The 54,684-nt window shown below is 64.9% G+C and carries 59 protein-coding genes (1 of these 59 only partly in view); 34 read left to right on the top strand and 25 right to left on the bottom strand.

From position 1 onward, the window contains the following. Positions 1 to 13: 13 nt before the first annotated feature. The 3 genes from AC1DQQ_RS02925 to AC1DQQ_RS02915 form a co-directional block, all read right to left on the bottom strand. On the bottom strand, positions 14 to 2,761 hold the full coding sequence (locus AC1DQQ_RS02925) for a TonB-dependent receptor (RefSeq protein WP_478044209.1): 2,748 nt from the start codon (positions 2,759 to 2,761) through the stop codon (positions 14 to 16). A gap of 171 nt (positions 2,762 to 2,932) precedes the next feature. Next, positions 2,933 to 4,792, bottom strand: a complete 1,860-nt coding sequence (gene pepF / locus AC1DQQ_RS02920) for an oligoendopeptidase F (protein WP_478044208.1) — start codon at positions 4,790 to 4,792, stop codon at positions 2,933 to 2,935. An 86-nt stretch (positions 4,793 to 4,878) separates the two neighbouring features. Next, positions 4,879 to 6,492, bottom strand: a complete 1,614-nt coding sequence (locus tag AC1DQQ_RS02915) for a DUF6311 domain-containing protein (RefSeq protein WP_478044207.1) — start codon at positions 6,490 to 6,492, stop codon at positions 4,879 to 4,881. A gap of 144 nt (positions 6,493 to 6,636) precedes the next feature. On the opposite strand from AC1DQQ_RS02915, the gene AC1DQQ_RS02910 reads away from it, so the two are divergent. Continuing rightward, positions 6,637 to 7,611: a bifunctional helix-turn-helix transcriptional regulator/GNAT family N-acetyltransferase gene (locus AC1DQQ_RS02910; protein WP_478028215.1), complete on the top strand. Its 975-nt coding sequence runs from the start codon at positions 6,637 to 6,639 to the stop codon at positions 7,609 to 7,611. On the opposite strand, the gene AC1DQQ_RS02905 is transcribed toward AC1DQQ_RS02910, so the two are convergent. From AC1DQQ_RS02905 to AC1DQQ_RS02890, 4 genes are all read right to left on the bottom strand, one after another. Beyond that, positions 7,608 to 8,273 carry a hypothetical protein gene (locus AC1DQQ_RS02905; RefSeq protein WP_478040371.1) on the bottom strand — a complete coding sequence of 222 codons (666 nt, stop codon included), beginning with the start codon at positions 8,271 to 8,273 and terminating at the stop codon, positions 7,608 to 7,610. The two genes, AC1DQQ_RS02910 and AC1DQQ_RS02905, sit on opposite strands and share 4 nt — an antisense overlap. Positions 8,274 to 8,495: 222 nt before the next feature. Further along, on the bottom strand, positions 8,496 to 10,139 hold the full coding sequence (gene groL, locus AC1DQQ_RS02900) for a chaperonin GroEL (protein WP_478028212.1): 1,644 nt from the start codon (positions 10,137 to 10,139) through the stop codon (positions 8,496 to 8,498). A 93-nt stretch (positions 10,140 to 10,232) separates the two neighbouring features. Then, positions 10,233 to 10,520 carry a co-chaperone GroES gene (gene groES, locus AC1DQQ_RS02895; protein ID WP_066812912.1) on the bottom strand — a complete coding sequence of 96 codons (288 nt, stop codon included), beginning with the start codon at positions 10,518 to 10,520 and terminating at the stop codon, positions 10,233 to 10,235. A 159-nt stretch (positions 10,521 to 10,679) separates the two neighbouring features. Next, positions 10,680 to 12,068 carry an MATE family efflux transporter gene (locus tag AC1DQQ_RS02890; RefSeq protein ID WP_478040370.1) on the bottom strand — a complete coding sequence of 463 codons (1,389 nt, stop codon included), beginning with the start codon at positions 12,066 to 12,068 and terminating at the stop codon, positions 10,680 to 10,682. A gap of 211 nt (positions 12,069 to 12,279) precedes the next feature. Here AC1DQQ_RS02890 and sppA point away from each other — a divergent pair, with 211 nt between their 5' ends. The 3 genes from sppA (at position 12,280) to AC1DQQ_RS02875 (ending at position 16,010) form a co-directional block, all read left to right on the top strand. Next, positions 12,280 to 14,169 (top strand): signal peptide peptidase SppA, encoded by a 1,890-nt coding sequence (gene sppA, locus AC1DQQ_RS02885; RefSeq protein ID WP_478044513.1) that lies wholly within the window; start codon positions 12,280 to 12,282, stop codon positions 14,167 to 14,169. Beyond that, entirely contained in the window at positions 14,166 to 14,729 is a 564-nt protein-coding gene (locus AC1DQQ_RS02880; protein WP_478028209.1) for an N-acetyltransferase family protein, read from the top strand. The genes sppA and AC1DQQ_RS02880 overlap by 4 nt, the downstream gene beginning before the upstream one ends. 66 nt (positions 14,730 to 14,795) lie before the next feature. Then, positions 14,796 to 16,010: an MFS transporter gene (locus tag AC1DQQ_RS02875; protein ID WP_478044206.1), complete on the top strand. Its 1,215-nt coding sequence runs from the start codon at positions 14,796 to 14,798 to the stop codon at positions 16,008 to 16,010. On the opposite strand, the gene AC1DQQ_RS02870 is transcribed toward AC1DQQ_RS02875, so the two are convergent. After that, a complete protein-coding gene (locus AC1DQQ_RS02870; protein WP_478044205.1) occupies positions 16,007 to 16,645 on the bottom strand; it encodes a trimeric intracellular cation channel family protein in 639 nt (212 codons plus the stop codon). The two genes, AC1DQQ_RS02875 and AC1DQQ_RS02870, sit on opposite strands and share 4 nt — an antisense overlap. Positions 16,646 to 18,106: 1,461 nt before the next feature. Between AC1DQQ_RS02870 and AC1DQQ_RS02865 the strand changes: the two genes are divergently transcribed. The 3 genes from AC1DQQ_RS02865 to AC1DQQ_RS02855 all read left to right on the top strand — a co-directional run bounded on the left by AC1DQQ_RS02865 (position 18,107) and on the right by AC1DQQ_RS02855 (position 19,641). Next, entirely contained in the window at positions 18,107 to 18,412 is a 306-nt protein-coding gene (locus tag AC1DQQ_RS02865; RefSeq protein WP_478028205.1) for a glycine zipper 2TM domain-containing protein, read from the top strand. A gap of 65 nt (positions 18,413 to 18,477) precedes the next feature. Further along, positions 18,478 to 18,906, top strand: a complete 429-nt coding sequence (locus tag AC1DQQ_RS02860; RefSeq protein ID WP_478028203.1) for an OsmC family protein — start codon at positions 18,478 to 18,480, stop codon at positions 18,904 to 18,906. 168 nt (positions 18,907 to 19,074) lie between these two features. Next, positions 19,075 to 19,641 carry a glycine zipper 2TM domain-containing protein gene (locus AC1DQQ_RS02855; protein ID WP_478028201.1) on the top strand — a complete coding sequence of 189 codons (567 nt, stop codon included), beginning with the start codon at positions 19,075 to 19,077 and terminating at the stop codon, positions 19,639 to 19,641. 64 nt (positions 19,642 to 19,705) lie between these two features. Here AC1DQQ_RS02855 and AC1DQQ_RS02850 read toward each other — a convergent pair whose 3' ends face one another. Further along, positions 19,706 to 20,068: a hypothetical protein gene (locus AC1DQQ_RS02850; RefSeq protein WP_478028200.1), complete on the bottom strand. Its 363-nt coding sequence runs from the start codon at positions 20,066 to 20,068 to the stop codon at positions 19,706 to 19,708. 52 nt (positions 20,069 to 20,120) lie between these two features. Next, positions 20,121 to 20,396 carry a hypothetical protein gene (locus tag AC1DQQ_RS02845; protein ID WP_478044204.1) on the bottom strand — a complete coding sequence of 92 codons (276 nt, stop codon included), beginning with the start codon at positions 20,394 to 20,396 and terminating at the stop codon, positions 20,121 to 20,123. Between the two features lie 60 nt (positions 20,397 to 20,456). Here AC1DQQ_RS02845 and AC1DQQ_RS02840 point away from each other — a divergent pair, with 60 nt between their 5' ends. From AC1DQQ_RS02840 to AC1DQQ_RS02810, 7 genes are all read left to right on the top strand, one after another. Further along, a complete protein-coding gene (locus AC1DQQ_RS02840; protein WP_478044203.1) occupies positions 20,457 to 21,239 on the top strand; it encodes a hypothetical protein in 783 nt (260 codons plus the stop codon). Between the two features lie 326 nt (positions 21,240 to 21,565). After that, entirely contained in the window at positions 21,566 to 21,937 is a 372-nt protein-coding gene (gene crcB, locus AC1DQQ_RS02835; RefSeq protein WP_478044202.1) for a fluoride efflux transporter CrcB, read from the top strand. Next, positions 21,934 to 23,205 carry an RluA family pseudouridine synthase gene (locus AC1DQQ_RS02830; RefSeq protein WP_478044201.1) on the top strand — a complete coding sequence of 424 codons (1,272 nt, stop codon included), beginning with the start codon at positions 21,934 to 21,936 and terminating at the stop codon, positions 23,203 to 23,205. The genes crcB and AC1DQQ_RS02830 overlap by 4 nt, the downstream gene beginning before the upstream one ends. Then, complete coding sequence (locus AC1DQQ_RS02825; protein WP_478044200.1) at positions 23,205 to 23,801, top strand: FMN-binding negative transcriptional regulator; 597 nt, start codon at positions 23,205 to 23,207, stop codon at positions 23,799 to 23,801. The genes AC1DQQ_RS02830 and AC1DQQ_RS02825 overlap by 1 nt, the downstream gene beginning before the upstream one ends. Then, positions 23,798 to 24,469 carry an HAD-IA family hydrolase gene (locus AC1DQQ_RS02820; RefSeq protein ID WP_478028192.1) on the top strand — a complete coding sequence of 224 codons (672 nt, stop codon included), beginning with the start codon at positions 23,798 to 23,800 and terminating at the stop codon, positions 24,467 to 24,469. Before AC1DQQ_RS02825 ends, AC1DQQ_RS02820 begins: the two co-directional genes overlap by 4 nt. Next, the gene (locus tag AC1DQQ_RS02815; RefSeq protein ID WP_478028190.1) at positions 24,466 to 24,717 is read left to right on the top strand and encodes a hypothetical protein; all 252 of its coding nucleotides are present in this window, start codon (positions 24,466 to 24,468) and stop codon (positions 24,715 to 24,717) included. The genes AC1DQQ_RS02820 and AC1DQQ_RS02815 overlap by 4 nt, the downstream gene beginning before the upstream one ends. Beyond that, the gene (locus AC1DQQ_RS02810; protein ID WP_478028188.1) at positions 24,714 to 25,397 is read left to right on the top strand and encodes an ATP12 family chaperone protein; all 684 of its coding nucleotides are present in this window, start codon (positions 24,714 to 24,716) and stop codon (positions 25,395 to 25,397) included. The genes AC1DQQ_RS02815 and AC1DQQ_RS02810 overlap by 4 nt, the downstream gene beginning before the upstream one ends. Before the next feature lie 152 nt (positions 25,398 to 25,549). Here the strand turns inward: AC1DQQ_RS02810 and gmk are convergent, their stop codons facing one another. Then, the gene (gene gmk / locus AC1DQQ_RS02805; RefSeq protein ID WP_478028187.1) at positions 25,550 to 26,155 is read right to left on the bottom strand and encodes a guanylate kinase; all 606 of its coding nucleotides are present in this window, start codon (positions 26,153 to 26,155) and stop codon (positions 25,550 to 25,552) included. A gap of 82 nt (positions 26,156 to 26,237) precedes the next feature. Beyond that, positions 26,238 to 26,441, bottom strand: a complete 204-nt coding sequence (locus tag AC1DQQ_RS02800) for a hypothetical protein (protein WP_478044199.1) — start codon at positions 26,439 to 26,441, stop codon at positions 26,238 to 26,240. Positions 26,442 to 26,705: 264 nt separating this feature from the next. Here AC1DQQ_RS02800 and AC1DQQ_RS02795 point away from each other — a divergent pair, with 264 nt between their 5' ends. Beyond that, positions 26,706 to 26,978 (top strand): ArsR/SmtB family transcription factor, encoded by a 273-nt coding sequence (locus tag AC1DQQ_RS02795; RefSeq protein WP_478028184.1) that lies wholly within the window; start codon positions 26,706 to 26,708, stop codon positions 26,976 to 26,978. After that, on the top strand, positions 26,975 to 27,454 hold the full coding sequence (locus AC1DQQ_RS02790; RefSeq protein WP_478044198.1) for an SRPBCC family protein: 480 nt from the start codon (positions 26,975 to 26,977) through the stop codon (positions 27,452 to 27,454). Before AC1DQQ_RS02795 ends, AC1DQQ_RS02790 begins: the two co-directional genes overlap by 4 nt. A 124-nt stretch (positions 27,455 to 27,578) precedes the next feature. Here AC1DQQ_RS02790 and fumC read toward each other — a convergent pair whose 3' ends face one another. Further along, positions 27,579 to 28,970, bottom strand: coding sequence for a class II fumarate hydratase (gene fumC / locus AC1DQQ_RS02785; RefSeq protein ID WP_478044197.1), 1,392 nt, complete (start codon positions 28,968 to 28,970; stop codon positions 27,579 to 27,581). A gap of 38 nt (positions 28,971 to 29,008) precedes the next feature. Further along, positions 29,009 to 29,683, bottom strand: coding sequence for a methyltransferase family protein (locus tag AC1DQQ_RS02780; RefSeq protein WP_478044196.1), 675 nt, complete (start codon positions 29,681 to 29,683; stop codon positions 29,009 to 29,011). 180 nt (positions 29,684 to 29,863) lie between these two features. On the opposite strand from AC1DQQ_RS02780, the gene AC1DQQ_RS02775 reads away from it, so the two are divergent. Beyond that, positions 29,864 to 31,174, top strand: coding sequence for an HD-GYP domain-containing protein (locus AC1DQQ_RS02775; RefSeq protein WP_478028176.1), 1,311 nt, complete (start codon positions 29,864 to 29,866; stop codon positions 31,172 to 31,174). A gap of 265 nt (positions 31,175 to 31,439) precedes the next feature. Here AC1DQQ_RS02775 and AC1DQQ_RS02770 read toward each other — a convergent pair whose 3' ends face one another. Beyond that, on the bottom strand, positions 31,440 to 31,916 hold the full coding sequence (locus tag AC1DQQ_RS02770) for an SspB family protein (RefSeq protein ID WP_478028174.1): 477 nt from the start codon (positions 31,914 to 31,916) through the stop codon (positions 31,440 to 31,442). 71 nt (positions 31,917 to 31,987) lie between these two features. Here AC1DQQ_RS02770 and hisB point away from each other — a divergent pair, with 71 nt between their 5' ends. From hisB to AC1DQQ_RS02725, 9 genes are all read left to right on the top strand, one after another. Next, complete coding sequence (gene hisB, locus AC1DQQ_RS02765; RefSeq protein WP_478028173.1) at positions 31,988 to 32,575, top strand: imidazoleglycerol-phosphate dehydratase HisB; 588 nt, start codon at positions 31,988 to 31,990, stop codon at positions 32,573 to 32,575. Then, on the top strand, positions 32,575 to 32,886 hold the full coding sequence (locus AC1DQQ_RS02760; protein ID WP_478028172.1) for a YciI family protein: 312 nt from the start codon (positions 32,575 to 32,577) through the stop codon (positions 32,884 to 32,886). Before hisB ends, AC1DQQ_RS02760 begins: the two co-directional genes overlap by 1 nt. Then, complete coding sequence (gene hisH / locus AC1DQQ_RS02755) at positions 32,883 to 33,488, top strand: imidazole glycerol phosphate synthase subunit HisH (protein WP_478028171.1); 606 nt, start codon at positions 32,883 to 32,885, stop codon at positions 33,486 to 33,488. The genes AC1DQQ_RS02760 and hisH overlap by 4 nt, the downstream gene beginning before the upstream one ends. Position 33,489: 1 nt before the next feature. Continuing rightward, complete coding sequence (gene hisA, locus AC1DQQ_RS02750; protein WP_478028169.1) at positions 33,490 to 34,224, top strand: 1-(5-phosphoribosyl)-5-[(5-phosphoribosylamino)methylideneamino]imidazole-4-carboxamide isomerase; 735 nt, start codon at positions 33,490 to 33,492, stop codon at positions 34,222 to 34,224. Between the two features lie 142 nt (positions 34,225 to 34,366). After that, positions 34,367 to 35,134, top strand: coding sequence for an imidazole glycerol phosphate synthase subunit HisF (gene hisF / locus AC1DQQ_RS02745; RefSeq protein WP_478028168.1), 768 nt, complete (start codon positions 34,367 to 34,369; stop codon positions 35,132 to 35,134). Between the two features lie 166 nt (positions 35,135 to 35,300). Then, positions 35,301 to 35,519, top strand: a complete 219-nt coding sequence (locus AC1DQQ_RS02740) for a hypothetical protein (protein WP_478028166.1) — start codon at positions 35,301 to 35,303, stop codon at positions 35,517 to 35,519. Between the two features lie 32 nt (positions 35,520 to 35,551). After that, positions 35,552 to 35,872 (top strand): phosphoribosyl-ATP diphosphatase, encoded by a 321-nt coding sequence (locus AC1DQQ_RS02735; protein ID WP_478028165.1) that lies wholly within the window; start codon positions 35,552 to 35,554, stop codon positions 35,870 to 35,872. Continuing rightward, on the top strand, positions 35,872 to 36,249 hold the full coding sequence (locus tag AC1DQQ_RS02730) for an HIT domain-containing protein (RefSeq protein WP_478028163.1): 378 nt from the start codon (positions 35,872 to 35,874) through the stop codon (positions 36,247 to 36,249). Before AC1DQQ_RS02735 ends, AC1DQQ_RS02730 begins: the two co-directional genes overlap by 1 nt. Before the next feature lie 98 nt (positions 36,250 to 36,347). Next, positions 36,348 to 37,967, top strand: a complete 1,620-nt coding sequence (locus AC1DQQ_RS02725) for an amino acid permease (RefSeq protein ID WP_478028161.1) — start codon at positions 36,348 to 36,350, stop codon at positions 37,965 to 37,967. A gap of 276 nt (positions 37,968 to 38,243) precedes the next feature. Here the strand turns inward: AC1DQQ_RS02725 and AC1DQQ_RS02720 are convergent, their stop codons facing one another. Continuing rightward, on the bottom strand, positions 38,244 to 39,242 hold the full coding sequence (locus AC1DQQ_RS02720) for an adenosine kinase (protein WP_478028159.1): 999 nt from the start codon (positions 39,240 to 39,242) through the stop codon (positions 38,244 to 38,246). A 61-nt stretch (positions 39,243 to 39,303) separates the two neighbouring features. Here AC1DQQ_RS02720 and AC1DQQ_RS02715 point away from each other — a divergent pair, with 61 nt between their 5' ends. Further along, positions 39,304 to 39,984, top strand: a complete 681-nt coding sequence (locus tag AC1DQQ_RS02715; RefSeq protein WP_478028158.1) for an EI24 domain-containing protein — start codon at positions 39,304 to 39,306, stop codon at positions 39,982 to 39,984. Continuing rightward, positions 39,981 to 40,361, top strand: coding sequence for a hypothetical protein (locus AC1DQQ_RS02710; RefSeq protein WP_478028157.1), 381 nt, complete (start codon positions 39,981 to 39,983; stop codon positions 40,359 to 40,361). Before AC1DQQ_RS02715 ends, AC1DQQ_RS02710 begins: the two co-directional genes overlap by 4 nt. Before the next feature lie 19 nt (positions 40,362 to 40,380). On the opposite strand, the gene queG is transcribed toward AC1DQQ_RS02710, so the two are convergent. After that, the gene (gene queG / locus AC1DQQ_RS02705) at positions 40,381 to 41,511 is read right to left on the bottom strand and encodes a tRNA epoxyqueuosine(34) reductase QueG (RefSeq protein WP_478028156.1); all 1,131 of its coding nucleotides are present in this window, start codon (positions 41,509 to 41,511) and stop codon (positions 40,381 to 40,383) included. Between the two features lie 41 nt (positions 41,512 to 41,552). Between queG and AC1DQQ_RS02700 the strand changes: the two genes are divergently transcribed. The 4 genes from AC1DQQ_RS02700 to msrB all read left to right on the top strand — a co-directional run bounded on the left by AC1DQQ_RS02700 (position 41,553) and on the right by msrB (position 45,630). Continuing rightward, positions 41,553 to 42,482 carry an ABC transporter ATP-binding protein gene (locus tag AC1DQQ_RS02700; protein WP_478028154.1) on the top strand — a complete coding sequence of 310 codons (930 nt, stop codon included), beginning with the start codon at positions 41,553 to 41,555 and terminating at the stop codon, positions 42,480 to 42,482. After that, the gene (locus AC1DQQ_RS02695; protein ID WP_478028152.1) at positions 42,482 to 43,723 is read left to right on the top strand and encodes an ABC transporter permease; all 1,242 of its coding nucleotides are present in this window, start codon (positions 42,482 to 42,484) and stop codon (positions 43,721 to 43,723) included. Before AC1DQQ_RS02700 ends, AC1DQQ_RS02695 begins: the two co-directional genes overlap by 1 nt. Before the next feature lie 91 nt (positions 43,724 to 43,814). Continuing rightward, entirely contained in the window at positions 43,815 to 45,056 is a 1,242-nt protein-coding gene (locus tag AC1DQQ_RS02690) for a cytochrome P450 (RefSeq protein ID WP_478044512.1), read from the top strand. A 79-nt stretch (positions 45,057 to 45,135) separates the two neighbouring features. Beyond that, a complete protein-coding gene (gene msrB / locus AC1DQQ_RS02685) occupies positions 45,136 to 45,630 on the top strand; it encodes a peptide-methionine (R)-S-oxide reductase MsrB (RefSeq protein WP_478044511.1) in 495 nt (164 codons plus the stop codon). Between the two features lie 187 nt (positions 45,631 to 45,817). Here msrB and AC1DQQ_RS02680 read toward each other — a convergent pair whose 3' ends face one another. The 3 genes from AC1DQQ_RS02680 to AC1DQQ_RS02670 form a co-directional block, all read right to left on the bottom strand. Then, positions 45,818 to 46,381 (bottom strand): CHAP domain-containing protein, encoded by a 564-nt coding sequence (locus AC1DQQ_RS02680; protein WP_478044195.1) that lies wholly within the window; start codon positions 46,379 to 46,381, stop codon positions 45,818 to 45,820. 208 nt (positions 46,382 to 46,589) lie between these two features. Continuing rightward, positions 46,590 to 48,047, bottom strand: coding sequence for an MFS transporter (locus tag AC1DQQ_RS02675; RefSeq protein ID WP_478044194.1), 1,458 nt, complete (start codon positions 48,045 to 48,047; stop codon positions 46,590 to 46,592). Next, positions 48,044 to 48,874, bottom strand: a complete 831-nt coding sequence (locus AC1DQQ_RS02670) for an SDR family NAD(P)-dependent oxidoreductase (RefSeq protein ID WP_478044509.1) — start codon at positions 48,872 to 48,874, stop codon at positions 48,044 to 48,046. The genes AC1DQQ_RS02675 and AC1DQQ_RS02670 overlap by 4 nt, the downstream gene beginning before the upstream one ends. A gap of 234 nt (positions 48,875 to 49,108) precedes the next feature. Between AC1DQQ_RS02670 and AC1DQQ_RS02665 the strand changes: the two genes are divergently transcribed. Continuing rightward, complete coding sequence (locus AC1DQQ_RS02665; RefSeq protein ID WP_478044193.1) at positions 49,109 to 50,254, top strand: acyl-CoA dehydrogenase family protein; 1,146 nt, start codon at positions 49,109 to 49,111, stop codon at positions 50,252 to 50,254. Between the two features lie 46 nt (positions 50,255 to 50,300). Continuing rightward, positions 50,301 to 51,089 (top strand): SDR family oxidoreductase, encoded by a 789-nt coding sequence (locus AC1DQQ_RS02660; protein WP_478044192.1) that lies wholly within the window; start codon positions 50,301 to 50,303, stop codon positions 51,087 to 51,089. A 249-nt stretch (positions 51,090 to 51,338) separates the two neighbouring features. On the opposite strand, the gene AC1DQQ_RS02655 is transcribed toward AC1DQQ_RS02660, so the two are convergent. The 5 genes from AC1DQQ_RS02655 to AC1DQQ_RS02635 all read right to left on the bottom strand — a co-directional run. Then, entirely contained in the window at positions 51,339 to 51,971 is a 633-nt protein-coding gene (locus tag AC1DQQ_RS02655) for a retropepsin-like aspartic protease family protein (RefSeq protein ID WP_478044191.1), read from the bottom strand. Between the two features lie 102 nt (positions 51,972 to 52,073). Then, positions 52,074 to 52,406, bottom strand: coding sequence for a UrcA family protein (locus AC1DQQ_RS02650; RefSeq protein WP_478044190.1), 333 nt, complete (start codon positions 52,404 to 52,406; stop codon positions 52,074 to 52,076). A gap of 80 nt (positions 52,407 to 52,486) precedes the next feature. Beyond that, a complete protein-coding gene (locus AC1DQQ_RS02645) occupies positions 52,487 to 53,974 on the bottom strand; it encodes a M56 family metallopeptidase (RefSeq protein ID WP_478044189.1) in 1,488 nt (495 codons plus the stop codon). Then, a complete protein-coding gene (locus tag AC1DQQ_RS02640) occupies positions 53,971 to 54,345 on the bottom strand; it encodes a BlaI/MecI/CopY family transcriptional regulator (RefSeq protein ID WP_478044188.1) in 375 nt (124 codons plus the stop codon). The genes AC1DQQ_RS02645 and AC1DQQ_RS02640 overlap by 4 nt, the downstream gene beginning before the upstream one ends. Before the next feature lie 75 nt (positions 54,346 to 54,420). Next, positions 54,421 to 54,684 carry the end of an NADP-dependent malic enzyme gene (locus AC1DQQ_RS02635; protein WP_478044187.1) on the bottom strand. The gene runs 1,995 nt beyond the window's last position, so 264 of the gene's 2,259 nt are visible here — the last part of the coding sequence; its start codon lies beyond the right edge, outside the window; it ends in the stop codon at positions 54,421 to 54,423.

The raw sequence follows: 54,684 nt of genomic DNA, 5'->3' as shown, positions 1-54,684 counted from the left end.
GAGCAACCCGCTCCTAAAAGTGCAACTGCACGCCAATGCGGTAGGTCGACCCATAGCGCTCGCGTTCGACTAGGAAGTCCTTGCTGCCCTGATAGTGGCGCCATGGCGAGTCAGTCAGATTGGCCGCGTCGACATAGATCGTATATTGCGGCGTGACCTGTAAACCGACGTGCAGGTCGAGCTGTCCCTGCGCATCCCAATAGGAGTCGGTGGCCGCGCTGGTGCCGACCACGTCGGAGAAGGCCGAGCGGTAATTGAACGCCAGCCGCGCGGTCAGGCCGTATTTCTCGTAGAAGAGGCTGACATTGCCGAGGTCGTGCGACTGATAGGCGAGCGGGATAGCGCCGGCGCGGAACCCCGGTCCGGTGGCATGGCCCCAAACGTGCGTGTAATTGGCCGACAGGCCGAAGCCGCTCAGGAAACCCGGAAGACCGGTGAACTGGGTCTGGGCGTTGAGCTCGACGCCGCCGATGAACTCCTTGTCCATATTGGTATATTGGGTGAGGTCGATCTTCGGATAGTCGGTCGCCGACGCGCCGGGAATGTCGCCCGGATTGGCAATACCCTTCTGGACGATCTGATAGATCGGGTTCTTGATGTCCTTGTAGAAGAAGCCGACGCTGAACAGGCTGTCCTTGGTCGGGTAATATTCGATCGCGGCGTCGAAATTGACCGCTTTATAGGGCTTCAGGAAAGGATTGCCGGCGGCGACTGTGGCCGGATTGGGATCGTTCGGCGTCACCGTGATGAACGGCGCCAGCGTGCTGTAATTGGGGCGGCCGATCGACGTCGTGACCGCGCCGCGTAGCAACAAATTGGGCAACGCCGCGAACTTGACGTTCAGGCCGGGGAACCAGTCGGTGTAGCTGTTGGTGGCGCGGGCGTTGAAACTGTTATTGGCAGCCAGTGCCGCGGCATAGGCCGCGTCGGTCGTGATCGTCTTGCCGATCGCGGTGATCGCGGGGCCGACGATCTTCGCCGCGGTCTGATCGCGCGTATTCTCGACGCGCACCCCTGGAATGACGGTCAAATTGCCGAACTTCAGCGTGACCATCGCATAGCCCGCCAGGATGCGTTCCTTGACGTCGTAATCGGGCGCCAGCGAGCCGCCCAGATTGCCGGCATAGTCGAAGGTCGCGGCGCTCGGATGGGCGGCGAGATAGGCCCGCGCCTTGTTCCAGTCGATCCGCTGACCGAAGTTGAACTGCCCGTTGTAGAAGTCGCTGTCGCCCAGAAACCCGACGGTATCGAGCGTCCAATTGGCGCCCTTGGTGCTCTTGTAACTGGTCAGATCGTGATCGTCATTCTTGTGACGGTCGAGATATTTGAAGCCGACCTGAAACGATGAATCCGTGCCGATGGCGAGCGGATGGCTATAGTCGATTCGACCCTGCCAGATGCGTTCGAACGTGAAGCGATGCTCGGCCTTCAGCTTGCTCTGGATGAAATTGGCCGGATCCGAAAAGATCCCGGCATTCGTACCGCTCGGCACCAACGTATAGGGGTAGGTCGAGGGATCGTAGGTCGCAAACAGCGGGTTGGTCTTGGGCGGCGTATAGGTGAAGGTGAATTCGCTGCGGATCGGGTCTACCTTTTCGGCCCGGGTCCAGCCGCCAGACATCGACAGCTTGCCGCCGCCGACATTGAAATCGCCGCCCAGGGTCACCGACTTGGTGTTGTCGTCCTCTTCGCGATGGCGGACCAGGATCGTCGCGGTGGCCGGCAGCGTGGACAAAGTGAGAGCGTTATAGGCCGGGGTACCCTTTGTCGGGAAATTGATCGCGAGCAGGTTCTGATCGCGAGTCTCATGGTCCTGATATTTGGAATAGCTCGAGCGGATATAGAGCTTGACGTCGTCGCTCGGCCGCCAATCGAAATTGCCGACAATGCCCAGGCGCGTGCGGTACAGGTTGTAGTCGCGATAGCCGCCGCCGGCCGGAACGGCCACGCCACCAATGGTGTTGGTCCAGTCCGAAGAACCCTGGAAATTCTCGGACTCGATCGGGCGTCGCGAATAATTGACCGACAGCACCGCACCGAACGTCTCGCCAGCGCCGAACCGGCCGCCGATCGTGCCGTCGACCTCATAAGGTGATTTCTTGTTGATGCCATACAAGCCGATCGCGCCCCGCGCGTCGAAGAAGAACGGCGCCTTGTTGTCGAACGCGGTCTTGGTCCGGACATTGACCTCGCCGCCGATCGCATTGGCATCCTGGCTCGCGAGCAGCGACTTGGTGACGACGACCGACTGGATCATCGCCGAGGGAAGATCGTCGAGCTTGACCACGCGGCCGTCCGGCTCGGGCGCGGGCAAAGTCTGGCCGTTGAGCGTGACGTTGACCAGGCTCGGGTCGATACCGCGAATGACGACATAGCGCCCTTCGCCTTGATCGTTGGCGACAGACAGCCCGGGCAGGCGCTTGACCGCCTCGGCAACATTCTGGTCGGGCAGCTTGCCGACATCGTTGGCGTGGAGCGTTTCCACGAAATTGTCGGCGTCCCGCTTCTCGGCAGTGGCCGCCCGTAGCGCGGCGCGGCTGCCGGTCACGATGATATCGCTGTTCGGCGCATCGCTCGGAGCAGCACCGCTATCCGCAGTCTGCGGCGCATCACTCGTGGCCGGCAAGGCAGGCGCGGTCTGTCCGTCGGCCGCGAATGAGGGCGTCGCGACGCCCAGAGCGATAGCGGCGAGAGCGAGGCGCGACGTCGTGCCGCGCAGCGTGAAGCTGACCATGTCGTAACCCCCGAAGAGCTGAGGCATTGGTAAATCCCAACGTCCCGTCGCAAGGCGCGCTATTCTCGGCGCGCGACATTCGCGCGACTCAGGGATGACGTCGGCGTTACAATTCGGAGTCGGTTTTGCGACGCAGGGACGGCCTGGCAGCGAGCAACATAAAGCCCCTCCCCTCCAGGGGAGGGGCTTAGAATTAGATCAGCCCATCAACTTCTCGCAGGCATCCAGCGTTTCGCGGAACGTCTGGATGATCGCCTGATACGGTGCCGGACTCGCCATATCGAGACCGGCGCGCTTGAGTATCTCGGTCGGATAATCCGACCCGCCCGATTTGAGCACATTCAGGTAATTGTCGCGCTCCTTGGCGCCGCCTTTCAGGATCGCGCGCGCGAAATAGGACGCCGCCGAGATCGAGGTGGCGTATTGATAGACGTAGAAGCTCGAATAGAAATGTGGAATGTACGCCCATTCGGACGCGTATGTGTCCGACACTGCGACCTTGGGTCCGTGATAGCGCTTGAGCAGATCGAGATACATCGCGCTGAACTTCTCGCCCGACATCCCCTCGCCCGCTTCCGCCTTGTCGTGCGCGGCAAGCTCGAACTCGGCGAACATCGCCTGGCGGTAGAAAGTCCCGCGCATACCTTCGAGCTGCATGCCGAGATAGTAGAGCTTCTCCTGCTTGGTCTTGGCGTTCGCGACCATGTACGCTGCGAGCAGCTGCTCGTTGCAGGTCGAGGCGATCTCCGCGAGGAACAGCGGGTAATCCGATTTCTCGTACACCTGGTTCTTGTTAGCGAGCAGCGTGTGCATCGCGTGGCCCCATTCGTGTGCGAAGGTGGTCATGCCCTCGTAATTGTGGCCGAGGTTGAGCAGCAGATACGGGTGCAGGTCATACGCCGCACCCGGGTTCATATAGGCGCCCGATTTCTTGCCCGGCCGCGGGAACGGATCCATCCACTTGCCCGCGGTCGCCTTGCCGAGCAGATCGACATATTCGGGGCCGAGCACCTTGGTCGCCGCCAGCGTGTTGCTGCGCATGTCGGCGAGTTCGGCCTTCTGATCGAGCTTCACCAGCGGCGGATAGATATCGTAATAAGCCATGTCGGGCAGGCCGAGCAGCTTGCGGCGCAATTCGAAATAGCGGTGCAGTTCGGGCAGGCCCTTGTTGGTCTCCGCGACCAGCGTCCGGTACACGCCCTCCGGCACGTTGTTGCTCGACAGCGACATGGCGAGCGAGGTCGGATATTTGCGCGCCTTCTTGCGGAACACGTCGGCCTTGAGCTTGGCGGCATAAGCCGCACCGAGCGAATTCTGGAACTTGCCATATTCCGCCCAGAAGGTGTCGAATACGAGTTTGCGGTCGGCGCGGTTGGGCGCGTCGCGGTTGAGCGTATAGGCTTGGTCGTCGAGCCGCACCTGCTTGCCGGTCGACAAGGTCAGGGTCGGCCAGGGAATATCCGAGGCGACGAGCTGTTCACGGATGTCGCTCGGTCCCGACAGAGGCGACCCGACGCCCGCCAGCAGTGTCTCGCCTTCCGGCGACAAGGTGTGCTCGGCCTGACGCAATGTATCGGCGAGCGCGAAGTCGAAGCGCTTCTTGAGCGTGTCGTTCGACGCGATGAACCCGGCGATCTTGGCCTTGCCCAGCGACAGGATTTCGGGAGTCGACCAGGCGGTGGCCTCGCCAAGCGCGGTGAACAGGTCGATCGCCTGCGCCTGACGCTCCTGATTGGCCGATACGCGCAGATCGGCATCGGCATTGAGGCTGGCATAGGTATAAACTTTGCTCGCAGCGCGCCCGATATCGGACTGAGCGACCAGGAAGGCCGCGAGCGTCTCGGCGCTTTCGCCCAATTTGCCCTGATACTTGGCCAGGCCCGGCACCTCGGCCAACGTCTTCTTGCGCGCTTCGTCCCAGGCAGCGTCGTTGGGATAAAGGTCGGTCAGGTCCCACATCGCGCCGGGCGCCGCATCCTGCGCCCAGGCCGGCATCGCCGCGGCAATCGACATCATCGCCGCAGCGGTCATCGCCTCACGGCGCGAAAGTTCGGTCATGCTATTTCCCTTTGAGCGCGCCGGTGGACCGGCATCGAGTGGACGCACTCATCCTGCCGCGACGACTGGCCAAAGGGAAGTGTGTATTAGCGGGTTAGCGCACCGACGGGCAGGATCACCGGAATATTATCGATCCGTGTGAACCGCCCGGCCGCCGCTGCCGGCGCCGCGACGTTAGGCGCTAACACGTAGAGCCGGTGCGGATCGATCTGCCCTGCGGTGAACGCCGCCAGCTCGCGCCGCTGGCGCTCGACGGTCGCAACCGAATCGCGTGCCGCATAGACCAATCGGACAGGCTTGCCCTGGCCCACCGCGCGCCAAGCGACTTCCTGGAACAGCGAGAGGTCACGCGTCGCGTCGGGCGGTACGAAGGTGACATCGCGCGCCGCCGCGACCGCGCGGTCCCAGCGGGGATCGGGCGTCAAGACATAGAGGCGATGTGCACCCGCCTCGGCACTCCGAGCGCGGACCACGGCCGCCATGCCTGACAGATCGAGGATCTGGATCGCCAGCAGCAATACGAGCAGGCCGTCGGCCTGGGCACGCGGTAGTCGATAAGCTGCAAGGATCGCGGCCAGCACGAGCACATAGGCGACCGGCCAGAACAGCCGGCCCGAGGCCCGGACCAAATCCAGCGCCGCTATGAGGAAACTCGGCAACGGGATGCGCGGCAACATCTGCCCGGCGACATCGGGATAATTGCTGATCGCGAGCAAGGTCAGCGCGACGAGCGCGGGGATCAGCCAGCGCAAGCGACGTAACGACGAACGCTGGTTGTCCGCCGCCGGTCGCCTCCACGCGACCACCACCGCGATCGGGAACAGCAGGAGCAAGCCGGCACCGAGATACTGGAATCCTTCGAACCCGCGCCCGGCGCGTTGCGCGACAGACGGCAGGAGGCGCGAATAAACCGGCGTGCCTGGGTTTATGGGCGCGTCGATCGGCATCGCGAACGCGCCGTAATTGCCCGCCAGCGTATGCGCCTCTCCGGCCCCGAGCAGCCAGGCTAGACCCGCAACCATCGCCAAAATCACCGCCGCGCCGCCAACCAGGACGACGCGCCCACGCCGATCCGCGATCACGAAGCGCTCGATCATTGCGGTCAGCCAGATCGCGCCGACCATCATCAGCAGGTAATTGTGCACCAATGCCGCGATCAGCAGCAGCACCGCCCAGCCCCGGTTCGATCCGGCCCGCCCCGGATCGAGGAAGCGCCACAGCGCCCACAGGATCAGCCAGTGCGCCATCAAATTGGCGTGGACATAGCGATTGGCGAGCGTTGGCAGCGCAGCGAGCAGAATCACGCCACACCATAAGGCGATCGGCCCTGGTGCGTATTTCCTGAGCAACAGCCAAGCGAAGAAGACCTGCAGGAACAGGCAGACCAGAATCCATGGACCGACGAACTGCGCATCGGTGGGCAACAGCGAGGCGAGCGGCCGCGCTGCGATACCAATCAGCGGATTGCTGTCGGTGAACAATAAAGGCACGCCGTCGGGGGCGTTGAGCTGGCGCGTCCGCAGCACGCCCGGCGCAGGATCGTGCAGCCACGCGTGAATCCCCAGCGCATTCTCACCATTGTCCGACCCACGGATCAGCCAGCCGGCATTGCCGATATCGAGCGTTGCCGGGTGGAATAGCGCAAGGAACAGCGCCAGCGGCAACAGCAGCAAAGGCAATCGAGGCAGAAGCGCGCGCACTCCAGCGGCTTGCCCGACCGGCGCTACTTTATAGTTAACGGACGGCCAAAGTCCTTTCGGCGAGGGGAGATTTTTCTGATCTGGGCTTGACTCCATAACGCGATATATATCACGTTATATTTATAGCAACACGAGGACGATTCGATGGTCGACGATGCGATAGCGTTCGAGGGAGCGGTTATGCTCGGCAGCCGCCTCAAGCGACTGGCCGAACGCTTCCAGAGCGGCGCCGAACGCATCGCTGCCGATTGCAACCTGCCGACCCAGCCGAGCCAGATGCCCCTCCTCACCGCGCTTCATCGTCACGGTCCCCAGACGGTGGGCGATCTGGCCGAGCGGATGGGGATCAGCCAGCCCGCCGTGACGCGCATCCAATCACGACTGCTCGACCTCGGCCTGATCGAGACCAGCCGCGACGAACGCGACCAGCGTACCCGGACGATCGCGCTGACCGACAAGGGTCACGAGGCGATGGACCTGGCGAGGACGGTGCTGTGGCCGCGGCTGCGCGCCGCGGTTGCCGAAGTGTGCGACGTCGATGCCTTCCTGGCGCAGATCGCCGCGATAGAGACCGCGCTCGCCGCGCAACCGCTCGAGCGGCGCCCGCGCGGCGGCCTCGCCATCCGCCGGTTCAGCGATGAACTCGCGCCCGATTTCTATCGCATCAACGCGCAATGGATCGAGGACATGTACACGCTCGAACCAACCGATATCGACGTGCTCAGCCACCCGCGCGAACGGCTGATCGAGCCGGGCGGCGACGTGCTGTTCGTCGAGGATCCCGAGCTCGGTATCGTCGGGACATGCGCGCTGCAGAAGACCGGCGAGCGTCAGTTCGAGTTGACCAAGATGGGCGTCGTGCCGAAAGCGCGCGGGCGCAAAGCGGGCGAATTCCTGCTCCACGCGACGATCGAGCGCGCCTTCACGCTGGGGTGCGACCGGCTGTATCTGCTGAGCAACGCCAAGGGTGCAGCGGGCGTGCATCTCTATGAGAAGGCAGGGTTCGTGCACGACGAGGGAATTATGGAAGAGTTCGGCAAGCGCTACGCGCGGTGCAATGTGGCGATGCTGTATCGGGGCACGCAAGACAGATTTAGTTCAACGACCGTCGTTGCTTAGGTCGTTTTCTGGACGTCGGAAGGACACAATTCGATACTTCCGCGTGGCAGCCCCGCCCGCCCTCCATGGAGTATCCGAATGGCATCCCCGGCCTTCTGGATGCTGGCCAGAACGCAGAAATACCCCTCGCTTTTTATCTCGTCCGGACCTGACGCAACGTCCCCAGGACGCCGATGGGCGAGCATCCAGGCATAGTCATCTTCGCTGATCTCGATATTCGACCAGAGCGGCATGGTCTGGATGTTCCAGCTCTGACCTTTTCCATGCGTCCGATAAGCTCGCGATATCGCGATTGGCACCTGCCGATATGTGACTGTCTTCGCGGGCGGAAAGTCGATCCATCCCTCGACGATCTCGCTCGCCGGCAGGAGCGTCATCGAGACCGCCAAAAAACTCAGAAAAGAACTGGCGATCGTGAAGCCGATCCGATTGTAGGCCGGCCATGAATTTGTCGTCGGCCACAGGACGACAGCGCCGACGAGAGCGACAACAACGCCTGTTGCGAAATCCCATCCGATGACGTTGCTGTGGTCCGGCGCCAACTCGGTGGCGTCGTCGATCCTGCCCAGAACAAAGCTGAGCAAGAGCAGACACCCGCAGACGGCAAGCCATCCGATAGCCGGCTTTTCGAGCTTTCGTTTTACTGACGGGGTGCTCTGCACGGAGCACCGCTATCAAACGGAAAACCGGGAGTAAATCGTGACATCGGCCATCGCGCTGGATAAAAAGAAAGGCCGGCGGATCGCTCCGTCGGCCTTTCTTTTTGTGGTCGGGGCAGCGGCGAAGCCGCTGCCTGACGTCGGTCGGGATATTCGGCGGGGCCGAAGACCCGCCGTCCGTTCCGATTTCGTGTCGGAAGCAGCTCTCGCTGCTCCCGTCCGAAATCAGAAGTCCATCCCGCCCATGCCGCCCATGCCGCCGCCGCCCATGGGCATGGCGGGCTTGTCTTCCGGCAATTCCGACACCGCCGCTTCGGTGGTGATCAGCAAGCCGGCAACCGAGGCCGCATCCTGCAGCGCAGTGCGAACGACCTTGGTCGGATCGATCACGCCGGCAGTGACGAGGTTCTCGTACACGTCGGTCTGGGCGTTGAAGCCCTGCGACGGGTCGTTGCCCTCGAGCAGCTTGCCCGAGATCACCGCGCCGTCATGACCGGCATTCTGCGCGATCTGGCGCAGCGGCGCATAGAGCGCCTTGCGGACGATATCGATGCCGCGGGTCTGGTCGTCATTGGCGCCCTTGAGACCTTCGAGAGCCTTGGTCGCGTAGAGCAGAGCGGTACCGCCACCGGGGACGATGCCTTCTTCGACGGCCGCGCGGGTCGCGTGCAGCGCGTCGTCGACGCGATCCTTGCGCTCCTTGACCTCGACTTCCGAAGCACCGCCGACCTTGATCACCGCGACGCCGCCCGCGAGCTTGGCCAGACGCTCCTGGAGCTTCTCACGGTCGTAATCCGACGTGGTGTTCTCGATCTGCTGACGGATCGCTTCGGTGCGGCCCTTGATCGCATCGGCATCACCGGCGCCATCGACGATGGTGGTGTTGTCCTTGTCGATCGAGACGCGCTTGGCGGTGCCGAGCATGCCGATGGTGACGGTCTCGAGCTTGATGCCCAGGTCTTCCGAGATCATCTCGCCCTTGGTCAGGATCGCGATGTCCTCGAGCATCGCCTTGCGGCGATCGCCGAAGCCCGGCGCCTTGACCGCGGCGACCTTCAGGCCACCACGCAGCTTGTTGACCACGAGCGTGGCGAGCGCCTCGCCCTCGATGTCCTCGGCGATGATCAGCAGCGGACGGCCCGACTGGACGACCGCTTCCAGGATCGGGAGCATCGCCTGCAGGTTCGACAGCTTCTTCTCGTGGATCAGGATGTACGGGTCGTTGAGTTCGACCGTCATCTTCTCCGGGTTGGTGATGAAGTAAGGCGACAGATAGCCGCGGTCGAACTGCATGCCCTCGACGACATCAAGCTCGAATTCGAGACCCTTCGCCTCTTCGACGGTGATCACGCCTTCCTTGCCGACCTTGTCCATCGCTTCGGCGATCTTCTCACCGACGACGGTGTCGCCATTGGCCGAGATGATGCCGACCTGGGCGATCTCGTTCGAACCCGAGACGGGCTTCGAGCGCGCCTTCACGTCCTCGACGACCTTGGTCACCGCGAGATCGATGCCGCGCTTCAGGTCCATCGGGTTCATGCCGGCCGCGACCGACTTCATGCCCTCACGAACGATCGCCTGGGCGAGCACGGTGGCGGTGGTGGTGCCGTCGCCGGCGAGATCGTTGGTCTTGGACGCGACCTCACGGATCATCTGCGCACCCATGTTCTCGAACTTGTCCTTGAGTTCGATTTCCTTGGCGACGGTAACGCCGTCCTTGGTGATGCGCGGAGCGCCGAACGACTTCTCGATCACGACGTTACGGCCCTTCGGACCGAGCGTGACCTTGACCGCGTCGGCCAGGATATCGACGCCGCGCAGGATGCGCTCACGCGCGTCGCGGCTGAATTTAACGTCCTTGGCTGCCATGTTGGCTACCTTTCCTTATGGTTCGTCATCCCAGCGAAAGCTGGGAGCTTGTGGTGCTTGAGACCCCGGCGTGCGCTGGGGTGACGGAATTGATCAGCCGACGATCCCCAGGATGTCGCTTTCCTTCATGATCAACAGGTCTTCGCCATTGACCTTGACCTCGGTGCCCGACCATTTGCCGAACAGGATGCGGTCGCCGGCCTTGACGTCGAGCGGGGTGACCTTGCCGTCCTCGCTCTTGGTGCCGGTGCCGATGGCGACGACTTCGCCTTCCTGCGGCTTTTCCTTGGCGGTGTCGGGGATGATGATCCCGCCCGCAGTCTTCTCTTCCGCCTCAACACGGCGGACGAGGACGCGGTCATGCAACGGACGAAAGTTCATTTGCGTGAGTCCCTCAATAGGAATTGAATTGGGATTAGCACTCAGTTCCCCCGAGTGCCAACGCAGCGCATATGTGTCTCGTCTTCCAACTCGTCAACGGGGTCGGAAGATTCTTTTGCTTAAGCGGGGCGAGAGCATTCAAACCCGCGACGGACTGGGTCAGCCGGCCGCGGGCAGCAATCCCAGCCGCTCGCGCATCGCCCAGCGCGCGACGAGCAGCGCCGAGACGACGGCCAGCCCGACGGCGAGCCCGACCCAGATGCCGACGCCTTGCCACTGCAAATGGAAACCGAACAGGATCGCGGTGCCGAACCCGGCCACCCAATAGCCGAACGCCGCGACCACCATCGGAATGCGCGTATCCTGCAGCCCGCGCAGCGCGCCCGCCGCGACCGCTTGCGCTCCGTCGAACAACTGGAACATCGCGGCGACGGCCAGATACTGGATCGCCAGCGCCACTTCGCGGGCCCGCGCCGGGTCGTCGACATTGACGTAGATCCCGACGATCAGCTTCGGCGCGATCCAGATCGTCGTCGCGGTCAGTACCATGAAGCCGGTGCCGGTGACGATCGACGCCCAGCCGGCGCGGCCGATCCAGACGCGGTTGCGCGCGCCATAGGCCATGCCGACCCGGATCGTCGCCGCCTGGGCGATGCCGAACGGCACCTGAAAGGCGAGCGCGGCGATGTTGAGCGCGATGGCGTGCGCCGCGACTTCGGTCACGCCGATCAGCCCCATCAGGAAGGCCGCGCCACCGAACAGCCCGCCTTCGAGCGTAAAGGTCAGTGCGATCGGCGCGCCGAGTCGCGCGATTTCGCCCATCCGCGTCCAATGCGGCAGCCACCATTTGCCGAACAGGCGGTAGCGGCGCAGCTTGCCGTCGAACGCCAGGATCGCGGCATAAGCCAGCATCATCGCGATCGCGGTGACCAGGCTGGCGATCGCCGATCCCTCCAGCCCCAGCGCGGGAAAGCCGGCATGGCCGAACACCAGCAACCAATTGCCCAGCGCGCCCATGCCGAGCGCGCCCGCCGTCACCAGCATCGCCCAGCCCGGCCGGCCGAGCGCGGCGGCGACGGTGCGCATCACTCCCGCCCAGATATTGGGCACCATGATGAACAACAGGATGTCGAGGAACGCGCCGGTGCGTGCCGCCACCCGCGGATCCTGCCCCAACAGCAGCAGGATCTCCCGGCTGAACGCGAGCACCACCATGAAGAACAGCCCGCTGATCAGCCCCAGCCACATCGCCATGCGGAATGACCGCCTTACCTGGCGAACGGCATGTGCCCGCGCACCCAGTTCGGCGGCGATGATCGGCGCGCAGGCGCCGGTGAAGCCGATCATCGCCCACATGATCAGGCTGAACAGGAACACGCCCAGCGTCGCCGCGGCGAAATCGATCGCGCCCAGCCGCGCCACGAACATCACGTCGACGGCATAGACGCCCATCTGCAGCAGATTCGCGCCGACCAGCGGGCCGGACAGGCGAAACAGCGCCCATAGTTCGGCGCGCGTCGAGGCAGGGGCAGGGCCGGCCAGCGGCATGGGGGCAGCTAACGCGACCATAGGGACGGAGGCTCTAGGGCGTGTATTGTCTAGCGGCAACACTCTGGAGGACACTTAAGCCCCTCCCCTTCAGGGGAGGGGCTAATAGGAGCCATAGGCCTGAACCCAATCATGCGTATTGCTCAACCATCACACTTGCGGCTATCGCGGCTTTAAGACACGCTGCATGGCGCAGTGGGAGACGATCGACGTGAAATTGGTACGCGGCGCCTGGAAGATTCTGGTCGGCATCAAGGACGGCCTGGTGCTGATCTTCATGCTGCTGTTCTTCGGCATCCTGTTCGCCGCTTTGTCGGCCAAGCCCAACAGCACGGTCCGCGACGGAGCGCTGCTGCTCAAGCTCGACGGTCCGATCGTCGAACAACCAGAGAACGTCAGCCCGTTCGCCGCGATGCAAGGTGGCGGCAAGCAGCACCAATTCCGCCTGCGTGACCTGGTCCGCGCGATCGATGCGGCCAAGGACGATTCGCGCGTCAAGGTCGTGGTGCTCGATCTCGACGGCTATGGCGGCGGCTATCCCGCCGCGGTGACCGAGGTCGCCAATGCGCTCGGCCGGGTCAAGGCATCGGGCAAGCCAGTGCTGGCTTATGCCACTGCCTATACCGACGGCAGCTATCTGCTCGCCGCCAATGCCAGTGAGGTCTGGCTCAACCCGATGGGCGGCACGCTGTTCATGGGTCCCGGCGGCAACCAGCTCTATTACAAGGGCTTGATCGACAAGCTCGGCGTCAACGTCCACGTCTATCGCGTCGGCAAGTTCAAGTCGTTCGTCGAACCCTATGAGCGCGACGCGCAGTCGCCAGAAGCGAAGGAAGCGCTCACCGCGCTCTACGCATCGATCTTCAGCCAGTGGAAGGACCTGATCCACAAGGCGCGGCCCAAGGCGCAGATCGACGCCTTTCTGACCGCGCCGGATCAGGCGATCGCCGCGACCAAGGGCGATATCGCGCACGCCAACCTCGCCTCCGGCCTGGTCGACAAGCTCGGCGATCGGCTCGCTTTCGGCAAGCGCGTGGCGCAACTGGCGGGTGACGGTCCGAAAAAGGTCGCCGGTAGCTTCGCCGCGATCAAATATGACGATTTTGTCGCCGCCCACCCGATGTCCACCTCCGGCGACAGGATCGGCATCGTCACGGTCGCCGGCGACATTATCGACGGCAAGGCCGGACCCGGCACCGCCGGCGGCGACACGATCGCCAAGGCAGTGCTCGACGGCCTGGCCAAGAAGGACCTGAAGGCGCTCGTCGTGCGCATCGACTCGCCCGGCGGGTCGGCGCTGGCGTCCGAGACGATCCGCAAGGCGGTGCTCGAAGCCAAGGCGCAAAAGCTGCCGATCGTCGTCTCGATGGGCGGGCTCGCCGCATCGGGCGGCTATTGGGTGTCGACTGCCGGCGACGTGGTCTTCGCCGAGCCCAATACGATCACCGGGTCGATCGGCATTTTCGGCATCATCCCGACCTTCGAGAATTCGCTCAAGAAGCTCGGCATCACAACCGACGGGGTGAAGACCACACCCCTGTCGGGCCAGCCCGACGTCTTTGGCGGCACCAGTCCCCAGGTCGATTCGATCCTGCAGGCGTCGATCGAACATGGCTATGCCGAGTTCATCGGCCGGGTCGCTACCGCCCGCAAGATGACGCCGCAACGCGTCGACGAGATTGGCCAGGGCCGTGTCTGGGACGGCGGCACCGCGCGTCAGCTCGGGCTGGTCGATCGTTTCGGCTCGCTCGACGACGCCGTTGCGGAAGCCGCCAAGCGCGCCGGGATCGACGCCAAGAACGTGCGCCGCGTCTATCTGGAAAAGCAGCCCGGCTGGTTCGCCAAGCTGGTCCAGGGCTTTGCCGACAATGACGATGACGACGCCAGCGCGACCGACGACGCCAAGGCGGGCGATCTGTTCGCGATGCTTGCCGCGCAGCGTCAGGACGTGTTCGCCCGCGCGCTGGGCGATGCCAAGCGGCTGGCGACGGTCAATTCGGTCCAGGCACGCTGCCTCGAATGCGCCGGCTTCTCCGACGCCCGCTCCGATGCCGACGACCGCACCCTGGCGCAGATGCTGATCAAGGCGATCTGGCAGTGATCGCGCTGCGCCCCGCGCGGCCCGAGGATGCAGCATCGATCGCGGCGATCTACGCGCCGTATGTGCTGACCGCGACGGTCTCGTTCGAGACGGAGGCGCCCGACGCGCGCGCGATGCGTAACCGCATGACGGCGAGTGATGGGCTCTATCCGTGGATCGTCGCCACCAACGGCGTCGAGGATGGCGATGCCGTCCTGGCCTATGCTTATGCCACCAAGTTCCGCGAACGGCCGGCCTATCGCTATGTCGTCGAGACCTCGATCTACGTCTCCGGACCGGTCCAGGGACAAGGCGTCGGACGGCTACTTTATCCCGCGCTGATCAACACGTTGCGCGCACAGGGATTCGTCCAGGCGGTGAGCGTGATTTCGCTGCCTAACGACTATACGATCGGGCTGCACGAAGCGGCGGGGTTCCGCCGTCAGGGTGTGCTGCGCGAGCTCGGCTTCAAGCAGGGTCGCTGGATCGACGTCGGCTTCTGGCAGCGCGAGCTCAACGATGCCGCGATCCCACCGGCCGAGCCCAAGCCGTTTTCCGAGGTCGGTCTGATCCGCGCCTGACACCGCGATAGTTCGGTCCCGACCTAAGTGTCGGCACCTGTGCCGGGACGGCGCGTTGTCCCCGGCATGAACCACCTGTCTTCGCAAACCCAGGCTCGGCGCGGCACCGCGGCGGCGATGGGACTGATCGCGATCGGCTTTGCCGGCAGCACGATGATCACGCCGCTTTATGCCTTGTATCAGGCACAGTTCGGCTTCTCCGCCGTCGTGCTGACGATCGTCTATGCCGCTTATGTCATCGGCAATCTCTCAGCGCTGCTGTTCCTCGGCCGGCTGTCGGATCGCATCGGCCGACGCCCGATCGCCTTCGCCGCGATCGGCCTGTGCCTGGTCGCGGCGTCGGTCTTCCTGACAGCGCACAGCACGGCATGGCTGTTCGCGGGACGCGTCGTCAGCGGCCTCGCCGTTGGGCTAGCATCGGGCACCGGCACTGCCTGGCTGGTCGACCTCCGACCCGACGACCGCCCCCGCGCGACCCTGCTCGCGATCCAGGCCAACATGGCGGGGATTGGCCTGGGGCCGTTGATCGCAGGGCTGCTCGCGAGCTACGCACCGCTGCCGCTTGCCCTGCCCTTTCTGGTCTATGGCGCCGCTATCGCCACGGTCGCCGTGATAGTGACGCGGACTCGCGAGACGGTCTCAACCCGCGCGATCGACGCCGCGTTGTTCCGCCCGCAATTCGCGCTGCCGCAGGACGCGCGCGCCGCCTTTGTCGCGCCCGCCATCACCTCGTTCGCCACGTTCGCCTTTGTCGGTTTCTACGCGGCGCTGGTGCCGTCGATCCTGCACCAGGCGATGCATCTCGCCAGTCCGGCGATCAGCGGCGCGATCCTGGCGCAATTGTTCGCGGTCGCCGCCGCGACGATGCTGGCGACGCGGCGCCTGTCGAGCCGGATGGCGATGCTGAGCGGGTTGGTGACGATCGCGCCGGCGCTCGCGCTGCTGGTCCTCGCTCAGTCGCAGCAGAGCCTCGCATTGTTGATGCTGGGAACGACATGTGGCGGCATCGCACTGGCGCTCGGCTATCGCGGCAGCCTCGAGATCGTCAACACGATCGCACCCGCCGACCGCCGCGCCGGCTTGGTGTCGGTCTATCTGGTGATCTGCTTCATCGGCAATTCGCTTCCGGTGATCGGCGTCGCCATGGTCGGCGCCGTCGCCGGACCGGTCAGGGCCAGCGAGATCTTCGCCGGCGTCATGCTCGTACTGGCCGGGGTGGCGTTCCTCACCGGGCGGCGCTTTGCCCCGCGTCGCCCAACTCGAGCTTGCGAAGCGCGCTAGCCGGTCTCGCCCTTGCGATAGGCCGGCAGCGCCAGCTTCCAGCGCAGCGCCGCCGCGCGCAGGCTGAACCCGGCGACGGCGGCAATCCCGGCGGCGACCGGCAACGGCACGCCGAGCAGCCCCAGTGCGACATAAGAGCCCGACGCCAGCGCCGCCGCGGTGACATAGATTTCGGGCCGCATGATAATCGACGGCTCGCCCGCCAGCACGTCGCGGATGATCCCGCCGACGCAGGCCGTCACCACGCCCATCAGCGCCGCCGGCACCGGAGGCACGCCGAACCCTATCGCCTTGGCCGCGCCGAACACGGCATAAGCTGCCAGCCCGACCGCATCGAACCAGTCTAGCGCCGCCCCACGCCACCATCTGACGGGAGTCAGCCACACCGCGAAGGCAACCGCGAGACACGCCGCCGCCGCGCGGCTGTCATGGATCCAGAATACCGGCGCCCCGATCAACAGATCGCGCACCGTCCCGCCGCCGACGCCGGTGACGAGCGCGAAGAAGCAAAGCGTGACCATCGTCTGCCCGCGCCTCGCCGCGGCCAGCGCGCCCGACGCGGCGAACACGACGAGCCCGGCAAGGTCGAGCCACGGCGCGATCGCCGGGAGCCATTCTGGGGTGTGGGGGAGCATCGGACGAAGGGTAGCGCGACGAACCAGGCTTCGCCACAGGGTTTGAGTTCTGCAAAGCCCGGATGACGAACCAAAGGTGTCTAGGCTCCCCCAAACGTAAACGGTGCTTATCCCCTAAGAGCGAGGGTAAGGTGTTCCCCGCAAAAAGTGCATCCCGTACGTCAGCCGGCGCCCGCTAGCGGATCTCAAGGCGCTCGCGGCAAGCAAGCTCGGAAGATAATTCCCTCTCCCGCTTGCGGGAGAGGGAGGGACCCGCCGCCGAAGGCGGTGGGAGGTGAGGGTCTTCTTTCTTCTTGAATTCCAGCTGCTTGAAAGAAGAAAGAAGACCCTCACCCAACCCTCTCCCGTATACGGGAGAGGGCTAAAGATAAATGAGGGCGGAATCGGGGGAGCAGGGGTGGACAGCCGACTATGTCGCCAGTCCCCAAACGCAATTGGGGAGCCGGTGTTGCCACCGACTCCCCTGTCGCCGGACTTCGATCCGCTCATCACGTCTTGCGACCTGACCGCGCTTTCTGGTTTCGGCGGCTCGCTACGCCCGTGCTGTCCGAAGACGGCGCCAGGTTTCGCGCTTTGCTCCGTTCGGATCGTCTTGCGACGCTCCTCCCTTTGCACCGCTCCGATCGAATTGTCCGAAGACACTTCTCCCTTCGCGGATCGCTCCACCCCTCAGACCCGAAAGTCCCAGGAATCTCGCGTTTGCTTCGTTCAGATCGTCTTGCGACGTTCTTCCCTCGGCTCCGTTCCGGCCGAACCACCCGAAGGCATTTCGTCCATCGCGGTTTGCTCCACCTGGCTGGCCCGAAAGCTACCCTGGTATCGCGCCGTTCCGTTCGGTTTGATCCGAAGACCCACCTGAGCTTCCCGGGTCGGTCGTCGGGGCCGGGTGCGATCATCCGAAGAGTCTCAGCAACCCGGCCACCGGCGGCCTACGAAGATAGTTTGCCGAAGCATCCTGTCTTCGCTTTGTCGCCTCGGTGCCCTTTTCATTTTCCCGGTTGCCCGGTTCATGAACAGCATTCCGTTGCGACCCGCGATCATTCCGCCCGAAAGCTTCCTGATCACGTTCGGTTCGTCAGATGCATAGTCCGGCCGTCGCGCTTGCGCGCTCCATTCGGACACAGCAGCGCTGCCGTCCCTCCCTCGAAACCGCCTTCCTCCCCTTGCGGGTCGGATGCATCTTCTCGAAGATCAAGTTCTTGAACTTTCTTCCGATTTCTCGGTGAACCGCTCTCGTTCCTGATGTCATCATGCTGTCACCAAAGCCGAGTCGCACCAAGCACGAAACACGTACCCGCCCCTGTGGATAACGTGGATAACGTGCACAGATGGCAGAAGCGTTGAAACAAAGTGTCGCGCGATCATTTCGTCCCGGATTCGGCACGCCATGCAACCCAATCGCTGCGCGAACGTTACGCACCCGGCATTGAATCACATCCATTACCAAGCAAGGGAAACAATATGCGTAAAGTTCTGCTCGCGCTCAGCGCAGCGTCGATGGTCACCTCGGCGGTCATTCCGCTCACGCAGGCCGATGCCCGTCGCTCGCAATATCGCGAATGGCGCGGCCGTGACGGCCGCACCTATTGCCGCCGCTCGAACGGCACCACCGGCCTGGTGGTCGGCGGCGTGGCCGGTGCATTGATCGGCCATGGTGTCGCCGGCCGCGGCGACAAGACGCTCGGCACGATCGTCGGCGGCGTCGCCGGCGCGTTCGGTGGTCAGGCGATCGACAAGACGATCACCAAGAAGCGTCGTTGCCGCTAAGGCGATACGATTAAAATGGGGCGCGGTTCGCAAGGACCGCGCCCTTCTTCTATGAGGAATGCATCATGCCCACACGCAGCGGCTCGGCAAAATACGAAGGCTTCGGCAAGGACGGTGTCGGCCACGTCTCGACCCAATCCGGCGTCCTCAGCGACCAGAAATACGGCTTCAACACCCGCTTCGGCGACGAACCCGGCACCAATCCCGAGGAGCTGATCGCGGCGGCGCATGCCAGTTGCTTCACCATGGCGCTCAGCTTCGCACTCGCTCGCGAGGGCTTTACCGCCGGCACGCTCGAAACCAACGCTAAGGTGACGCTCGACAAGCAGGGCGAAGGTTTCGCGATCACGCGTTCGGACCTGACGCTCGCCGCTCATATCGAGGGTATCGACGAGGCTCAATTCGCGCGCATCGCCGCCGACGCCAAGGCCAATTGCCCGGTGTCGAAAGTGCTCAATGCCGAGATCACGCTGACCCACACGCTCAACGGCTGACGTGTTTTTTCAGCTTCGCTGATACGGTGCCAGCCCGCGACCGTTTCAGCTTCCTGAAACGGCATCACGCCAACTGTCGCTCCGATGAACGCGAGGTAGTTCTACGTTCACGCAACCTCCCGGCCGTGCGGTTTGTTTTAACCGCACCCAAACAACGGGAGAATGATGATGCGACGGCTAATCATGGCCGCCCTGGCCACCAGCGTGACGATTACCCCGATCGCGGCGATGGCCCAGGACAATCCGTACCAGGCGCGCAAGGAATATCGCGACGAGGTCCGCGACGCCAACAAGGATTACCGCAAGGATTTGCGTCATGCCGACAATTGGCGCGACGTCCAGCGCGCGAATCGCGAGCGCAACGGCGAGATTCGCGATGCGCGCAGGGATTACCGCAGGGACACGCGCGACTGGCGCCGCTATCGCTCGTACGACTGGAACCGGACGGAGCCGGGTCAGCGATATTATTATGCCGACCGCTATTATCGCGACGGCCGCTATTATCGTCCCTATCACCTGAGCCGGAACGACCGCGTCTATCGCGGCTATGACGGACGCTATTATTGCCGACGTTCGGACGGCACGACTGGACTGATCGCCGGCGCGGCGCTGGGCGGGCTGCTTGGCAACGCCCTGTCGAATGGACGCTCGGCGACATTCGGCACCCTGCTCGGCGTCGCGGGTGGTGCGGCGCTGGGGTCCTCGATCGACCGCGGCCGGGTGCAGTGCCGCTAAGATCCTGATCGTTCAGGCGATAAAAATGCGAGGGTCCGGTCCCCGACCGGGCCCTCGTTTCGCGTCAGTTCGCGCTCGAGACGGGTGTCGTGCCGTTGAAGCGGATCGTGACGAATGAGGCGTCGCACAGATTGACCGCCGGGAAGACAGCGGAACTAGTGTCCGCGAAGGTCGCCTTGATTTCCCATTTGCACTGCGACGCGGCCTTGTCGAAATGGACCGTATTTCGGCCGCCGACCTTGAAGTTCTTGGGCTTCTCGCCTTCGTCGACCTTGTTCTTCTGCCATTGATTGGCACCGGCCGGCGACAGTTCGATCAGCGTGATTTCCTTGCCGGAATTGTTGATCAGGATGAAATCCCAAGCGTCAGCATAAGCGGGAGCGGCCAGCCCCAGCATCGCGACGCCCACCCCGAAACGGTAGCGCATATGACGTCCCCTAAGCCTCCCGCCTCTAAGCGGACGGGCGCGCGGGACTATCTTACAGGATGCCGCCGCCGAGGAACAGGCGGAACGCGGCAATCGCCATCAGGACGAGGTTGATGATCAGCCCCGCCTTATTCTTCGACAGCGCGCCGAATAGCAGCCCAACCGCACCGATCAGCAGCCCGAGCCAGTTCAGCCAGCCCAGAAAAGGGATCAAGGCGACGAGCGTGACGACCAGCAGGATCACGCCGATGATGATCGAGAGCACATTGAGCATGTCGCGTCGTATGTGGGCAATACACTTCGGGCGCAAGTCCAATGTCGTCATCATAGGCCGTTTCTTAACCACTTCGCAGGCATGGCGAGCGCCGAACCGATCGGAGTTTTTTGGGTGGGCATCACCTTTCGCAATCTGGCCTGGGCACTTGCCCCGCTCGCGCTCGCCGCGTGCGGATCGAAGCCGCCCGCCGACAGCAATATCGACTCGCTCGATGCCGAACTGGCCGGCGGCAATACGACAGGCAATAGTCGCGACCCGGCGATGATGAGCGCGCTCCAGGATCAGATCATGGTCGATCCCGCGCTGACCGGTCAGGCCAACAACGACGCCGTCCGCCCGCCGCAACAGCCCTATTCGGGGGCGACCCCGCCCGATTCGGTGGCGCCGTCCAAGACCGACGGCATCAATGTCGCCGACGGCACCGGTTCGTCGAGCGGCGGCAGCAAACCGGCCCCTGCCCCGGCCGGCGACTGTCCGCAATGCAAGGTCAGGCGCGATTCGGTGACACTGGGAGCACTGGCACAGCGCCAAGCCGACAAGCGCACATCGGGCTGCGCGCGTGGTCTGCAATATTCGACCGCTTGGGTGCAGCGCCTGCCCGCCGACATCCCGCTCTATCCCGACGCCCGGGTCGACGAAGCGGCGGGTGTCGCCGGCAATGGCTGCGCGCTTCGCGTCGTCAGCTTCTCGACCGGCGCCTCGGTCCAGACGGTACTCGATTATTATTATGGCCGCGTCACTGCCGCCGGCTATTCGGCCGAACATCAGGCCGATGGCGGCCAGCACGTGCTGGGCGGCGTCCGCGGCAAGGACGGCGGCGCCTATGTCATTTATGTCGAAAAGCGCGGTGACGGCAGGACCGAAGTCGATTTAGTCGCAAATAACGGGAACTGATTGGGTTCTCATCTCTTCTAGCCGCTTCAGCATCGACGCGAGCTCACCCTCCCGATAACGGACAGCAAGGGTCACGCCGTTCGCGTCGATGCTGAAACCGATCGCCACCAAGTGGCGATCGACCCGGCGAAGGCCGGGGCCCATCAAGCGACCTCATCAGAATTCGTCATGCCGGGCTTGTCCCGGTATCCAATGCGCAACAACGGCTTGATTCCGTTGTGGAGGGTTGGCCCCGGCACAGGGCCGGGGTGACGATTAGCATGGCGCGCACTCCTCTTCCCAAACCGCCGTTTGTCCGAATGCCCGCGTGCGGCTACAGCGCGCGAATGAATTTCCTTCTCGTCATGGCCGGCGGTGCCCTGGGCAGCGCCGCGCGCTACCTCGTCGGCAAGCTGACGCTCGGCTGGTTCGGGCCCGATTATCCCTGGGGTACGCTTGCGGTGAACCTGATCGGCGGGTTCCTGATGGGCACGCTCGCCGGCATGCTGGCGCGCACCGGCGGCAGCGAACATGCTCGCCTGCTGCTCGGCGTCGGGGTGCTGGGTGGCTTCACCACCTTTTCCGCTTTCTCGCTCGACACCGTGCTGATGATCGAACGCGGGCAATTGGGTATGGCGATTGCGTATGTATTGGTCTCGGCGATCGGCTCGATCCTCGCGTTGTGCGCCGGCCTGCACCTGATCCGGGCGGTGGCATGAGCGAGATCCGCACCTTCATCGTCGCGCCCGATGACGACGACATCCGGCTCGATCGCTGGTTCAAGCGGCATTTGCCCGACACCAGCTTCACCACCGTCGCCAAATGGGCGCGCACCGGCCAGTTGCGCGTCGATGGCGCGCGCGCGGCGCCGGGCGACCGCATCGCCGCGGGCCAGACCTTGCGCTTTCCGCCGCCCGAGCCGGTCCCGGTGGCGGGCAAGCCCAAGCGCGAACGCCCTCCCCTCACCGACGAAGAGATCGCCTTTGCGCGCGAATTGGTGATCCATCAGGACGCCCAGGCCTTCGTGCTCAACAAGCCACCCGGGCTGGCGACGCAAGGCGGGACCAAGACCCTCCAGCATGTGGACGGGCTGCTCGACGCGCTGCAGTTCGACAATGAGGGGCGGCCCAAGCTGGTCCACCGGCTCGACAAGGACACGTCGGGCGCCCTGCTCGTCGCGCGTACCTCACGCGCCGCGGCGTTCTTCGCCAAGGCGTTTTCGGGCCGCACCGCCAAGAAAGTCTATTGGGCGCTGGTCGTCGGCGTGCCGTCGATCGAGGACGGCATGATCGAGCTGCCGATCGCCAAACAGCCGGGTACCGGCGGCGAGAAAATGCATGTCGACGAAGCCGAGGGTCAGCCCGCACGGTCGCGCTATCGCGTGATCGAGCGCGCCGGCAACCGCGCCGCCTGGGTCGAGTTGCAGCCGTTCACCGGTCGCACGCATCAATTGCGCGTCCATATGGCGGCGATCGGCCATCCGATCGTCGGCGACGGCAAATATGGCGGTCCCGAAGCCTTCCTGACCGGCGGGATCAGCCGCAAGATGCACCTCCATTCGCGGCGCATCGCGGTCGACCATCCCGATGGCGGCAAGATCGATATCGAGGCCGAATTGCCGACCCATTTCGCGGAAAGCCTGGCCGGTCTGGGGTTCGACCAGATGGCGGGCAACATGATGCCGCTCGACGAACCGGCTCCACCGACCAGGCAGGTGAAAAAGGCCTGGGCGAAGGCGCACGCCAAGACGGTGCGCAAGGAACGCAAGGGCGAACGCCGCAGCCGCGGTGCCGCTGTCGAGCCACGCAAATCTGGGTCACGTCCCAAGCCTGCAAATGCCAAGCCCACGGGATCCAAGCCTTCGGGCAGCAAACCCGCGGGTTCCAGATCGGCGGGTCCCAAGCCTGGAAGTCGCAAGTCGTCAGGTCCCCAGTCTTCGGGGCCCAAGCCCGCAAGCCCCAAGGGGCCGCCTCGCAGGGGCCGCTGATGCATCCCAATGCCGCGTTCCGCTGGGAAGATCGCGACGCGATGCGCGCATTGGTCGCCGAGCTCGGCTTCGGCGCGTTGTTCTGTGCGACGCCCGACGGGCCGCGCGTCGCGCATGTGCCGGTCGTGTGGCTCGACGACGCGACCCTCGGCCTCCATCTGGCGCGCGGCAACGGCATCGCCCGTCATCTCGACGGCGCGACCGCCTTGTTCGTCGCGCAAGGGCCCGACGGCTATGTCAGCCCCGATTGGTACGGGCTCGACAACAATCAGGTGCCGACCTGGAATTATGTCGCGGTCGAACTCGAAGGCACGATGCGGCGGATAGAGCATGACGCGCTGGTCGCGCAGGTCGATCAATTGACTACCCAACAGGAAGGCCGGCTCGACAAGGCGCCATGGACGCGTGGCAAGATGGATCCGGCCATGTTCGGCAAGATGACGAGCGCGATCACCGGCTTCCGGCTGGAGATCGCCGCGTGGCGCGGTACGCTCAAGCTCGGCCAGAACAAGCCCGAAGCGGCGCGGCGGGCGGCCGCCGATGGCGTCGAGGCGTCGGGACGGCGCGGCATCGCGCACTGGATGCGCAACGCGTGAGCAGTCCGACGACGAGACTGGCGATCTTCGATTGCGACGGGACATTGGTCGACAGCCAGGCCAATATCTGCCGCGCGGTGGAAGAGGCGCTGACCGAAGCGCGGGTCGAGGTGCCGTCGCGCGACCGCATCCGCCGCATCGTCGGGTTGAGCCTGGTCGAAGCGATGCAGGCGCTGCTGCCCGACGCATCCGACGTGGATCACCGTCGGCTGGCGCAAGCGTATAAGGACAAGTTCTTCGCGATGCGGACGAGCGGCGCGCTCGCCGATGAACCGCTGTTCGACGGCATCGACGCGATCGTCGAGCAACTCGCCGGCGATGGCTGGATGCTGGGGGTCGCCACCGGTAAATCCGATCGCGGGCTCGACCATATCCTGACCGCGCACGGCCTGAAGCACCATTTCGTCACCTTGCAAACCGCCGACCGCCATCCGTCCAAGCCGCATCCGTCGATGATCGCGGCGGCGATCGCCGAGGCCGGCGCAGACCCGGCGCGTACGGTGATGATCGGCGACACCAGCTTCGACATATTGATGGCAGTCAATGCCGGGGTCCGCGCGGTGGGAGTCGCCTGGGGCTATCACCCCGCCGACGAGCTGGTCGCCGCGGGCGCGCATGGCGTCGCGCTCGCCGTCGCCGATTTGCCGCATCATCTGGAGGCACGATGACCGATTCCGCAATCCAATCCCGCAATCGCTGGCTGATCATCACCGCGATCCGTTTGCTCGCCATCGCCGGCGCAGTGTTCGCGGTGATCCTGATCGGCCGGGCGCCTACCTGGCCGCCAAAAGTGCTGGGCGTCGCGATCGTACTGTCGGCGCTCTACATGTCCTGGGCGGTTCCAGCCTCGCTCGCGCATCGCTGGCGCACACCCGACGAAGACGCGCCCAAGCGGACGACCAAGACGCGGCGATGAAGCGGTTCTGGAAGACTGTGACGGTCGACGCCGAGCGTGGCGTGCGGCTCGACGAGCGGCCCGTGCGCACCCCTGGTCGCGTGCCGCTATTGCTGCCGACCGACATGTTGGCCGAAGCGGTCGCCGACGAATGGCGCGAAGTAACGGATGATATCGACCCGCGCGCGATGCCGCTGACCGGCCTGGCCAATGCCGCGATCGACCGTATCGCACCCGATCCCGCCGCCTTCGCTGCTGGCCTCGCCGCTTATGGCGAGAGCGATCTCCTCTGCTATCGCGCCGAGAGCCCGCCCGACCTGGTCGCGCGTCAGGCCGCTTTGTGGGATCCGCCGCTCGATTGGGCGCGCGACCGCTATGACGTCCATTTCGAGATCGTCATCGGGGTGATCCACCGGCCCCAGCCCGAGGCGACGATCGCGCGGCTGGGCGCCGCGATCGCCACGCGCCGCCCGTTCGAGTTGGCGCCGCTGTCACCGATCGTGACGATCACCGGGTCGCTGGTCCTGGCGCTCGCGCTCGCCGAGCGCGCGATGGAGGCCGAAGCGGTCTGGGCGGCCGCCAATCTCGACGAGGACTGGCAGGCCGAGCACTGGGGCGAGGACGATCTGGCAGTCAAAGCGCGCGAGACCCGCCAGCACGACTTCGCGGCGGCCGCGCGGTTTCTGAGCCTCGTCAGCTAACCCCTAATTCGTCATGCCGGCCTTGTGCCGGCATCCACCGCGCGACAAACCCTAACAGTTCAGGATACGCGGCACGGTGGATCCCGGGACAAGCCCGGGATGACGGGCGAAATTGTGGCGGGCGAGCACCTCATCACCCAGCGCCGACTTGGTCAATTATCCGGCAGCTTGCGAATGAACCCGATCAGCCCACGCTGGCGCGACCGCTTCAACCGTTCGGCGGTCAGGATCGTCTGGACGCACTCGAAACAATCGTCGAGATCGTCATTGACCAGGACATAGTCATAGCCGTCCCAGTGGCTGACCTCGGCCTGCGCGCGCTCCATGCGACGCTCGATGATTTCCTGGCTGTCGGTATTGCGCCCCTCGAGCCGCTCGCGCAGCGTCTTCAGGCCCGGCGGCAGGATGAACACGCGGACGACGTCACCGCCGGCGAGCTGGAACAATTGCTGCGCGCCCTGCCAGTCGATGTCGAACAAGATGTCCTGTCCGGCCTCGAGATCCTTGAACACCGTCTCGCGCGGCGTGCCATAGCGCTGGTCGAACACCCGCGCCCATTCGAGGAAAGCGTCGTCCTCGACCATGTCCTTGAACGTATCTGTGTCGACGAAATGATATTCGCGCCCCTCCTGCTCGCCCGGGCGAATCGGCCGGGTGGTGTAGGAGATCGACATCTTCAGCCGGCCGTTCTCTTCCGCCAGCAGCCGGTTGGCGATGGTCGACTTGCCCGCGCCGGACGGCGAGGACAGTACGAACATCAAGCCACGGCGCTTGAAGCCCGGCGGCTGCGAGGAACGGTGATCGACCATGCGCGCTAGTGGCGTGCGCGCAGGGGGCGCGTCAAGCGCTGGCGGGTTCGTTCCCGAACTTGCGCATCAGATAGCGTGCCCCGAGCACCGCGCCGCCAAGCACGATCGCGGCGGGAACGACTCGCCTGGCGACCTTCCATGTCGCGACCCCGGCGAGCGCCCCGAGCGTTCCGCCTTCGCCGTCGCGCTGATCGATGTTGCGGCCGATGGCAGCGGCGATGAGGTCTCCGATCACGCAGTATCTCCTTGAAATATCTGTGATTGAAAGCCGGAGTGCGTGGAAGGTTCCCACACCGTCATCCCAGCGAAAGCTGGGATCTCAAGCCATATGGCGCCTTCACTTGAGACCCCAGCTTTCGCTGGGGTGACGGGAAAATGCGCCCACAAACACTAAAGCACTTGCTAAAGTGTTTTGCCCGGAATACTTAAGTGCATGCTTAACGAATCACCTTCCCTCGATCGCGTCTTCCACGCCCTCGCCGATTCCACGCGGCGGGCGATGGTGGAAAGGCTCGCGCTTCGGCCGATGTCGGTGAGCGAACTGGCGTCCCCCTTCGCCATGTCGCTCCCCGCCGTCATGCAGCACCTCGCGGTGCTCGAGGAATCGGGGCTGGTCCGGTCGCACAAGGCCGGGCGGGTCCGGACCTGCCGCATCGACACCGAAACGTTCGGCCTGGTCGAACGCTGGACCGCCGATTGCCGCAGCGAGTGGGAGAACCGGCTCGATAAGCTGGAGGACTATATCAACACCCTGAAAGGACAGCAGAAATGACCGAGAAGACGATCATCCGCCCGGAACCGCTCGTGATCGAGCGCCATTTCGATGCGCCCCGCGCCATCGTGTTCCAGGCCTGGACGACGGCCGAGCATATGAAAAACTGGTTCAGCCCCGAACATTTCACCACGCCCGAGGCGGTCATCGAATGCCGCGCGGGCGGCCGCTTCGACCTCTGCATGCAGGCACCCGACGGCCAGAAATTCTGGAACCATGGCCGCTTCATCGACGTGGTCGAGAATGAAAGCCTGTCGTTCGAGGCCGGCGCGCATGTCGACGACAGCGGCAACGCCCCGTTCGCGGTGCGGACCTACGTGACCTTCACCGACGACGGCGACGGCTCGCTGATGTCGGTGCGCCAGGAATATGAGATCTACGACGAGGCCGCCAAAGCCATGATTGGCGGCGCGCCCGAGGGTTGGCGGACCACGCTCAACAAGCTCGAAGCCGAGGTGGCTCGGATCAAGGGGTAACCTGTGGGAAAGCCCCTCCCCTTCAGGGGAGGGGTTGGGGTGGGGCAGTGCGGCAGGCGACACTCTCTGCGAGGCATCCCCCACCCCCAACCCCTCCCCTGAAGGGGAGGGGCTGCAATGATTCTCACCGCCCGACCATATCCTCGGCCCGCACCACGCGATCGAACGTCGCTTCATCGACCAGCCCCAAATCCAGCCCCGCTTCCTTCAACGTCATCCCCTCGGCGTGCGCATGCTTAGCGATCTTCGCGGCATTATCGTAGCCGATCTCGGGCGCCAACGCGGTCACCAGCATCAGCGAGCGATCGACCAGTTCGGCGATCCGCCGCCGGTCCGGTTCGAGCCCCTCGACACAGCGCTCGGCGAAACTCTCCATCCCGACCGCCAGCAGATCGATCGAGCGCAGCACCGCCGCTCCGATCATCGGCTTGAACACGTTGAGCTCGAGATGCCCCTGCATCCCGCCGACCGTCACCGCCTGATGATTGCCGATCACTTGCGCCGCGACCATCGTCAGCATCTCGCATTGGGTCGGATTGACCTTGCCCGGCATGATCGAGCTGCCCGGTTCGTTGGCGGGCAACATCAGTTCGCCGATCCCCGAGCGCGGGCCCGAGCCGAGCAGGCGGATATCGTTGGCGATCTTGGTCAGCGCGACCGCCAGGCTGTTCAACCGCCCCGAGAAATCGACCAACGTGTCGTTCGACGCCAGCGCCTCGAACTTGTTGGGCGCGGTCTCGAACGCGAAGCCGGTCAGATCGGACAGCTCGGCGGCGACCGCCGGGCCGAAAACCTTCGGCGCGTTGAGCCCCGTTCCCACCGCGGTGCCGCCCTGCGCGAGCTTGGACAGGCCATGCTCGATCAGCGGAACCAACCGCGTCCGCGCCAGACGCACTTGCGCATAATAACCCGAAAACTCGTCGCCGAGCGTCAGCGGCGTCGCGTCCTGAAGATGCGTGCGGCCGATCTTGACGATGTCCTGCCACGCCTGGGTCTTGGCGAGCAACGCCGCCTCCAGCCGCTCGATCGCCGGCACCAGCCGCCGCGTCGCCGCCAATGCTGCCGCGACATGCAGCGCGGTCGGGAAGCTGTCGTTCGACGACTGGCTCATGTTGACGTCGTCGTTCGGGTGGATCGGCGTCTTGCCGCCGCGCGTGCCGATCAGCATCTCGTTGGCGCGGCCGGCGATCACTTCGTTGACGTTCATGTTCGATTGCGTGCCGCTGCCGGTCTGCCAGATGACCAGCGGAAACTGGTCGTCGAGCTTGCCCGCGACCACTTCCGCCGCCGCAGCTTCGATCGCGTCGGCCTTGTCCGCCGCCAGCCCATGTGCGCGGTTCACCCGCGCCGCCGCCTGCTTCACCAAAGCGAGCGCATGAACGATCGCGTTCGGCATTCGCTCGCGCTCGCCGAACGGGAAATTCTCGATCGATCGCTGCGTCTGCGCGCCCCAATAGGCGGTCGCGGGCACCTCGATCGCGCCGATCGAATCGGTTTCGGTGCGGGTTTCGGTCATCGCGCAGGCTCCTCGTGACGGGAGCGCCCGATTTGGCGTTACCAGATGCCGGGCACAAGCCTTGCCCGCACGCGGCCGGCATAGTCCCGATAACCCGGTAGCTTGTCGTGGAGCAGCCGGTCTTCCCACGCAGTACGGACGGCAAGCAGGACCGACGCGATCGCGGCCGGCACCAATCCCCACCACGACGCCAGCGCCAGCGATATTCCCAGGAACATCGCCACCGCGGCACTGTAGCCGGGGTGGCGGACGAAGCGATAAGGGCCGGTGTCGATCACGCGCTGATACCGTTCCGACTGGATGCGCACGCCGGGCTCGAAGAACGGGTTGACCGCCTGCGCCCAGGCGGTGACCACGATCCCACCGAGCAGGGCGGAATAACCGATCACGACCAGCCACAGCGGCACGTGCGACCAATGCGCCCTCCCTGCGTCAATGCTCGCGACGGGAATGGTCACGACCATCGCGGTCAGGATCACCGCTACCAGCGGCAAGTCCCAGCGCTCGGTCCCCGGCTGGAAGCGACTGCGCGCGCGAAAGATGACCGGATTGACCTTGGCGAGCGCCAACCCGGATGCCGCGAACCCGATCACCAGCGCGGCGACGAAAATCCAGCCAGGCACCCAGAGAATATCGCCGGCCGGCAGGAAGACGAGCAACAACAGCGAGATCGGCAGCGCGACCGCATAAGCGATCGCCGTTGCGCGTGACATTGGTGTCGGATCTTGCGGCTGTGGTTGAGCCATATCCACCCTACGCCGCCGCGCTCCCCTAGTTCCGGTGGGGTCATACTCGATCCGGCCGAGCCACAGTACGACCACCGCCATATCCTCGAATAGAAAAACACAGCGAAAGTAGTAAGTTGTCAACCGCTGTCGATTATCCACGCCAGCATGCAGCGTCGCGTCCCGCTCTCTTTGCTTCGGCCGGGCATGTTCATCCACGGCATTGAGGGCTCCTGGCTCAGCCATCCGTTCTGGCGCCGCCGCTTCCTGCTACGCTCGGACAGCGACATCGCCGCCTTGCGCGACGCCGACATCGCCTTCGTGACGATCGACACCGCGCGGGGACTCGCGCCGATCGAAGAGCCCGAACCGATCATCATCACCGAACCCGTGGTCGCCAATGTCCCCACGGGCATCACCGCCGAGCGCGAGCGCGCCGCCGACATCGTCGCGCGGACCAGGGAAATCATCCGCGGTGTTTTCGAGGGTGCCCGATTGGGCAAGGCGATCGACTCCGATCAGGTCGCCGCGGTCGTCGACGAGATTTCCGAATCGGTACAACGCAACGCTTATGCCCTGATCAGCATCGTCCGGCTCAAGTCGAAGGACGATTATAGCTATCTGCATTCGATCGCGGTGTGCGCGCTGATGGTCAATTTCGCCCGCCATCTGGGGTTGCCCGACGACACCGTGCGCGAATTCGGCCTGGCCGGGCTGGTACACGACATCGGCAAGATGGACGTGCCGTCCGAGATCCTCAACAAGCCCGGCCGGCTGACCGATGAGGAATTCGCCATCGCGAAGCTCCATCCCGAGCGCGGCTGCGCGATCCTCGATCGGGCGGACGCCATTCCCGCCACCGCGATCGACGTCTGCCGCCATCATCACGAAAAGATCGACGGCACCGGCTATCCGTTCGGGCTGAAGGGGAGCGAGATCAGCCTGGCGGCGCGGATGGGCGCTATCTGCGATGTCTATGACGCCTTGACGTCGGATCGCGCGTACAAGGATGCCTGGTCACCGATCGAGGCGGTGACCGCGATGCACGGCTGGCGCGGCCAGTTCGATCGCGACCTTTTATTCACCTTCTATCAAAGCATTGCAGTGTTCCCGGTCGGCATGGTCGTCCGCCTTCGCTCGCAGCGTTTGGCGATCGTACTGTCCAATGGCCGCCGCGCAAGTCGGCCCCGGCTGCGCGTCTTCTACGACACCGCCGCAAACAGCCTGGTCGATCCACGCGACATCATTTTGGCCGATGACGACGCGTGCAAGACCGTCATCCGCGCGGAGAATCCCGCCGATTGGGGAGCGCATGATTGGCCCGCGCTTTGCGTGCATCTGCTGCAGGAGAGCGATAAGCTCGACCGCGACGTGATCGAGCGGCTGTGGGCGGGGGTCGAAGCGACGGCGGGGGAAACGGTCGAGATGCCTGCTACCGATCGCGTCTCGCGTTGGCGGCCGAGTCAACGGCTCGATTGAGTTAGGTCGTTACCCGTCTCCTTCGTCATGCCGGGCTTGTCCCGGCATCCACCGTGCAACATCGCCTCAGCTCGCGAATGGAGGAGTGCCCCCCAGCGCAGGGCCGGGTTGTCGGCGGGAAATGAGGCTAATTCACCGCGCTAAGCAGACATCCTCGGGCCGTCACGGAAGTAAATTCCGTGACGTCGGACGCGGCTTTGCCGCGCCGGCCGGCCGTTCGCGTCACCATAGGTGACCGCCGCGCGAGCCGCGCGGCTCGCTCCGGCTACTTCTTCCTTTTGAAATCGACGCTGACGACGTTCGAGCCGTCATCGACGCGCTCGACATGGTCGTTCTCGGCCTCGTCATGCGGCTCGGGACCGTCTGGGCCTTCCTGCGCCTGGAAGCGGAGTTCGAAATTGACCGCCGGATCGTGAAAGCCGGTGATCGCCGAATAGGGAATGTCGAGCTTCGACGGCACCTGGTTGAAGCTCAGCCCGACCGAGAATCGCTCGTCATCGACTATCAGGTCCCAATAGCGATTCTGCAGGACGATCGTCATCTCGTCCGGGAATCGCTCGATCAGGCGTTCGGGGATGCTGACACCCGGCGCCTGGGTCTTGAATGTAATGTAGAAATGGTGCTCGCCGGGCAGCCCGCCACCGGCCGCAACCGAGCCGAGCACGCGGCCGACCACGGCGCGCAAGGCCTCTTGCACGATCTCATCATACGGAATCAGGCTATCGGGCAGTCCATCACTCATATGCCTTGGGTAGCCGATGCGAGCGTCGGGTCAAGATTGCATGACGTGCAACACACCCATATGGGGGCGCGATGCGCACCGCGACGATCAACCGCAAGACGAGCGAGACGTCGATCGACGTCACCGTCAACCTCGACGGGACCGGCAGCTATGCCGTGTCGACCGGCATCGGTTTCTTCGACCATATGCTCGAACAATTGTCGCGCCACTCGCTGATCGACCTCGAGGTCAAGACCGTGGGCGACCTCCATATCGACCAGCACCACACGGTCGAGGATACCGGCCTCGCGATCGGTGAGGCGATCAACAAGGCGTTGGGCGAAAAGCGCGGCATCCGCCGCTATGCCGATGCGCTGTCACCGATGGACGAGACGCTGACCCGGGTCGCGCTGGATATTTCGGGTAGGCCGTACCTCGTATGGAAGACCGAATTCTCGCAAAAACGCCTCGGTGAGATGGACACCGAGATGTTCGAACATTTCTTCCACTCGTTCGCGCAGACCGCCGGGATCACGCTCCACATCGAGACGCTGTACGGCTCGAACAATCATCATATCGCCGAGGCCGCGTTCAAGGGCCTGGCCCGGGCGCTGCGCGAGGCGATCGAGATCGATCCGCGCAAGGCCGATACGATCCCCTCGACCAAGGGGACGTTATGATGCCGGCGACCAACGCCGATGCGCCGGTCTGCCTGATCCTGATCAATTACGTCGTTTCGCTCGACGAGGTCGATCGGCACATGAAGCCGCATATCGACTGGCTCGAGCGCGGCTATGTCGAGGGGCTGTTCCTGATGTCGGGGCGCCGTGAACCGCGCACCGGGGGTGTGATCATCTGCCGCGGGCAAAAGGCCGAGGTGGAAGCGCTCGCCGCCAGCGACCCGTTCGTGACCAGCGGCGCGGCGACGATCGAGGTGATCGAGTTCAATGCGAGTTGGGCGGCCGAAGCGGTCGCTCCTCTGTTCGCGTGACGCTCGCGCTGATCGATTACGGCGCGGGAAACCTCCATTCGGTCGCCAACGCGCTGAAGGCGGCAGGCGCACAGGACATCGCGATCACCGCCGATCCCGAACTGGTGCGCGGCGCCGACCGGATCGTGCTCCCCGGCGTCGGCGCGTTCGGCGCCTGCTCCGCAGCGCTGCGCTCTGTGCCGGGAATGATCGACGCGCTCGACCAGCGCGTGCGGCGCGATGGCGCGCCGTTCCTGGGCATTTGCGTCGGCATGCAGCTGATGGCGGACGTCGGTGAGGAAATGGGCGAGCATGACGGCCTCGGCTGGATCAAGGGCCGCATCCGCCGCCTGTTGCCGTCCGATCCCACGGCCAAGGTACCGCATATGGGCTGGAACGATGTCCGGCTAACCGCCCCTCACCCGCTAATCGAGGCAGGCGAGGCCTATTTCCTGCACTCTTATGCGTTCGAGGGCGACGATGTGATCGCCACGACCGATCATGCCGGCTCGGTCGTCGCCGCGATCGCCCGCGACAATATAGCGGGCGTGCAATTCCACCCCGAAAAGAGCCAGCGCTACGGGCTGGAATTGTTGAAGAGGTTCCTGACATGGCGGCCGTGAAATGAGCCTGATCATCTTCCCGGCGATCGACCTCAAGGGCGGCAATGTCGTGCGCCTGGCCGAGGGCGATATGGATCGCGCGACGATCTATGGCGACGATCCCGTGGCGCAGGCGATGGCCTTCGCCAATGCCGGGTCGCAGCATCTCCACATGGTCGACCTCGACGGCGCGTTCGCGGGTGAGTCGGTCAATGGCGACGTTGTCCGCGCGGTGGTCGCTGCCTTTCCGGGCCACGTCCAATTGGGCGGCGGGATCCGCGACCGAGCGGCGATCGAAGGTTGGTTCGACGTCGGCGTCTCGCGATTGGTGATCGGCACCGCCGCCCTCGACAATCCCGAACTGGTGCGTGAGGCCGCGCGCGATTTCCCGGGCGGTATCGTCGTCGCGGTCGACGCCAAGGACGGCATGGTCGCGACGCGTGGCTGGGCCGATGTCTCGGATGTCTCGGTCGAAGACATGGCACGCCGATTCGAGGATGCCGGGGTCGCCGCCTTGCTGTTCACCGATGTCGGGCGCGACGGCCTGCTCAAGGGCTGCAACGTCCAGGCGACGGTCGATCTGGCGCGCGCGGTCGACATTCCGGTCATCGCCTCGGGCGGAGTCAGCGGGGTCGCCGACATCCACATGCTCGCGCTCCACGCCCGCGACGGGATCGAGGGCGTGATTACCGGCCGCGCATTGTACGACGGCCGCCTCGACCTTGCGACCGCGATCGCGGTGGCGGAGGCGGCGTGAGAATCCCCTCTCCCCGTGGGAGAGGGAGGGGCCCGCTCGGCGCAGCCGAGTGGGAGGGTGAGGGCAGCACGCTTTTCTCACTCCTGCCCTCACCCTTCCGCCGCTTCGCGGCTCCCTCCCTCTCCCACAGGGAGAGGGATTTATGACCGTTCGCGCCCGCGTCATCCCTTGCCTCGACGTCGCCAATGGCCGCGTGGTCAAGGGCGTCAACTTCGTCGATCTGCGCGACGCCGGCGATCCGGTCGAGCAGGCGCAGGCCTATGACGCCGCCGGCGCCGACGAACTCTGCTTCCTCGACATTACCGCCAGCCACGAAGCGCGCGGCACCATCCTCGATGTCGTGCGGCGCACCGCCGAAGTCTGCTTCATGCCGGTGACGGTCGGCGGCGGCGTGCGCTCGGCCGAGGATGCCCGCGCCTTGCTGCTCGCCGGCGCGGACAAGGTCGCGGTCAATTCCGCCGCGGTGGCGCGGCCCGAACTCGTCAGCGACATCGCCGAGCGCTTCGGCAGCCAATGCTGCGTCGCTTCGGTCGATGCGCGGCGCACTGCCGACGGTTGGGAAGTCTTCACGCATGGCGGCCGCAAGCCGACCGGGATCGATGCGGTCGCCCATGCGCTGCGCCTCGCCGAACTCGGCGCCGGCGAGCTGTTGATCACCAGCATGGACCGCGACGGCACGCGCGACGGTTATGACCTCGAGCTTATCCGTACGATTGCCGACCAGGTCAGCGTGCCGGTAGTGGCATCGGGCGGCGTCGGCGGGCTCGACGACCTCGTCGCCGGGATTCGCGACGGCCATGCCAGCGCCGTGCTTGCCGCAAGTATTTTCCATTTCGGCGAGGCGTCTATCGCCGACGCGCATCGCGCGCTCGCGGCAGCCGGTATCCCGGTCAGAACTCCGATCGTCTAAGATTCGGGTAAGCCGACCCACTCGTCACCCCGGGCTTGTCCCGGGGTCCACTGTGCCGCACACCCGAAACTTGAGGCCATGTTGCGCGGTGGATGCCGGGACAAGCCCGGCATGACGGATGGACGTAGAAACGGCGTTAACCCGCACGCGGTATCAAGCCCTTTCAATGCGCTACGCCCTTGCCCTGCCCCTGCTGTTGATCGCGACGCCCGCGCTCGCCTCGGTGCCGCCGCATAGCGGGGTGATTCACACCCGATCGATGCCCGAACTGTCCGACATCGCGTTATTCGGCATGGCAGTCGCGGGTGTCTGGCTGGCACGTCGCGCACTCCGCAAACGCTTCGCCAAACAGGCCGACACGACCACGACTGCGCCAAAGGATTGACGGCGGCGGCGCGGACAGGCAGCGCTCGCGTCATGAACAACGATCCGCTCGATGCGCTCGACGCGCTGATCCACTCGCGCAAGGGCGAAAGCGCCTCCAGTTCGTACACCGCAGAACTGTTCGTCCGCGGCCGCGCCAAGATCGCGCAGAAGGTCGGCGAGGAAGCAGTCGAAACCGTGATCGCGGCGATGCGCAAGGACAAGAAGGAACTGACCAGCGAGGCCGCCGATCTGGTCTATCACTTGCTTGTCCTGCTCGCGGATTCCGGACTGTGTCTCAACGACGTGCGCAACGAACTGGCGCGGCGTACGGGCACGTCGGGCCTCACCGAAAAAGCCAATCGGAGCCGCTGATGCCGATCGACGCCACCCTGCCCTATGACGACCAGAACATCTTCGCGAAGGTCCTGCGCGACGAGATACCGTCGAAGCGCGTTTACGAGGACGAATGGGCGGTCGCGTTCCACGACATCAATCCGCAGGCGCCGATCCATGTCCTGGTGATCCCGCGCGGGCCGTACGTGTCGTGGGACGATTTCAGTGCCAAGGCGTCGGACGTGGAGATTGCAGGCTTCGTCCGCGCGGTCGGCAAGGTCGCACGCGACCTCGGCCTCGTGGCACCCGGCTATCGCCTGCTCGCCAATGTCGGGTTGCACGGCCATCAGGAGATCGCGCATCTCCACGTCCACCTGTTCGGCGGCCACGCGCTGGGCCCGATGCTCGCGCGCTGAGTTCGTCGCAGGCGTAACCAATAAGGGATTGCGCGCGGGGGTTTTGCGACTAGGCTCCCCCGCCAGCACCAAAATACCACCTTGGGGGTTGGCTATTCATGATTTTTGACCGCGTAAAGTCACTGGACGCGATTCTCGCGACCGCCGAGAAGAAGGGACTCCACCGATCGTTGGGGGCGTTTCAGCTGACCATGCTGGGCGTCGGCGCGGTGATCGGCACAGGCATTTTCGTCCTCACTGCCGTCGCGGCGCAAAAGGCAGGGCCGGGCATGATGCTCAGCTTCATGATCGCCGGGTTCGTGTGCGCAGTCGCCGCGTTGTGCTATTCGGAGCTTGCCTCGATGGTCCCCGTCGCGGGATCGGCCTACACTTACACTTATGCCGTCATGGGTGAAATGCTCGCCTGGATGGTCGGCTGGGCGCTCGTCCTCGAATATGCCCTGGGCGCGAGTGCGGTTGCCGTCGGCTGGTCGAACCATCTAGTCGGTGCGCTAGCAGACAGCGGATTCCATTTTCCCGCGATTATCAGCAACGCGGACGGCTTGATGGCCAAGGTCTCGCTGGCGTTCGGCAGTAAAGCAACGCCTGACCTTCTCGCCGCTGCGCAGCATGGCGGCTATATCAACGTGCCCGCTGTCGTCGTCGTTCTCGCCGTGACGGCGCTGCTGATCAAGGGCACGACCGAAAGCGCGATGGTCAATGCGGTGCTCGTCGTCGTCAAGCTGGTCGCCCTGACCGCCTTCATGGTGCTGACGCTCCCGGCGATGCACACAGCGAATTTCAGCCCGTTCACGCCCACCGGGTTCGGCAATCTGACCAGCGGAACGGGCTATGTCGGCGCGGCCGCATCTATCTTTTTCGCCTATGTCGGTTTCGACGCGGTTTCGACTGCCGCCGAGGAAACCAGGAACCCGCAGCGCAACGTGCCGATCGGATTGATCGGCAGCCTGATGATCTGCACGCTTATCTATCTGCTTGTGGCGGCCGGCGCGATCGGCACGATGGGGGCTCAGCCCGTAACGTCGGCGGCTGGTGCGTTCCTCGCGCCCGGTTCGCCCGAAATGGCAGGACGCTGTACCGCGATCGTGGCGAGCGGAGTGACCGAGCCGCTGGTGTGTTCGAAGCACGCGCTGGTACACGTGCTTCAGACGATCGGCTATCCCGTCATCGGCTGGCTCGTCGGACTTGCAGCGATCATCGCGCTGCCGTCGGTCGTGCTGATGATGATGTTCGGCCAAACGCGCGTATTCTTCACGATGGCGCGTGACGGTCTGCTCCCCGCGTCGTTCGCGAAGGTGCACCCGAAGTTCAGGACGCCGTATGTCGTGACCGCCGTCACCGGCCTTTTCGCTCTCATCTTTGCGGGGCTGCTGCCGGTGGGCAGCCTGGCGGACTATTCGAACTCGGGCACGTTGTTTGCGTTCGCGATGGTGGCGCTGGCGGTGCTGGTGTTGCGGGTCAAAGATCCGACGCGCAAGCGCAGCTTCCGCACGCCGGGTGTATGGATCGTCGCGCCGCTGGCGATCATCGGCTGCATCGTCCTCTATCTTGCGCTGGATACGACGTCGAAGCTGGTCCTGGTGGGCTGGGGCGCGATCGGCTTGGTCGTTTATTTCCTCTACAGTCGCAGCCGCAGCCATGTCGGTCAGGGCATCATCGATGTTCCCGAACACGAAGCATATGGCGAGCTGGAGCCCCCGGTGCCCGGCACCGAGTGAGGGTCTGATCCAGGCAATAAGAAAGGGGCTGGAGTAGCGATACTCCGGCCCCTTTTCTTTTTTAGGCCCTCTCCCGCTTGCGGGTGCACCGGGTCGGTCATGCCCCCGGCATGACCTGAACAGCGCAGGGCGCTGTTCACCCGGCGCAGGTTGGGTGAGGGTCTTCTTTCTTCTTTTTCAGCCTCGTCCGCTTGGAAGAAGGAAGAAGACCCTCACCCTCCCACCGCTTCGCGGCGGGCCCCTCCCTCTCCCGCTTGCGGGAGAGGGGGTTTCTGCTCAGCCCAGTTTGCTTGCCACCAGCTTCTTGAGATCCGCCAGCGGCCGCGGGCCGACGTGCGAGATGCATTCGGCGGCGCAGATCGCGCCCATGCGCAGGCTGGTGGCGAGATCGCGGCCTTGCGCCTGGCCGGCAAGAAAGCCAGCCGCGAACAGGTCGCCCGCACCGGTCGTATCGACCACGTGATCGATCGGCTCGGCGGGAACGCGAGCATGTTCGTCGGCATGGTGCGCCTCGGCGCCATGTGCGCCGTGCGTGCACACCAGGGTCGGCACGCGCGCCGCCAGGCCCTTCACCGCCGCCTCGATATCGTCGGTCTGCATCATCGCGCGGACTTCATTGTCATTGGCGAACAGCAAATCAATCTGGCCGGCGTCGATCAACGCGAAGAACTCGTCGCGATGCCCTTCCACCACGAAGGTGTCCGACAGCGTCAGCGCTACCTTGCGTCCCGCGTCGCGCGCCAACGCGATCGCCCGCTTCATCGCATCGCGCGACTGTTCGGCGTTCCACAGATAGCCTTCGAGATAGAGGATCGCGCCGGCGCCGATCGTCTCCGCGTCGACCGCGCTTTCGGGCAGATACTGCGCCGCACCCAGGAACGTGTTCATCGTGCGCTGGCCGTCGGGCGTGATCAGGATCAGGCAACGCGCGGTCGGGTCGCCGCCGGTCGCCGGTGGGGTGGCGAAATGCACGCCGAGCGACTGGACGTCGTGCGCGAACACCTTGCCGAGCTGGTCGTCGGCGATCTGGCCGATGAAGCCGGTCGGCTGGCCCAAGGCCGCGAGCCCAGCGATCGTGTTCGCCGCCGACCCGCCCGACACTTCCTGCCCCGGGCCCATCCGCGAATAGAGATCGTCGGCGGCGGCGGGATCGAAGATCAGCGCCATCGATCCCTTGGTCATGCCCTCGGCCGCGATGAACTCGTCGGTCGACTGCGAAAGGATGTCGACGATGGCATTGCCGATCGCGACCACGTCATAAGCGGGGCTGGTCAAGTCAGATATCTCCGGGAAATGGTTGGCCGCGCCGTATCGCCGCCGCTAGACAGAAGCAACGATGATCCGCGCTTTCCTCCTGTCGCTCGGCCAGCTCACCGATTCCGCGATCCTGCGCGTCTTCCTCAAATCGATCGGGTTGACCTTGCTGGTCTTCCTGCTGCTCGGCGCCGGGCTGTGGTTCGGGACGCAATGGCTGTTCGTCGATCAACTCGGTTGGGGCGAGAACGCCGCCGGTCTCGCGATCATCGGCGAGTTCGTCGTGACGATCATGTTCGGCTGGGTATTGTTCCGCGCGGTGGCGATTGCGGTGATCGGTCTGTTTGGCGATCAGATCGTGATCGCCGTCGAGCGCAAACATTATCCCGACGCGCTGGCGAGCGCCCACGACGTGCCGTTCGCGCGGTCGTTGCACATGGGATTGCGATCCGCCGGCCGCGCGCTGGCGGTCAACCTGGTGCTCCTCCCGGCCTATATCCTGCTCCTGCTGACCGGATTCGGCACGCCGTTGCTGTTCTTCGCCGCCAATGGCTGGCTGTTGGGAGTCGATCTCGGCGAGATGGTCGCAGCGCGGCATATTGCGCCATCCGAGATGAAGGCATGGCGCGCCTCGACCCGCTGGGTGCGCTGGGAATTGGGGGTAATCGTATCGGGACTGCTGACCGTGCCCGTTATCAACCTGTTCGCGCCGGTCTTGGGCGCGGCGATGGCGGCGCATTTGTTTCACGGGAGGAAAGGATGAAGCGACTTCTGGCGATAGCGGGGTTGGCGCTGCTGCTTGCGGGTTGCGGCGAATCAACCATGGCGCGTCCGGCGACGCCGGTCAGCGCGGTGATCAAGCAGCCGCCGCTGCCGGCCAACGGGCTCGAGCGCGTGATGGGGCAGAATGCCGCCGGCCTGACCCAGACATTCGGGCCGCCCAATGCCGATGTCCGCGAAGGCACGGCGCGCAAGCTGCAGTTCCAGGGCACGTTCTGCGTGCTCGATACCTATCTCTATCCCGGCAAGAACGGCGGGGAGCCGACCGTGACCTATCTCGACGCCCGCCAGCCCGATGGAAGTCCGATCGACCGCGCGAGCTGCGTCGCGGCGTTGGCGCGGAGGGGTGGGGGTAAGTAACCATATAAGCCCCTCCCCTTCAGGGGAGGGGTTGGGGTGGGGCAGTCGCGGGCGACGCGCTCTGCGAGGCATCCTCCACCCCCAACCCCTCCCCTGAAGGGGAGGGGCTAGATAGCTGTCCCAGCGCCCAGCGCGCTGCGTCCGCCACAACCTCTGACGGATCGTCGCACAGCGCCTCAAGCACCGGCGCCAGCCCAACATCCCCACTATTTCCCGCCGCATAAGCCGCATTGCGCACCATCCGATCCCGCCCGATCCGCTTGATCGGCGACCCCGCAAACACCTGACGAAACCCAGCATCGTCGAGCGCCAGCAGATCGGCCAGCCGCGGCGCGGCGAGCTCGGCACGCGGCAGGAATGCCCGGTTGGCCGCGGCCGCCGAGGCGAACTTGTTCCACGGGCACACCGCCAGGCAATCGTCGCAGCCATAGATGCGGTTACCCAGCGCCTCCCGGAACTCCTCCGGCACCGGCCCCTTATGCTCGATCGTCAGATACGAGATGCAGCGCCGCGCATCGAGCCGATAGGGCGCCGGGAAAGCATCGGTCGGGCAGGATCGTTGGCACGCATCGCACGAGCCGCAGCGATCGCGCCCCGCCTGATCGGGCACGAGGTCGAGCGTTGTGTAGATCGCGCCGAGGAACAGCCAGCTGCCATGATCGCGGCTGACCAGGTTGGTGTGCTTGCCCTGCCAGCCCAGCCCGGCCGCTTCGGCCAGCGGCTTTTCCATCACCGGCGCGGTGTCAACGAACACCTTGAGGTCGGCGCCCGGCGCTTCCGCCACGATCCACCGCGCCAATGCCTTGAGCGTCCGCTTGACGAGATCGTGATAATCACCGCCCTGGGCGTAGACCGAGATGCGCCCGCGATCGCCCTCGCCCGCCAGCGCCAGCGGATCGCGGCCAGGCGCATAGCTCATGCCGAGCGCGATCACACTCCTGACCTCGGGCCACAATCCGGTCGGCGCGGCACGGTGATGCGCGCGCTCCTCCATCCAGATCATCTCGCCATGGCGGCCTTCGGCCAGCCATTGCCGCAAGCGCTCGCCCGAGCGCGGCGCGGCATCGGCGCGCGCGATCCCCACCGCGGCGAAACCAAGCGTTAACGCCTCTGCCCGCAGGCGATCCTCGAATAGCTTGTGTTCGGTCACTCCGCCCCGCTACCACGGACGGAGCAGTCGAGGGAGGTCGCGTGTCTCAATCTCTGGCCGTCTCTGCCCACGGCCTCGTCAAGAATTTCGGTGGGCGGAGGGTGGTTGACGGCGTCGACCTCGCGGTGCCGACCGGCACGATCTACGGCGTGCTCGGCCCCAACGGCGCAGGCAAGACCACGACCTTGCGCATGCTGCTCGGCATCATCGAACCCGATGAAGGCGAGCGCACCTTGCTCGGCCGCGATCGTCCGCGCGACGCGAGCGACCATGTCGGCTATCTGCCCGAGGAGCGCGGCCTCTATCCACAGATGAAGGCGCGCGAAGCGATCGCGTTCATGGGCGCGTTACGCGGCCTGCCCTGGAAAATCGGGCGCAAGCGCGCGATCGAGATGATGGAGCAGGCTGGCCTCGGCTATGCGGTCGATTTCAAGATCCGCAAATTGTCCAAGGGCATGGCCCAGCTGGTCCAATTGCTCGGATCGGTCGTTCATCAGCCCGATCTGCTCGTCCTCGACGAACCCTTTTCGGGGCTCGATCCGGTCAACCAGGAAGGGCTCGAACAGCTGATCCGTGCCGAGCAGGCGCGCGGCGCCACCGTCCTGTTTTCGACCCATGTCATGGCGCATGCCGAGCGACTGTGCGACCGGCTGGCGATCATCGCCGGGGGCAAGCGCCGGTTCGAAGGCACCGTCGCCGACGCGCGCGGCATGCTGCCGATGCGCGCGCATTACCAACCCGAGCGCGACGGACCCGAAGTGGCGGCGATCCTGCCCGCCGACGCGCAGCATAACGGCCGCGACTGGGTGTTTCCGGTCCCCGATGACGCGGTCGAGGCAGTGCTGCTCAAGCTGACTCAATCGGGATTTGGCGTGGCGGGCCTGTCGATCGAACGTCCTGGATTGCATGACGCCTTCGTCCGCATCGTCGGCGCCGAAGCGCTGGCCCAGGCCGAAGCGGAGGCGCTGTGATGGGCGGTAATATCGGTCGCGGGCTGCGCCAGGCGCTGACCGTGGCGCGGCGCGATTTCATCGCCACCGTGTTCACCCCGACGTTCCTGCTGTTCCTGTTGTCGCCGATGTTCACGATCCTGTTCGGCGCCGCCGGCGGGTTCGGCGCGTCGAGCATGGCGCAGGGCGCCGCCGACCGCGCGCGCATTGTCGTGATCGCAGCTCCCGACCAGGCGCCAGCGATCATCGCGACCGACTGGCAATTGCGCCGGGTGTTCGGTCGCGGCGACATTCCGCCGCCGCTCGACGTCCTGACGCCGTCGGGCGATCCCGCCGCACAAGCGCGCGCGCGCGTCTCGGGCCGCGATGGCGATGTTGACGCGGCGCTTTATGGTCCACTCGAACGCCCGACGATCGTCTACGGTGGCGGCGGACGCGATGAGGCGGATTATCTCGCGGGCCTGGCCGAACAGGTCATGCGTGCGCAGAAACTGGGCTCGACCGCGCCGCTCAGCGTGCCGACCAAGACGAAGATCGTCCGCACCGTGGTGACCACCAGCGGCCATAACGCCGCGGCCTTGTTCGCGGTCATGGCGATCTTCCTGCTGACCCTGTTCCTCGCCGGCCTGACGATGGGCACGATGGCGGAAGAGCGCAGCAACAAGGTGATCGAAGTCCTTGCCGCCGCGGTCCCGCTCGAATCGGTGTTCTTCGGCAAGCTGATCGGCATGTTCGGCGTCGCTTTGCTGTTCGTCGGTTTCTGGGGCACGGTCGCGAGCCAGATCACCAGCATCCTGCCCGCCGGGACAGCGGCGGCGCTTGCGGGTGTGGCGCCCGCCGTCGGCAAGCCGGTCTTCGCGTTGCTGTTCCTGGCCTATTTCGTCATGTCGTATCTCCTGATCGGCGCGGTCTATCTGATCCTCGGCGCGCAGGCCTCTACCCAGCGTGAGCTTCAGCTGATGGCGCTGCCGATGACCGTCGTCCAAATGGCCAATGTCGGCATGTCGACCGCGGCGGCCGGTCGCCCCGGAAGCACGATCGCCTGGATCGCGGAGATTTTCCCGTTCAGCTCACCGATGGCGATGGCCGCGCATGCCGCCAATTCGTCCGCTTTGTGGCCGCACGCGGTCGCGATCCTGTGGCAATTGCTTTGGGTGTCGCTGGTGATCTCGCTCGGCGCGCGCTGGTTCCGTCGCGGCGTGCTGAAGTCGGGCGAAGGCCCCAAGCGCAAACGCAAGCAGCCGCAGCCGGCGAGCAGCTAGCCGCTCCACTATTGACATCTGTGTAAGTATAGGTTTGTCTCGCCCGATAAATGGGAGAGTGGGCATGGCGACTCAAGCCGAATTGACCGAGATGTTGGCGAAGGGTCCGACCTTCAAATATGAAGGCCCGGTCGATCCGCTCGACGTCAGCCGGCCCGAACTTTATCGCGACGATGTCTGGCAGGAGCCGTTCAAGAAGCTCCGCGCCGAGTCGCCGGTCCACAAGGTCGAGAATTCGGATTACGGCCCCTATTGGTCGATCTCCACCTACAAGCCGATCCTCGAGGCGGAATCGCTGCCGGACGTCTTCTCGTCCGAAGTGGGCGGGATCACGCTTGCCGACTTCCTGCCCGACAGCGACGTCAAGATGCCGATGTTCATCGCGATGGACCGGCCCAAACATACCGGCCAGCGCCGCACCGTCGCCCCCGCCTTCACGCCGAGCGAGATGGTGCGGATGAAGGAGGATATCGTTCGCCGCACCGCCGAAATCCTCGACACGCTGCCTTATGGCGAACCGTTCGACTGGGTCGACACGGTGTCGATCGAACTGACTACCCAGATGCTCGCGATCCTGTTCGATTTTCCCTGGGAAGATCGCCGCAAGCTGACCTTCTGGTCCGATTGGGCCGGCGATATCGAACTGGTGAAGACACCCGAACTGCGTGCCGAGCGGCTGACGCACATGTTCGAGTGCGGCGCCTATTTCCAAAATCTGTGGAACCAGAAAGTCGGCAAGGAGCCGACCCCCGACCTGATCAGCATGATGATCCATTCGGACGCCATGGCGGAAATGGATCAGTATGAGTTCCTGGGAAACCTGATCCTGCTGATCGTCGGCGGCAACGACACGACACGCAATTCGATGTCGGCGGCGGCTTACGGCCTCGACCTGTTCCCCGATCAGCGCGCCAAGCTCGAGGCGAATCCCGAACTGATCCCCAATGCGGTTCAGGAAATCATCCGCTGGCAGACCCCGCTCGCGCATATGCGCCGCACCGCGACGCAGGATTACGAACTGGGTGGCCAGATGATCAAGGAAGGCGACAAGCTCGCACTCTGGTATCTGTCGGCCAATCGCGACGAGACGGTGTTCGGCGACGACGCCGACGATATCGTCGTCGACCGCCCGAATGCGCGCCGGCACCTGGCGTTCGGTCACGGCATCCACCGCTGCGTCGGTGCTCGCCTCGCCGAACTCCAGATCAACGTGCTGCTCGAGGAAATGGCCAAGCGCCGGATGCGCGTGAACGTGCTGGGCGAGCCCGAGCGCGTCGCGGCCTGTTTCGTCCACGGCTATCGCAAGCTGCCGGTCGAGATCAGCAAATATTGAGCTGACGCGTCGCGGCGGATTGAAACCGGCAGCGTTTATCGTCCGTACTTATATAGGTCCGATCGATGGAGCCTGTATGATGACGTTCGACCGCCGCCATTTCCTGACCCTGGCCGGCACCGGTGCCGCGACGATGCTGTTCGGCGGCTGTCGCGCCGCGCCCGTCGCGCCGCCCGAAAAGTTCGAGTTCCAGTTGAGCGACGCCGAATGGCGCAAGCGGTTGCCGGGCCTTTCCTACCAAGTGCTACGCCACGAGGCGACCGAGACGCCCTATACTAGCCCGCTCAACAACGAACACCGCGCCGGCATCTTCTCGTGCAAGGGCTGCGCGCTGCCGCTCTATTCGTCGAAGACCAAGTTCGAGAGCGGCACCGGCTGGCCGAGCTTCTGGGCGCCGCTGCCCAATGCCGTGAAGACGCGCAACGACGGTTCGCTGGGGATGACCCGGACCGAAGTCCATTGCCGCCGCTGCGGCGGGCATCTCGGCCATATGTTCGACGACGGCCCCAAGCCGACCAGTTTGCGTTACTGCATGAATGGCGCGGCGATGAACTTCACGCCGGGTAAGGCGTAGCGCGGCGACCGACGAGAATTTGCTTCAGCCGAAGCGAACCAACACCTCCCCAGCGAAGGCCGGGGCCCAGTGGCAGTGCGCTCGCGGCGGCAACACTCCATCTCCACGTCAGCGAAGCTGGGCCCCGGCCTTCGCCGGGGAGGCATAAACTCAATGCTATCGCTGCAATTCGACCGGCAGGTCCAGCTCAGTCGCGAACGCCGACCACTCCGCGGGCGCCGACCGGAGCGATCGTGGCGACCGTCTGGCTGCGCGACGTGTCGACCTGGTCGTCATCGCCATTGTCCATCTTGGGCGCACCGGCGCCATAGATGAAACCCTTGGTCGGATAAGTCGTCGTGCCCAGGCCGCCCATCGGGCCGTACCAGACCTTGACCTGGCTCCAGTCGCCTTCGGGCGAGACGTCGATCGCGCGGACATTATACTCGACGCCGCCGCGGCGCGACCAATTGGCGTGGGTCAACAGGATCTCATGGTCGTTGACGATGCCCGACACCATCGCGACATGGCCGAGCGGCATGCGGCTGAACGAAGCGAAGGCGAGGACCGAACCAACTTTCGGGGTGTTGCCGCGCTCATATTTGCCGGCGGCCTGCGACCACCAGGTGTTGGCGTTGCCGAAAATCTGGATACCCGAAATCTCGCGCGCATAAGGAGCGCACTGCCAGAACCGAGCCTGAGCCGGCACCGTCGTCGCCAGGGCGCAGAGCGCCACCAGCGCGAATCGCGCTGCCAAACCACCAAATTTCATGCGACCCCCCAAAAGGTCCGTTGAACTGTTGATGGTGGGTTAGGTGGACAAAACCGACATGGGAACCCTGTCGGCACGATGAATGGAACCTTTCACGACGAACTGTGTTTCGTCGCCGGTGAATGCCCAAATGCGGTGCCGCCTGGACCCAATTCACGCCTGAGGCAGCCATATTTTGTGGCCGAAATCCGCCGAATCGCTACCGGTGTCACGGCGAGTGCGGCGCGCCCTCGGCCTCCGCCGCCGCGATCATCCGAGCCAGCCGCGCTTCGTGTTCGGTGCGGCCGAACGGGAATTTGGAGAACAGAATGGCCGCCACGATCGCCAACGAGCCGTAGATCAGGATGAAGGCCAGCGTCAGGTGGTCGATCACCGCCACCGGCACCATGCCGGGCTTCGCACCCTTGGGGAAGGATACGAGATCGAGCAGCTGGCCGACGATCATGATGCCCAGGCCCGAGGTGCATTTCTGGACGAAGAAGGATCCGGCGAAATAGACGCCTTCCGACCGGCGGCCGGTCCGCGCTTCCGAATCCTCGACCACGTCGGCCATCATCGATGCGCCCAGGATGAAGGACGATACGCTGAGCGCGGTCGCGGTGACGAAGATCGGGAGGAGCAGGAACACCAGCGCGCTCGATCCCGGTGGCGGCAAGACGCCGGCGAAGCGCAGCCAATAGGGCATGGTGTGGAACACCGTCGCCGCCAGCACGAACGCCATCGCCGCATGCGGCTTGCTGGTGCGCTTGCCGACCGCAGGCGCGATGACGAAGGCGAGCGCCGCACCCAGCATCAGCGCGAACGGTAGCAGTTGCAGCGTCCAGGACTTGAACTGCCAGACGAAACTATAGGTGTAGTTGGACAGCGCGTAGCTGATCCCCTGGTTGGTATAGGCGCAAACGCCCGCCAGCATCAGGATCAGGAACCCGCGATTCTTGACCGTTTCCCACAGCTCGCGGAAATGCTCGCCGAGAGACTGGCTGCGTACGACCGTCTTGGGCAACCGCGCGATCTCGTGATGCGTGCCCAGCGCCGATGCCAGGATGGCGACAACCATGATGACGGTACTGGCGATTGCCAGGTGACCATAACCGACGCGATTGAGCAGGCCGTTGGGATAGGCGGCCGACGGCGTCAGGAACACGCCGTAAGCGAGCAACAGGATCGACAGGCCGCCCGCCCATCCGAACAGATAGCGATAGGAGGTGATCCGCGTGCGCTCGTCGTAATCCGACGTCAGCTCCGGCGTCAGTGCTTGGGACGGCACTTCATAGCAACTAACCGCGCTGCGCACGACGACCGCAGTCACGAACAGCCAGGCGAGCGTGGCGCCGCCGCTCAGATGCGGTGGGTTCCACAACAACAGCCATCCGATCGCGATCGGCAGCGCCGCCGAATACATCCATGGATGACGCCGCCCCCAGCGTCCGCGCGTGCGGTCCGACAACACGCCAATGAGCGGATCGACGAACGCGTCGCAGACGAGCGCGATGAAAATGATCAACCCGACCGTCGAGGCATCGAGCCCGACTACCTGGTTGTAGAAGATCAGCAGGAACGTCCCGAACCCGGCATCCTTGACGCCGTACGCAACCGATCCGAAGCCGTAGCTTGCCGTAGTCCAGTTCGAAAGCCGGCGCGGTGCCGGCGTCGCCAGCTTGCTCACGAGGCCGCCGCCTCCAGTGATGAGAACAGGCCGGGCACGCTGTCGTCCCAGCTCGCGCGCGTGCCGATCAGCATGCCGCCATCGACCAGGATATGCGTGCCGGTGACGAAGCTGGCGTCATCGCTCGCCAGATAAGCGACGGCTGCGGCAATGTCTTCAGGCCGTCCGGCGCGCTGCACCGGTTGAGCGTGCGCGGCGGTCTGGGCGATCACGCCGTTGACATGATCGCGCACCTCGCCTTCGAGCCCCAGCGCCGAGGTGAAGATGTTGGTGGTGATGAACCCTGGCACCACCGCGTTGACGCGGATATTGTGCTTGGCGAGGTCGGCGGCGGCCACCTTGGTCAGATGCAGCACCCCCGCTTTGGCGGTCGAATAAGCGGTCGGCGCATAACCGCTGCCCAGCGCGGAGACACTCGACGTGTTGACGATCGCCCCGCCGCCGCGCTTCGCCATCAGCGGCGCGCCGTAGCGGATGCCCATCGCCACCGATCGCAGCAACAGACTCATCGTGCGATCCCAATCATCGGGCGAAATCTCGTCGATCTTGTCACGCGCGCCCGCCGCGCCGGCATTGTTGAACAGAATATCGAGCCCACCCGCGGCATCGGCGGCGGCCAGCAACGCCTCGATATCGGCGACTTGCGTCACGTCGGTTTTCTGGAAGCGGATACGGCCGTTCGAGGTTTCGGCAAGCTCCTGGCCGCCCGCGACATCGACATCGCCGATCAGGACATCGGCGCCTTCCTCGACCAATCGCAGCGCCGTCGCACGGCCGATACCGGAGGCGCCGCCAGTGACCACGGCGCGCTTGCCCTGAAACCGCATTCCATTCTCCTGCATGTATTTTTCCTGCAGCATAGAGGGGGCCTGAGGCCGGTCAATCCGGCTTTTCGAATTTCGGGTTTGTTTGATGTTGCAGCGAGCTTTGCGCCAAACTACCAACCGTCACCCCGGACTTGTTCCGGGGTCCAACCCGCCACAACGGAATCCGGCCGTTGCTGCACGTTGGATGCCGGGACAAGCCCGGCATGACGAGTTGGACATGGGGAGAGGAACGTCATGGCGCTCGACGCCGAAACCTTCGACGCATTGATCGACACCGTCCACCGCTTCGTGACCGAGCGGCTTCGCCCCCTGGAAGCCGATGTGGAAGCGCAGGACGCCATCCCAGACGACGTCACCGCGGAGATGAAGGCGATGGGCCTGTTCGGCCTGTCGATCGCCGAGGAATATGGCGGCCTCGGCCTGACCATGCTCGAAGAAGTGAAGGTCGCGATCGAGCTCGGCCGCACCACCCCGGCGTTCCGCTCGAGCTTCGGCACCAATGTCGGCATCGGCAGCCAGGGGCTCGTCATGGCCGGCAGTCCCGAACAGAAAGCGGAGTGGCTGCCCAGGATCGCGAGCGGCGAGATCATCACCAGCTTCGCGTTGACCGAACCCGATGTCGGCTCCGATTCGGGCGCGGTGAAGACCAAAGCCGTATGGGACGGCCAGGCTTATCGCCTGTCGGGTACCAAGCGCTTCATCACCAATGCCGACAAGGCCGACCTGTTCACCGTGATGGCGCGGACCGGCGACGCGCCGGGCGGGCGCGGCGTGTCCGCCTTCCTGGTCCCGCGCGATCTTGCCGGCGTATCGATCGGCGAACCCGAGAAGAAGATGGGGCAAAAGGGCGCCAAGGTTGCCGACGTGATCTTCGATGATGTCGTGGTGCCAGTCGAGAACCGGCTCGGCGCCGAGGGCGAAGGCTTCAAGATCGCGATGCGCGTGCTCGACCGCGGGCGGCTGCACATCTCGGCGGTGTGCGTCGGCGTCGCCGAGCGGCTGATCGCCGATTGCGTCGCTTATGCCAGCGAGCGCAAGCAGTTCGGCAAGCCGATCGCCGAACACCAATTGATCCAGGCGATGATCGCCGATTCGAAGACCGAGGCGCTCGCCGCCCGCGCTTTGGTGCTCGAGACGGCAGCGGCCAAGGACGAAGGCAAGGATGTCGTCATGGAGTCCGCCGCGGCCAAATATTTCGCCAGCGAGATGGTCGGCCGCGTCGCCGATCGCGCGGTGCAGATCTATGGCGGCGCCGGTTATATCGCCGATTACGGCATCGAGCGGCTGTACCGCGACGTCCGCCTGTTCCGCATTTACGAAGGCACCAGCCAGATCCAGCAACTCATCATCGCGCGCGAGACGCTGAAGCGCGGGGGGTGATCAAAACTCCCCTCCCGCAAGCGGGAGGGGAAATAAGGAGACAGACATGGACACCAGCAAGTTCTTCAGCCTCGAAGGGCGCGTCGCGCTGATCACCGGGGGGTCGCGCGGCATCGGCAAGATGATCGCCGCGGGATACATCGCGCAGGGGGCCAAGGTGTACATCTCGTCGCGCAAGGCGCCGGCCTGCGAGGAAACCGCCGCCGAACTCGGCCCGAACTGCATTCCGCTGCCGATGGACGTCTCGACTGTCGACGGTTGCAAGGCTCTCGCCGCTAAGCTGGCCGAACATGAGGATCACCTCGACATCCTGGTCAACAATGCCGGCGCCGCCTGGGGGGTGCCGTTCGAGGACTTCCCGGAAAGCGGCTGGGACAAGGTGATGGACCTGAACGTCAAGTCGCCCTTCTTCCTGACCCAGGCACTGCATGGCCTGCTCAAGGCGCAGGCGAGCTACGACAAGCCGAGCAAGGTCATCAACATCACCTCGATCGACGGCCTGCGGCTCAATCCGTGGGAGACGTACAGCTATCACGCCTCCAAGGCTGCGCTGATCTACCTCACCAAGCGGATGGCAGCGCGGCTAATCAAGGATGCGATCATCGTCACCAGCCTGGCTCCCGGCGCCTTCGCCAGCGAGATGAACCGCGCCGCGCGCGATCACGGCGATGAGGTCGCCAAGGGCATTCCGATGCGCCGCATCGGCACCGACGAGGACATGGCCGGCGCCGCGATCTTCCTCGCCAGCCGCGCGTCGGATTATGTCGTCGGCGATACTTTGGTGGTCGACGGCGGCCTGGTCAACGCGCAGCTCGGCACGTCGATCGACGCCTGAGGCGAGTTTCCCTCTCCCTGTGGGAGAGGGAGAGTTCGAGCTTTGACCTGCCCCCGGCAGGTCAAGGTCCGGTCCGGGGGACCGGACCTCGCTCGAACTCGCCGCAGGCGCGGAAGGGTGAGGGCAGTGACTACTCCTGCCCTCACCCCTCGCTGCTTCGGAGCTCGACCCGCGTCGGGTGAATGGCGCCCCGCGCCATTCAGGTCATGCCGGGGGCATGACCGACCCGACGCGCCCAAAGGGAGAGGGTTAGGAAACCGCCCCACCCGCATTCTGCGGATGGTTCGGCGTGAGGATCAACGTCCGCCCCTCGACCCGCCAGCTCTTGAGCCGCGACAGGAAGTTCATCCCGATCACGTCCATATCGCCGAACGCCGGCGAGCTGACGACGGGCAGGTCGCGCGCGACGATGTTGCCGATGCGCAACTCGGGCACGGTCGCGGTGTCGGCGCGGACCGATCCGTTGGCGGTCTGGATGATCATCGGGAACGGGCTCGGGCTGAGCCGCAGCCCCGCCGCCTCGACGGTATCGGTCGACAGAGCGGTCACCGTCGCGCCGCTGTCGACCAGCATCTTGCGTTCGACATTGCCGAACCGGACGGTCACCCAGAAATGACCGTCATCGGCCATCGGCACGCGCATTTCCTTGCCGACGACCTGTTGCCCGTCCTCCAGATGCAGGATCTTGGCGACGTGCGCGAACATCGGATCGAACCGTCCGCGCTCGCCGACTAGCATCACGATCAGCCCGAGTGAGACGACCAGCGCCGTCATCGACAACAGGCGCCCGACCACCCGAAACCGCCGGGCGAGCAGCATCAGCGCGATGACGATGCCGATCAGGAGATATAGCGGCAACGAGCCACCCAGAGCGTCAGCCATGCACGCCACCTGCCATGGACTAGATGTATGGCGGCTGAGCGTTATGTCCAGCCTCGTGGCGGCGGGGCGCGGCCGAGCAGGTCCGCAGCCGGCGACCCGAGATCACGGCGCGCTGCCGACCACCTTCGCCTCGTGCCGCGCCAGGCTATAGGCACGGCGCATGTCGCGCGTCATGCCGCTCATCGCCCAGGATCGTGCCATGTCGGGGCAATAGCGCGGATCCTCCCGCGATTCGTAGGGCGTGATCTCGGCGCCATGATCGGCGCAGAAACGCCGCGTCGCATCGACCACACGTCGCCGCAATTCGGCCCGTCCCGATGGCGTGTCGGTCGAAACATCCGCGATCCTGATGCTCAGCCGAGGCTCGCTCGCCAATGCCGAATGATCGGCGCAGGCGCCAAGCAGGATTGCGACAGCACAAATGATGACCCGCATTCGTATCTCCTGAAATTGGGCAAGCCGGTCCCGTGGCGCGGAATCGCGCTTGCCTGAGTGACGTCGATGGATGGCGGCGGCTAGGTGCCGTTCAGCGTGTCGGCCTTGTTGTCGAGATCGTCGGCGCTTGCGCGGAATCCCTTTGCGATAGCTAGATTGCTCGTTCGCACAGCACTGGATTGCCCTGGCAGATTGGCGACGCGTTCAAGCTCTTCGGCGCGCGCGCGAAATCCCACGGCGGTGCCGCGCATCCCTTCGCCAAGGCCACGACGCTGTTCCTCCGCGCCGCGTTTGGCGGCAGCAGCGCCCCCCTCTTCCTCGCGCTTCGCCGCGGCGGCGTCTGCGTCCTGCGGCGAGCCATCGATCACTGCCCGCGCATCCGGTACGCTAGCCCCCTGGCGATCCGTACCGCCCGTGGCCGCCAATGCGAACCGTGCGGTCGAGCTCCCCCTGATCCCGCTACCGAGGCGCTTCAACATTCGGCCCCCAGCGTGGCCGGTGCTGCGCACGGCATCGGGCCAAGCCGACGGAGCTGCTGCCGCTGCTGAAGGCGGGACAGGCGGCGCCGGCGGTTCGGGAATCGGCGGCTGCGGTGCCGGCGGCGCGGGGGCAATGCGCACGATATGCGCAGCCGCGAGCGGCACGGCGGTGCCCAGCGCCACCACGAGCAACAACGCCGGCACCAGCGGCCGCATGCGCCGTCCAGCGTCACCATCGAGCACGGTATTGATCCGGCGCGCCAGCGCGGTCCGCGAGAACGCCATGCCGTTGGCTTCGGAATGGATCGGGCGTCCGCCGGCGACCGCGAGCAATGCTTGGGCATAATCGTAACGGTCGACCCGGCCTAGCGCATCGGCGTCGGCCGCGAGCTCGACCTCGCGCATCAATTGGCGAGCGACCAGCCACATCAATGGGTTGAACCAGAACAACGCAATGGCCACGCGGGCGACGACCAGCCCCAGCCAGTCGAAGCGGCGAATATGCGCCATTTCATGCGCGATGACCGCCTCCGCCTGATCGGGGTGGGCATGCGTCGCCGGTCCGATCAGGATCCAGGCGGGCATGATTCCCCAGCTGAGCGGCGTCACGGCATGTGGCGAAACCAGCAGGCGGAGCGGTCGGCGGAAACCGACGGTCTCCCGATCCATCACGCGCAGCCAGTGCGGATCGATCGCCGGCCGAGCAGCGCCCGTCCAGCGCCGCAGCGTCCACAGCCCCGTCAGAAAACGAACCAGGAGCAGCACGACCCCGGCAGCGTAGAGCATCGCCACCAAGGCCGCGCCGTCGAGCGCCGTAGCAGGCGCGCTCGGCATTTCGGCCACGGCCCCCGGGGCGCTCCTCGTATTGACCGCGCTCGATACGGTCTCGGATGCCGGCAGCAGGGCGAGTTCGAGCGGCGGCAGCAGCGGCGCGAGCACGAACAGCGCGAGCGAAGCAACCAGCGCCGCCTGCAGCAAAGCGGCGCGTTCCGCCGCCGGCCGGGCACGCATCGCTGTGCTGACGAGCAACGCCGCGCCGGCGATCAGCGCCGATTTGCAGCCGAGGTCGACCAGCAAGCCCAGCATCATTTCGCATCCCGCCGGGCTTGGTCGATCATACGCTGAAGCGCATCGATTTCGTCGGACGCAAGCTTGGGCTCCATCCCCAGCAACGCAGTCGCGGCGCTTGCCGCCGAGCCGTGAAAGAAAGTCTGCACTAGCCGCTGCAGCGCGCCCTCCGCGACCGCATCGGTCTGCGGCACGGGCGCATAGACATAGGCTTGGTTCTCGGTGCGGTGCGCGATCAGCCCCTTGGCCACGAGCCGCGCGAGCAACGCGCGTACCGCCGAATCGCTGGGTGGCTCTGTCATCGCGCCACGGACGGCCGAAGCGGTGCCCTCCCCCAGGCCGCACAGGATCTCGAAAATCTCACGCTCGCGGCGCGGCAACGAATCGATCATCACGACCTCCTGCTACGTTTGTAGCATGCTACAAACGTAGCAGCAAGAGATGCTCGATCCGGAGAGGCGATTAGATCAGCGCGCGACCCCACCTGCGGCGAGCACCGCCAGCGTCACCAGCTCGCTCGCGGTCGAGGTCATCGGCGCGATCTGGACCGGTTTTTCCAGTCCGACCAGCATGGGCCCGATCACCGCGTCGCCACCCAATTCGCGCAGCAATTTGGCCGAAATGTTGGCCGACTGCAGCCCGGGCATGATCAGCACATTGGCCGGACCCGACAGACGGGCGAACGGATAATTGGCCAACTGGCGCGGGTTGAGCGCGACATCGGGCGCCAT

It is taken from the genome of Sphingomonas sp. P4_G3 (genome assembly GCF_056401105.1).
Note: the sequence above shows the minus strand (reverse complement) of the source record. Positions and strands in the feature narration are given on the sequence as shown.

What these genes read in the sequence shown, in the direction of transcription:
- AC1DQQ_RS02680 (WP_478044195.1), bottom strand. Translation starts at nt 46,381, where the DNA reads ATGAAATTTGGTGGTTTGGCAGCGCGATTCGCGCTGGTGGCGCTCTGC.
- AC1DQQ_RS02875 (WP_478044206.1), top strand. Translation starts at nt 14,796, where the DNA reads ATGAACCACCTGTCTTCGCAAACCCAGGCTCGGCGCGGCACCGCGGCG.
- AC1DQQ_RS02665 (WP_478044193.1), top strand. Translation starts at nt 49,109, where the DNA reads ATGGCGCTCGACGCCGAAACCTTCGACGCATTGATCGACACCGTCCAC.
- AC1DQQ_RS02760 (WP_478028172.1), top strand. Translation starts at nt 32,575, where the DNA reads ATGCCGGCGACCAACGCCGATGCGCCGGTCTGCCTGATCCTGATCAAT.
- AC1DQQ_RS02775 (WP_478028176.1), top strand. Translation starts at nt 29,864, where the DNA reads ATGCAGCGTCGCGTCCCGCTCTCTTTGCTTCGGCCGGGCATGTTCATC.
- AC1DQQ_RS02845 (WP_478044204.1), bottom strand. Translation starts at nt 20,396, where the DNA reads ATGATGACGACATTGGACTTGCGCCCGAAGTGTATTGCCCACATACGA.
- AC1DQQ_RS02770 (WP_478028174.1), bottom strand. Translation starts at nt 31,916, where the DNA reads ATGAGTGATGGACTGCCCGATAGCCTGATTCCGTATGATGAGATCGTG.
- AC1DQQ_RS02795 (WP_478028184.1), top strand. Translation starts at nt 26,706, where the DNA reads ATGGTGGAAAGGCTCGCGCTTCGGCCGATGTCGGTGAGCGAACTGGCG.
- AC1DQQ_RS02640 (WP_478044188.1), bottom strand. Translation starts at nt 54,345, where the DNA reads ATGATCGATTCGTTGCCGCGCCGCGAGCGTGAGATTTTCGAGATCCTG.
- AC1DQQ_RS02725 (WP_478028161.1), top strand. Translation starts at nt 36,348, where the DNA reads ATGATTTTTGACCGCGTAAAGTCACTGGACGCGATTCTCGCGACCGCC.
- AC1DQQ_RS02740 (WP_478028166.1), top strand. Translation starts at nt 35,301, where the DNA reads ATGCGCTACGCCCTTGCCCTGCCCCTGCTGTTGATCGCGACGCCCGCG.
- AC1DQQ_RS02870 (WP_478044205.1), bottom strand. Translation starts at nt 16,645, where the DNA reads ATGCTCCCCCACACCCCAGAATGGCTCCCGGCGATCGCGCCGTGGCTC.
- AC1DQQ_RS02710 (WP_478028157.1), top strand. Translation starts at nt 39,981, where the DNA reads ATGAAGCGACTTCTGGCGATAGCGGGGTTGGCGCTGCTGCTTGCGGGT.
- crcB (WP_478044202.1), top strand. Translation starts at nt 21,566, where the DNA reads ATGAATTTCCTTCTCGTCATGGCCGGCGGTGCCCTGGGCAGCGCCGCG.
- AC1DQQ_RS02825 (WP_478044200.1), top strand. Translation starts at nt 23,205, where the DNA reads ATGCATCCCAATGCCGCGTTCCGCTGGGAAGATCGCGACGCGATGCGC.
- AC1DQQ_RS02645 (WP_478044189.1), bottom strand. Translation starts at nt 53,974, where the DNA reads ATGATGCTGGGCTTGCTGGTCGACCTCGGCTGCAAATCGGCGCTGATC.
- AC1DQQ_RS02715 (WP_478028158.1), top strand. Translation starts at nt 39,304, where the DNA reads ATGATCCGCGCTTTCCTCCTGTCGCTCGGCCAGCTCACCGATTCCGCG.
- AC1DQQ_RS02855 (WP_478028201.1), top strand. Translation starts at nt 19,075, where the DNA reads ATGCGACGGCTAATCATGGCCGCCCTGGCCACCAGCGTGACGATTACC.
- AC1DQQ_RS02780 (WP_478044196.1), bottom strand. Translation starts at nt 29,683, where the DNA reads ATGTCACGCGCAACGGCGATCGCTTATGCGGTCGCGCTGCCGATCTCG.
- hisF (WP_478028168.1), top strand. Translation starts at nt 34,367, where the DNA reads ATGACCGTTCGCGCCCGCGTCATCCCTTGCCTCGACGTCGCCAATGGC.
- gmk (WP_478028187.1), bottom strand. Translation starts at nt 26,155, where the DNA reads ATGTTCGTACTGTCCTCGCCGTCCGGCGCGGGCAAGTCGACCATCGCC.
- AC1DQQ_RS02850 (WP_478028200.1), bottom strand. Translation starts at nt 20,068, where the DNA reads ATGCGCTACCGTTTCGGGGTGGGCGTCGCGATGCTGGGGCTGGCCGCT.
- AC1DQQ_RS02670 (WP_478044509.1), bottom strand. Translation starts at nt 48,874, where the DNA reads ATGCGGTTTCAGGGCAAGCGCGCCGTGGTCACTGGCGGCGCCTCCGGT.
- groES (WP_066812912.1), bottom strand. Translation starts at nt 10,520, where the DNA reads ATGAACTTTCGTCCGTTGCATGACCGCGTCCTCGTCCGCCGTGTTGAG.
- AC1DQQ_RS02790 (WP_478044198.1), top strand. Translation starts at nt 26,975, where the DNA reads ATGACCGAGAAGACGATCATCCGCCCGGAACCGCTCGTGATCGAGCGC.
- AC1DQQ_RS02695 (WP_478028152.1), top strand. Translation starts at nt 42,482, where the DNA reads ATGGGCGGTAATATCGGTCGCGGGCTGCGCCAGGCGCTGACCGTGGCG.
- AC1DQQ_RS02865 (WP_478028205.1), top strand. Translation starts at nt 18,107, where the DNA reads ATGCGTAAAGTTCTGCTCGCGCTCAGCGCAGCGTCGATGGTCACCTCG.
- groL (WP_478028212.1), bottom strand. Translation starts at nt 10,139, where the DNA reads ATGGCAGCCAAGGACGTTAAATTCAGCCGCGACGCGCGTGAGCGCATC.
- hisA (WP_478028169.1), top strand. Translation starts at nt 33,490, where the DNA reads ATGAGCCTGATCATCTTCCCGGCGATCGACCTCAAGGGCGGCAATGTC.
- AC1DQQ_RS02730 (WP_478028163.1), top strand. Translation starts at nt 35,872, where the DNA reads ATGCCGATCGACGCCACCCTGCCCTATGACGACCAGAACATCTTCGCG.
- AC1DQQ_RS02810 (WP_478028188.1), top strand. Translation starts at nt 24,714, where the DNA reads ATGAAGCGGTTCTGGAAGACTGTGACGGTCGACGCCGAGCGTGGCGTG.
- AC1DQQ_RS02925 (WP_478044209.1), bottom strand. Translation starts at nt 2,761, where the DNA reads ATGCCTCAGCTCTTCGGGGGTTACGACATGGTCAGCTTCACGCTGCGC.
- pepF (WP_478044208.1), bottom strand. Translation starts at nt 4,792, where the DNA reads ATGACCGAACTTTCGCGCCGTGAGGCGATGACCGCTGCGGCGATGATG.
- fumC (WP_478044197.1), bottom strand. Translation starts at nt 28,970, where the DNA reads ATGACCGAAACCCGCACCGAAACCGATTCGATCGGCGCGATCGAGGTG.
- AC1DQQ_RS02650 (WP_478044190.1), bottom strand. Translation starts at nt 52,406, where the DNA reads ATGCGGGTCATCATTTGTGCTGTCGCAATCCTGCTTGGCGCCTGCGCC.
- AC1DQQ_RS02890 (WP_478040370.1), bottom strand. Translation starts at nt 12,068, where the DNA reads ATGCCGCTGGCCGGCCCTGCCCCTGCCTCGACGCGCGCCGAACTATGG.
- hisB (WP_478028173.1), top strand. Translation starts at nt 31,988, where the DNA reads ATGCGCACCGCGACGATCAACCGCAAGACGAGCGAGACGTCGATCGAC.
- AC1DQQ_RS02830 (WP_478044201.1), top strand. Translation starts at nt 21,934, where the DNA reads ATGAGCGAGATCCGCACCTTCATCGTCGCGCCCGATGACGACGACATC.
- msrB (WP_478044511.1), top strand. Translation starts at nt 45,136, where the DNA reads ATGACGTTCGACCGCCGCCATTTCCTGACCCTGGCCGGCACCGGTGCC.
- AC1DQQ_RS02690 (WP_478044512.1), top strand. Translation starts at nt 43,815, where the DNA reads ATGTTGGCGAAGGGTCCGACCTTCAAATATGAAGGCCCGGTCGATCCG.
- AC1DQQ_RS02910 (WP_478028215.1), top strand. Translation starts at nt 6,637, where the DNA reads ATGGTCGACGATGCGATAGCGTTCGAGGGAGCGGTTATGCTCGGCAGC.
- AC1DQQ_RS02655 (WP_478044191.1), bottom strand. Translation starts at nt 51,971, where the DNA reads ATGGCTGACGCTCTGGGTGGCTCGTTGCCGCTATATCTCCTGATCGGC.
- AC1DQQ_RS02735 (WP_478028165.1), top strand. Translation starts at nt 35,552, where the DNA reads ATGAACAACGATCCGCTCGATGCGCTCGACGCGCTGATCCACTCGCGC.
- AC1DQQ_RS02815 (WP_478028190.1), top strand. Translation starts at nt 24,466, where the DNA reads ATGACCGATTCCGCAATCCAATCCCGCAATCGCTGGCTGATCATCACC.
- AC1DQQ_RS02660 (WP_478044192.1), top strand. Translation starts at nt 50,301, where the DNA reads ATGGACACCAGCAAGTTCTTCAGCCTCGAAGGGCGCGTCGCGCTGATC.
- AC1DQQ_RS02860 (WP_478028203.1), top strand. Translation starts at nt 18,478, where the DNA reads ATGCCCACACGCAGCGGCTCGGCAAAATACGAAGGCTTCGGCAAGGAC.